Annotated in this window: 32 protein-coding genes (1 of these 32 only partly in view); 11 read left to right on the forward strand and 21 right to left on the reverse strand. The window is 55.5% G+C overall.

The window, feature by feature from the left end; translation table 11 throughout:
- A protein-coding gene (locus ACFSW5_RS08775) for a spore germination protein (protein ID WP_379271548.1) crosses the window boundary here: on the reverse strand, positions 1–16 show its beginning. The gene continues 1,484 nt to the left of window position 1, outside the view; 16 of the gene's 1,500 nt are visible here — the first part of the coding sequence; it begins with the start codon at positions 14–16; its stop codon lies beyond the left edge, outside the window.
- A gap of 720 nt (positions 17–736) precedes the next feature.
- Positions 737–2,590 (reverse strand): LTA synthase family protein, encoded by a 1,854-nt coding sequence (locus tag ACFSW5_RS08780; RefSeq protein WP_379271550.1) that lies wholly within the window; start codon positions 2,588–2,590, stop codon positions 737–739.
- A gap of 356 nt (positions 2,591–2,946) precedes the next feature.
- On the opposite strand from ACFSW5_RS08780, the gene acnA reads away from it, so the two are divergent.
- Positions 2,947–5,652 carry an aconitate hydratase AcnA gene (acnA, locus tag ACFSW5_RS08785; protein ID WP_379271552.1) on the forward strand — a complete coding sequence of 902 codons (2,706 nt, stop codon included), beginning with the start codon at positions 2,947–2,949 and terminating at the stop codon, positions 5,650–5,652.
- An 85-nt stretch (positions 5,653–5,737) separates the two neighbouring features.
- On the opposite strand, the gene ACFSW5_RS08790 is transcribed toward acnA, so the two are convergent.
- Both ACFSW5_RS08790 and ACFSW5_RS08795 read right to left on the reverse strand, forming a co-directional pair.
- Complete coding sequence (locus ACFSW5_RS08790) at positions 5,738–6,826, reverse strand: Ger(x)C family spore germination protein (protein ID WP_379271554.1); 1,089 nt, start codon at positions 6,824–6,826, stop codon at positions 5,738–5,740.
- Positions 6,823–7,344: a hypothetical protein gene (locus tag ACFSW5_RS08795; protein WP_379271556.1), complete on the reverse strand. Its 522-nt coding sequence runs from the start codon at positions 7,342–7,344 to the stop codon at positions 6,823–6,825. Before ACFSW5_RS08795 ends, ACFSW5_RS08790 begins: the two co-directional genes overlap by 4 nt.
- Positions 7,345–7,848: 504 nt before the next feature.
- Between ACFSW5_RS08795 and ACFSW5_RS08800 the strand changes: the two genes are divergently transcribed.
- A complete protein-coding gene (locus ACFSW5_RS08800; RefSeq protein WP_379271558.1) occupies positions 7,849–8,085 on the forward strand; it encodes a hypothetical protein in 237 nt (78 codons plus the stop codon).
- Between the two features lie 164 nt (positions 8,086–8,249).
- Here ACFSW5_RS08800 and ACFSW5_RS08805 read toward each other — a convergent pair whose 3' ends face one another.
- The 7 genes from ACFSW5_RS08805 to ACFSW5_RS08835 all read right to left on the reverse strand — a co-directional run bounded on the left by ACFSW5_RS08805 (position 8,250) and on the right by ACFSW5_RS08835 (position 20,028).
- Positions 8,250–11,294, reverse strand: coding sequence for a glycoside hydrolase family 2 TIM barrel-domain containing protein (locus ACFSW5_RS08805; RefSeq protein WP_379271561.1), 3,045 nt, complete (start codon positions 11,292–11,294; stop codon positions 8,250–8,252).
- Between the two features lie 58 nt (positions 11,295–11,352).
- A complete protein-coding gene (locus ACFSW5_RS08810) occupies positions 11,353–12,171 on the reverse strand; it encodes a carbohydrate ABC transporter permease (protein WP_379271563.1) in 819 nt (272 codons plus the stop codon).
- Positions 12,164–13,039, reverse strand: a complete 876-nt coding sequence (locus tag ACFSW5_RS08815) for a carbohydrate ABC transporter permease (protein WP_379271823.1) — start codon at positions 13,037–13,039, stop codon at positions 12,164–12,166. Before ACFSW5_RS08815 ends, ACFSW5_RS08810 begins: the two co-directional genes overlap by 8 nt.
- Before the next feature lie 148 nt (positions 13,040–13,187).
- Positions 13,188–14,480: an ABC transporter substrate-binding protein gene (locus ACFSW5_RS08820; protein WP_379271565.1), complete on the reverse strand. Its 1,293-nt coding sequence runs from the start codon at positions 14,478–14,480 to the stop codon at positions 13,188–13,190.
- Between the two features lie 224 nt (positions 14,481–14,704).
- Positions 14,705–16,525 carry a sensor histidine kinase gene (locus ACFSW5_RS08825; RefSeq protein ID WP_379271568.1) on the reverse strand — a complete coding sequence of 607 codons (1,821 nt, stop codon included), beginning with the start codon at positions 16,523–16,525 and terminating at the stop codon, positions 14,705–14,707.
- A gap of 130 nt (positions 16,526–16,655) precedes the next feature.
- Positions 16,656–18,218, reverse strand: coding sequence for a response regulator (locus ACFSW5_RS08830; protein WP_379271570.1), 1,563 nt, complete (start codon positions 18,216–18,218; stop codon positions 16,656–16,658).
- Positions 18,219–18,645: 427 nt separating this feature from the next.
- Complete coding sequence (locus ACFSW5_RS08835) at positions 18,646–20,028, reverse strand: MFS transporter (protein ID WP_379271572.1); 1,383 nt, start codon at positions 20,026–20,028, stop codon at positions 18,646–18,648.
- A 150-nt stretch (positions 20,029–20,178) separates the two neighbouring features.
- Here ACFSW5_RS08835 and ACFSW5_RS08840 point away from each other — a divergent pair, with 150 nt between their 5' ends.
- The 3 genes from ACFSW5_RS08840 (at position 20,179) to ACFSW5_RS08850 (ending at position 22,503) form a co-directional block, all read left to right on the forward strand.
- Entirely contained in the window at positions 20,179–21,015 is an 837-nt protein-coding gene (locus ACFSW5_RS08840; protein ID WP_379271574.1) for a helix-turn-helix transcriptional regulator, read from the forward strand.
- 87 nt (positions 21,016–21,102) lie between these two features.
- On the forward strand, positions 21,103–21,501 hold the full coding sequence (locus ACFSW5_RS08845; protein WP_379271576.1) for an Rrf2 family transcriptional regulator: 399 nt from the start codon (positions 21,103–21,105) through the stop codon (positions 21,499–21,501).
- Positions 21,502–21,591: 90 nt separating this feature from the next.
- Positions 21,592–22,503 carry an NAD(P)/FAD-dependent oxidoreductase gene (locus tag ACFSW5_RS08850; RefSeq protein WP_379271578.1) on the forward strand — a complete coding sequence of 304 codons (912 nt, stop codon included), beginning with the start codon at positions 21,592–21,594 and terminating at the stop codon, positions 22,501–22,503.
- A gap of 88 nt (positions 22,504–22,591) precedes the next feature.
- On the opposite strand, the gene ACFSW5_RS08855 is transcribed toward ACFSW5_RS08850, so the two are convergent.
- A complete protein-coding gene (locus tag ACFSW5_RS08855) occupies positions 22,592–23,515 on the reverse strand; it encodes an AraC family transcriptional regulator (RefSeq protein ID WP_379271581.1) in 924 nt (307 codons plus the stop codon).
- A 167-nt stretch (positions 23,516–23,682) separates the two neighbouring features.
- On the opposite strand from ACFSW5_RS08855, the gene ACFSW5_RS08860 reads away from it, so the two are divergent.
- Positions 23,683–24,420 carry an SDR family oxidoreductase gene (locus ACFSW5_RS08860; protein ID WP_379271583.1) on the forward strand — a complete coding sequence of 246 codons (738 nt, stop codon included), beginning with the start codon at positions 23,683–23,685 and terminating at the stop codon, positions 24,418–24,420.
- A 146-nt stretch (positions 24,421–24,566) separates the two neighbouring features.
- Positions 24,567–25,550, forward strand: coding sequence for an aldo/keto reductase (locus ACFSW5_RS08865; protein WP_379271586.1), 984 nt, complete (start codon positions 24,567–24,569; stop codon positions 25,548–25,550).
- 109 nt (positions 25,551–25,659) lie between these two features.
- Here ACFSW5_RS08865 and ACFSW5_RS08870 read toward each other — a convergent pair whose 3' ends face one another.
- From ACFSW5_RS08870 to ACFSW5_RS08890, 5 genes are all read right to left on the reverse strand, one after another.
- Entirely contained in the window at positions 25,660–26,244 is a 585-nt protein-coding gene (locus tag ACFSW5_RS08870; protein WP_379271588.1) for a dienelactone hydrolase family protein, read from the reverse strand.
- Positions 26,245–26,352: 108 nt separating this feature from the next.
- Entirely contained in the window at positions 26,353–27,939 is a 1,587-nt protein-coding gene (gene pckA, locus ACFSW5_RS08875; RefSeq protein WP_379271590.1) for a phosphoenolpyruvate carboxykinase (ATP), read from the reverse strand.
- Between the two features lie 30 nt (positions 27,940–27,969).
- Entirely contained in the window at positions 27,970–29,010 is a 1,041-nt protein-coding gene (gene gap / locus ACFSW5_RS08880; RefSeq protein WP_379271592.1) for a type I glyceraldehyde-3-phosphate dehydrogenase, read from the reverse strand.
- 256 nt (positions 29,011–29,266) lie between these two features.
- Complete coding sequence (locus ACFSW5_RS08885; RefSeq protein ID WP_379271596.1) at positions 29,267–29,980, reverse strand: response regulator; 714 nt, start codon at positions 29,978–29,980, stop codon at positions 29,267–29,269.
- Entirely contained in the window at positions 29,940–31,604 is a 1,665-nt protein-coding gene (locus ACFSW5_RS08890) for an ATP-binding protein (protein WP_379271598.1), read from the reverse strand. Before ACFSW5_RS08890 ends, ACFSW5_RS08885 begins: the two co-directional genes overlap by 41 nt.
- Before the next feature lie 241 nt (positions 31,605–31,845).
- Between ACFSW5_RS08890 and ACFSW5_RS08895 the strand changes: the two genes are divergently transcribed.
- The gene (locus ACFSW5_RS08895; RefSeq protein ID WP_379271601.1) at positions 31,846–33,153 is read left to right on the forward strand and encodes a CitMHS family transporter; all 1,308 of its coding nucleotides are present in this window, start codon (positions 31,846–31,848) and stop codon (positions 33,151–33,153) included.
- A gap of 134 nt (positions 33,154–33,287) precedes the next feature.
- On the opposite strand, the gene ACFSW5_RS08900 is transcribed toward ACFSW5_RS08895, so the two are convergent.
- The 4 genes from ACFSW5_RS08900 to ACFSW5_RS08915 form a co-directional block, all read right to left on the reverse strand.
- Positions 33,288–34,193, reverse strand: a complete 906-nt coding sequence (locus tag ACFSW5_RS08900; protein ID WP_379271603.1) for a DUF72 domain-containing protein — start codon at positions 34,191–34,193, stop codon at positions 33,288–33,290.
- Positions 34,194–34,308: 115 nt separating this feature from the next.
- A complete protein-coding gene (locus tag ACFSW5_RS08905) occupies positions 34,309–34,800 on the reverse strand; it encodes a hypothetical protein (RefSeq protein WP_379271605.1) in 492 nt (163 codons plus the stop codon).
- 305 nt (positions 34,801–35,105) lie between these two features.
- Positions 35,106–36,080 (reverse strand): CapA family protein, encoded by a 975-nt coding sequence (locus ACFSW5_RS08910; protein WP_379271607.1) that lies wholly within the window; start codon positions 36,078–36,080, stop codon positions 35,106–35,108.
- Between the two features lie 224 nt (positions 36,081–36,304).
- Positions 36,305–37,336, reverse strand: coding sequence for an ABC transporter substrate-binding protein (locus ACFSW5_RS08915; protein WP_379271610.1), 1,032 nt, complete (start codon positions 37,334–37,336; stop codon positions 36,305–36,307).
- Positions 37,337–37,541: 205 nt separating this feature from the next.
- On the opposite strand from ACFSW5_RS08915, the gene ACFSW5_RS08920 reads away from it, so the two are divergent.
- The 3 genes from ACFSW5_RS08920 to ACFSW5_RS08930 are packed head-to-tail and all read left to right on the forward strand — an operon-like array spanning position 37,542 to position 40,384.
- On the forward strand, positions 37,542–38,525 hold the full coding sequence (locus tag ACFSW5_RS08920; RefSeq protein WP_379271614.1) for a FecCD family ABC transporter permease: 984 nt from the start codon (positions 37,542–37,544) through the stop codon (positions 38,523–38,525).
- A complete protein-coding gene (locus ACFSW5_RS08925; RefSeq protein WP_379271616.1) occupies positions 38,522–39,568 on the forward strand; it encodes a FecCD family ABC transporter permease in 1,047 nt (348 codons plus the stop codon). The genes ACFSW5_RS08920 and ACFSW5_RS08925 overlap by 4 nt, the downstream gene beginning before the upstream one ends.
- 18 nt (positions 39,569–39,586) lie before the next feature.
- Complete coding sequence (locus ACFSW5_RS08930) at positions 39,587–40,384, forward strand: ABC transporter ATP-binding protein (protein WP_379271619.1); 798 nt, start codon at positions 39,587–39,589, stop codon at positions 40,382–40,384.
- Positions 40,385–40,663: the final 279 nt, after the last annotated feature.

Consider the following 40,663-nt stretch of genomic DNA (forward strand, 5'->3'; position numbering starts at 1 on the left):
CCGGTTGGTTCGGCATTGCTTTCTCCCCCTTTAGCCTTGTCTAAAAAGCAAGCCAGTGTGTTCCTATTCGGCCATATTTTTTCCAGCGTTTTCTTTTCGTATGCATCAAACAAATTCACCTCCCCAAACCCCTCCTGAGGAGAGGCCCCAAAGGGTTTGCACCCTCCGGACACCCCGAATCAGCGCGCCTGCAACGCGGCCGTCTTCCGCCTTCACCTCCCCAAACCCCTCCTGAGGAGGGGCCCCAAAGGGTTTGCACCCTCTGGACTCCCCGAATCAGCGCGCCTGCAACGCGGCCGTCTTCCGCCTTCACGGAGGGGCCCCAAAGGGTTTGCACCCTCTGGACTCCCCAAATCAGCGCGCCTGCAACGCGGCCGTCTTCCGCCTTCACCTCCCCAAACCCCTCCTGAGGAGGGGCCCCAAAGGGTTTGCACCCTCTGGACTCCCCAAATCAGCGCGCCTGCAACGCGGCCGTCTTCGACAATCACACGTGCGGTGCCCGCGTTGTCCTGCCGGACAAAGCTCCCTTTCCCGCTCCTTAAGCCACGTTATGCCTTGGGGTGCTGCCTTCTACTTTCTCTTCTGCATGTTCCGTTCGAGTTGCCCCCGCATTGTCCTGCGGACAAAGCTTAACGTCGAAACTAAAAAAAGCGAAGATCATCCGTCCGCATCATAGATGCCGGGCGACTAGATCTTCGCTTCGATAAAACGAGCGGACGACTCACTGTCCGCTAAACTATTTTGTTGTTCCGCCGTCCTCTTCCGTACGGTTGGGGAGACCTTCGACGTATTTGTCCGCCATGCTGATGAGCCGGTGGACGCGGTCGAATTCCTCTTGCGTGACGGCCGTGTTGCGCTCCTTGCCTCCGCCGTACGGATACAGCGTTCCGTCTTCGAAGGAGCTCCCCGGCACGAACGTTCCTTTATCCGAAATAAAGGAGCCGGTCGGCAAATAATATCTTTGCGGCAGCAAGTTGGCGCTCGTATTCAGCAGGTCCTGGCCAAAATGGATCTGCTCGTCCAGCGATACGCCAAGCAAATTGGCGACGGTCGGGAAGATGTCCGATTGAGCGCCGACCTGCTCCACCTTTTGCGCCGGCACGCCCGGTACGCTCATCATGAGCGGGATGTTCATCATGTCCGGCACCATGTATTCGCGGCCGTATATTTCCTTCATTAAAGCTTTCTCGTCGTTATCGAGCGAATAAACGGGCAGCCCCTGATGGTCTCCGTAGATGACAATAACGCTCTTATCCCACAAGCCGTCCGCCTTCAGCTCGCCGATCAACTGGCCAAGCGCGTAATCGGCGTAATTTTGCGACCGGATATAATCGCCGACCAGCGTCCCTTCGAAACGTTCCGGCAGCTTCATCTTATATTTGCGCTCCGGCAAATGAAACGGGTGATGCCCCGACATGGAGATGATTTGGGCGTAGAACGGGCCGACCTGCTGCATCTCCAGCAGCTCCTTCGCCGTTTTCTTGTACAGCACCTCGTCCGAAGGACCGAAGGCGACCATATCGTCGCTCCCAAAAAACCGGTCGTCGTAATACTCGTCCCAGCCAAGCGCCTTATACAGCTCCTTGCGGTTCCAGAACTTGACGTTGTTCGTATGGAACGTCGCCGTCTGATAGCCTTCCGCCGCCAGCCTTTTCGGCATGCTCGGCAGCTCCTTGTCCGCGTAAATTTGGGAAGCCGCTCCGTTCGGCGGCACGTAAAGCGACGTGTTGACGACGAATTCCGCGTCCGCCGTGTTGCCTTGCCCGACCTGCTGGTAGAAGTTCGGGAAGTATAAAGACTCGCCGGCCAGCTTATTCAAGTTCGGCGTAATTTCCTGACCGTCGACTTTAAGGCCGATCAGAAAGTTCTGGAACGCTTCAAGCTGAATGACGATGACGTTTTTACCTTTCGCGGCTCCCCAATATTTCGGCGTCTCCGGACGGGTTACACCTTTGACGGCGTCGATATTGCTTTGCGTAATCGTCGCCGGATCGACGGGAAGCGTCTTGGGCGAAGCAAACGCGACGTAGGCTTGATAATTGATCAGCCCCATGCCTTCCACCTGCTTGAATTCGTTCATGACGGCGCGGTTCGGATAGATGCAGAAGGCGCATACCGCAAGCATTGCCGCGAAGCCCGCCGCATAGCCGCTGATCCGCCCCCGCACGGCCAATCCGCGTCCCCACGCTCTTGCTTTTTTGCTGAACAACAGCGCGCAGGCAAGGACGATAATATCGACAAAGATCAGAATGTAATACGGGTCCATCAGCGAGAAGACGCTGCTGTTCACCTCGGACACCTGATTGACCTGCCGCAGCTCGTGGTAAGTGACGATTACGCCGAAATATTTGTAGTACATAATGACGGCGAAATACACGGCCGTAAATATAAAGTTAAAAAACAGATACGAGCCTAGCTTCTTTTTATAGAACAAGCTTTCGATCAAGCAATAAACAAGCCAGGTCGACGCCAGCCCGGTGCCGATCATCGTCCACAAGCTGCTGCCGTCCGGCCGGAAAACGACCGCCCATACAAGCGCCAGCTTCAAAGCCATAATGACCGTATTTATCATAAAAAGATTGTTTTTCAAAGATATCGGCTTCCTTGCTTCCATCGCGTACGTTCATCTCCATCCGATTCTTTCGTTCCCGGCAGTTATGTCCGCTTCGGAAGAACGGCGCTCCGCGGCGCGCTCCCCTCTTTATCAAGTCTAATACCTATGCAAACGGATGTAAATTAACTGAAAATTCGACTGCCGAAAATGGGTTCCCCGCGCTCGAATTTCCTTATGAAAACGCTTAGTTATCCCTTTACGAAACTCCATGAGGCAAGGTATAATGAGTACATAATCGATTTTGGAACGGAGTTTCACTTGGTGAAACAAGAACGAAGTGAAACGAAGTTCGCATTCATTCTTTTTATTTTGTCGTAAGGAGGCTTCTTAAAGTGGCTTACCAAGACCAATACTCCGCTCGCGCCAGCCTTGAGGTCGGAGGCAAATCGTACCGATACTATAGCCTGCCCGAGCTGGAGAAGCAAGGCATCAGCAGCGTATCGAAGCTGCCTTTCTCCATTAAGGTGCTGCTTGAAGGCGCCGTTCGCCAATTCGACGGCCGCGCCATTACGAAAGAGCATGTCAAGCAGCTGGCCGACTGGGCCGTAAATCGCGAAGACAAAGAAATTCCGTTCATTCCTTCCCGGATCGTTCTGCAGGACTTGACGGGCGTGCCGGTTGTCGTCGACTTGGCGGCCATGCGCGAAACCGTGAAGAAAGCCGGCGGCGACCCGAAAAAAATCAATCCGCTCGTGCCGGTTGACCTTGTCATCGACCACTCGGTCATGGTCGACGCATTCGGTTCGCCGGACGCGCTTGAAATTAACCAACGCATCGAGTTCGAACGGAACGCCGAACGTTACCGCTTCTTCCGCTGGGCGCAAACGGCGTTCGACAACTTCCGCGCCGTACCGCCGGATACCGGTATCGTTCACCAGGTGAACCTGGAATACCTCGCATCGGTAGCGGCTACGAAAGAAGTCGACGGCGAGACGTACGTATTCCCGGATTCCCTTGTCGGCACAGACTCCCACACGACGATGATCAACGGCCTTGGCATCGTGGGCTGGGGCGTCGGCGGCATCGAAGCGGAAGCGGGCATGCTGGGACAACCGCTGTATTTCGTTGCGCCGGAAGTCATCGGCTTCAAGCTAACCGGCAAACTGGCCGAAGGCGCTACGGCGACCGACCTTGCGCTGACCGTTACGCAAATGCTTCGCAAGAGAGGCGTCGTCGGCAAATTCGTCGAGTTCTTCGGATCGGGCCTGTCCAACATCAGCTTGCCTGACCGCGCGACGGTCGCCAACATGGCTCCGGAATACGGCGCCACGATCGGCTTCTTCCCGGTCGACGAGATCACGCTCGACTTCCTGCGCCAAACGGGACGCACCGAAGAGCAAATCAAGCTTGTCGAAGCATACTACAAAGCGCAAGGCATGTTCCGTACGGACGACACGCCGGACCCGACGTTTACGGACGTTCTGGAGCTGGACCTGTCGACGATCGTGCCAAGCCTTGCTGGACCTAAGCGCCCGCAAGACCGCATCGAGCTCACTTCGATGAAGCAAGCGTGGAACGACACGGTCCGCACGCCGGTGGAGAAAGGCGGATACGGCCTCTCCGACAGCAAAATCGAAGAAGTGGTCGAAGTTCGCCATCACAACGGCAAAGTGAGCAAGATGGGCACGGGCGCAGTCGTACTGGCCGCGATTACGAGCTGCACGAACACGTCCAACCCAAGCGTTATGGTAGCCGCCGGCCTCGTCGCCAAAAAAGCGGTCGCCCACGGCCTTGTAAAACCGGAATACGTGAAAAGCTCCTTGACGCCGGGCTCCCTGGTCGTAACGGAGTATCTGAAGAAAGCCGGCTTGATGGAGTCGCTGGAGGCGCTTGGTTTCCACGTTGCGGGCTACGGCTGCGCAACCTGCATCGGCAACTCCGGCCCGCTTCCGGAGGAAGTGAGCCAGGCGATTGCGGAGAACGACATGACGGTCGCCGCCGTATTGTCCGGCAACCGCAACTTCGAAGGCCGCATTCACGCGCAAATTAAAGCGAACTACCTGGCATCGCCGCCGCTTGTCGTCGCTTACGCGCTGGCCGGCACGGTCAACATCGACTTCGCAAGCGAACCGATCGGCTACGATCCGAACGGCGAACCGGTATACCTGAAGGACATCTGGCCTTCTTCGCAAGAAATCAACGAAGCGATCAGCGCTTCGCTGACGCCGGATATGTTCCGCGCGAAATACGAAAACGTCTATACGCAGAACGAACGCTGGAACGCGATTCCGGTGCCGCAGGGCGAGCTGTACGAATGGGATCCGGCTTCGACGTACATCGCGAACCCGCCGTTCTTCGACAAGCTGGCCGAAGGCATCCGCGACGTCGAAGACATCAAGAGCGCGAAGACGCTTCTTCTGCTCGGCGATTCGGTCACGACCGACCATATCTCCCCTGCGGGCAGCATCCGTCCGGACGCTCCTGCCGGCAAATATTTGATCGAGCACGGCGTAGAGCGCAAAGACTTCAACTCGTACGGCTCCCGCCGCGGTCATCATGAAGTTATGGTACGCGGTACGTTCGCGAATATTCGTATCCGCAACCAAGTGGCTCCGGGCACGGAGGGCGGCTTCTCCACCTACCTGCCTACGAACGAGGTTCTGTCCGTATACGAAACTTCGATGAAATACCAAGCGGACGGCACGAATCTGGTCGTTATCGGCGGCAAAGAGTACGGCACCGGCAGCTCCCGCGACTGGGCGGCCAAAGGTACGTTCCTGCTCGGCGTCAAAGCCGTGATCGCCGAAAGCTTCGAACGGATTCACCGCTCCAACCTGGTCGGCATGGGCGTTCTGCCGCTGCAATTCCAGGAAGGCCAAGGCTGGACGGCGCTTGGCATTACGGGCCGCGAAACGTTCGACATCGTCGGCCTCAGCAACGACGTGCAGCCGGGCGACAAAGTGACCGTTATCGCCACGCGCGAAGACGGCTCGACGTTCGAGTTCCATGTAATCGTGCGTCTCGACTCGCTGGTCGACGTCGACTACTACCGCAACGGCGGCATTCTGCAAACGGTATTGCGCCAAATGATTCAATAATCGTTTGGATAGCTCAGCCCTCAAGGCGGGCATTATCCCCTCCGGTTCTTTAACCGGAGGGGATTTATTTTATGCCGGAAGCTGCTTATTGCTGTTTGATTTTCAAATTGCCTTCGTTTTGAACGCTGGCTTTTACATGAACCTTCATCTGCATGTACGGGAGATAAGCTTCTCTCCAATCCGCAAGCTCCTCCCGGGACAGCTTGGTCCGAAAAAATTGCCCGATGCCCAGTATATCCGCCCGATGCTTCCGGATTACGGCCAAAAGTTTATCGTACCGCGCTTCAAGCACCTGCTTCAGCTCTTGCTCGATAAGGCTGACGGTCGGCGAGCCCTTTGTTTCCAGAATCGAAACTTTAATATGGACCGTGCTGTTCAAGATCGCCCGGTTTCCGTTCATCGCGCTTTTATGGGTCATTCGGTTGCTCAGCACCAGCACGGTGGCGTGATTCATCACTTCGATTTTCCCCTGCGCGCCCCTGCCGTTGAATATGTTCGCGAGCAGCGTTTCGTCGGGAGCGATGCGGCCGACCATCCGCCCGTTTCTGATGATGGCGGAGCCCGCTATTTCAACCGGAGTCGCGGTGCCGAGCTTAACGATCGGAACGAACACATCCCGGGTAAACGAATTGACGCTCCGGAACATCTCCCATACGCGGGTTCGCGCGATTTCCGGATTCCAGCCCGCATTCGTCTCGAAATAATCGTAAAGCAGCGTCTGGTTGCTGTTCATCTTTTTTTCGTATTCTTTAAAGAATCGGTCCAGCGGATCTTCGCAGATGGCGATCATCGTTTTGGGAGAAAGATCGCGCGAGCGCATAAAGCCGGAGATGCTGTCCTTCATTCCTTTCTCCGCATAGCTGCGATCGACCACGATAAGCTTTAGGTGCAGCAGGTCGACCTGGCTTTCCATATTCGTGCTGATGCGGTCGACCACTTCGCTCACGGTCGGGCCGGTCCCGCTCACAATCCGAATCGACAAGCTGTCTTTCGTAATTTCCGGAAGCTGAAGATAAACTTTATAACCGGCGTCCGCCTGTCCGATTCCCATCACAATCGGCAAAGAGCGGTGATTGATGTCCCGATTGTCCCAGCAGCCGCCAAGCAGCGGAAGAAGCAGCACAAGCGCAAGCATCGCCGGCAGCCGTTTTTGTACCGCAGCCCGTTTGCTCATGGCGATGCTTTACGCCCCCCGCCTTTCGTTAGTCCGATCGCCAAAGTGATTGCCGGGACGACCGTAAAGATGTATAGCCTTAAAAACGTATTCCACCAGAACAGCTTCTCGACGAATTTCCAATCGGGAATCAGTAAACAAACGATAAATACGACCAGGCTTAACGCCAGCAGAACATAAACCGGCTTCAGCCGCTTAAACGGCCGATTCATGAGCCGGACGGACTTCCATAACACGATGGCCAAAAACAGCATCACGAACGTAATCATGCTCAGCAGAAAAAACATCGTGACCCGATCGAACATCAGCCAATCGATGTCGACCGTGTCGATATTCATCATAAACGGAAACTGAAATTGGGAGGCGGTATTTTGCCCGAACGTCAGAATCGGTCCGTAGACCGCAATCAAGAACAAAGGGATTAGCACGACGCTGGCCCACAGCAGCTTTTTGCGGCTGTAGCTGACATAAGGCGTAATGAACCCCAGAAATAAAAAGCCGCCGGCAAATGCAAACAAGCTTATCGATCATCGACGCATAGCCGGCAATCGTTACCGGCTCCTGCATCAAATAGACCGTTTGCACGAACAGATCGGCGTCCTCTTCCGAACATGAAAGCAGCATATGCATCAGTTTCACCGAGGCACCTCCCGAAATTGTAATGGCATCAACAGTTTTGCCTTAGAAACGCCTCGTATACGCGCGCATCGGAACGCAACCGCAATCGGCTTGCGGAAAATATCATTCATTTATTCGTTGCGCAAATCCTTCCGTTGCAGTATGATATAACTTAACCATATCATATCCCCGTAACATTTTCTGACACGCCTATCTCATCAAGTTTCTACATGATTCGCCGTCATTATCGAACTTGCTTAGGCACCGTTCCGGATTCGACAATTGCATCCGATTCGACAACAAATTATCTGAATATTCCGCTTTTTAGTGAAGAAGCCTTGGTTCATTTCGCCGGTTTCGGGATATGCTAGCAAATAAATAATGGATAAGAAGGAGGAATACGTATGGATTACGTCCTTAACCAACATTTCGAGAACACGACTGTCGACTTTGACGGCAAGCATTATATCGGATGCTCTTTCCTGAACTGCACGATTATTATCTCTTCGCTGAACTTCAACTACGACCGGTGCACGTTCACCGATTCGCAGTTCAAGATCAGCCCGAAAATTTCCTGGCTGCAAAACGTGTATTCGCTGCTTCCTTCCGCAAAGCGGGGAAATACGATCCTGCATGCGTAAGGTCATTGGATTGAAAAACAAAGGACCGGTCTCCCAAGAGGCCGGTCCTTTGTTTTTCAATCTCTAAACCAAATATTAGTATGAATAGGGTAGAGTGCATAGACACCCTACCCTATTCTAAAACTAGCTAGCATTCACTATAGAATTAAGCTTGGCCTTCTCGCCTATAGGCGGGAGATTGTAAATTCGAAGGCGAGGTCTTGATCCGCCGGGATCAAATATTCGTCATGAACCGGGGCGCCCCAGCTGTCGTCGCCGCCGACGCCCATCTGCTTGCCGGCGATCGTCACGACGGTATAATGAACCGGCGGCAGCTCGTAGCGATGCTCCGCATTCTCCAGCTCGAAGGCGGTGTAAGGCGAGATATTCGCCTCGACCGGCTGCGCCGCCGGAGCGGTGATGCGGATGCCGCGGCCGCTGTCGTCGGCAATGCTGACGCGGCGGACGCCGGTGCGGTTGCCGGATTCTTGCGGCACGACGTAGCCGGACACGTTGTCGGCCGCATCGTTACGGAATACGCACAGGCGCGCGCCTTCGCGCCGGTCGATATAGTTTTCCTCCGGCCCCAGAGCGTACCATTCGAGATGACGGTAATCGGCCGGAAGCTTGAACGACAAAGCAAAGATCGGAAGCTTCGGCAATCCGGCCGCTCCTTGGTAACGGGCCGATACGCTCACGCTGCCGTCGCCGTACACCGTATAGGCGACCGTCGAGCTGATCGCGTCGCTAATGCTGTAACGGTACGTGTATGTCACCGTGACGGTGCTTTCGTCCTGCTTCAGCTCCCAGCCGGTGCATCTGCGCGTCAGGCTGGCCGCATACCAGGCGCCGGAATCGTAGCCGAGCCGGAAGCCTTTGTCGTTGTCCGTCGTCGCCCGCCAGAACAGCGTGGACGGCGCTTTCGCGATCATTTCGCGGCCTGCGTAATTGAGCGAAATCATCGTGCCCGCCTGCTTCGAGAACAGCACGCTGAACTCGCGGCCGTGCACGCCGATGTTCACGTCGCCTTCCACGACGCGGAACGAGCCTTCCGGAAGCGGCGCCTCTCCGCCTTCCACCAGGAACACATGCTGGCCGAACGCCTGCTCGAAGCCGGCTTCCGCCCATAACGCGTCTTCCTTCAGCACAAGCGAGACGTGGAGCGCGTATTCGCCGGGAACGCCGCTGACGTCCGGCAGATCCAGCTCGACGTAAGCTTCGCTTTGAGCGGCTACGTCGACGGAGACCGAACCTTCGTATACCTGTTCCCCTTCCCGGAACAGACGGTAAACGAGCGAATAAGCGTCCGTGCCTTCGAACAGATTCTCGTTAACGACTTTAACGCCTTTGCGGTCGGGAAGCAGCTTAATGTTCTGATACAGGAATTTCACTTCCTGCATCTTCGGCGATTCCTTGCGGTCCGCGTAAACGATGCCGTTCGTGCAGAAATTGTAGTCGGTCGAACGGTCGCCGAAATCGCCGCCGTAAGCGAGAAACTCCTCGCCGTAACGGTTTTTCTTCACAATTGCCTGGTCGATGTAATCCCAGATGAAGCCGCCCTGATACATCTCGTATTTGCGCTCCAGCTCCGTATATTTGTGCATGCCGCCAAGCGAGTTGGCCATCGCGTGCATATATTCGCAGCTGATGTAAGGCTTCTTCGGATCGGCGTTCAAATAAACTTCAATGTCGGCCGGCTTCGCGTACATGCGGCTTTCCATATCGCTTGCGGCATCGTATTCGCGGTTGTGGAATACGCCTTCGTAATGGACAAGCCGGCTCGGGTCCTTCCCGTGGAAATATTCGGTCACGTTCAGAATCACTTCGCCCGCATACGATTCGTTGCCGCAAGACCAGATCAGGATGGACGGATGGTTCTTGTCGCGCTCCACCATCGAAACGGCGCGGTCCAATACGATATCCCGCCACTCCGGCTTATTGCCCGGAATGTTCCACGACGGCTCGACCGCCCCCATCTTCTGCCACGAACCGTGCGTCTCGAGATTCATTTCGTCGATAACGTAGACGCCGTATTCGTCGCACAGCTCGTACCACAACGTCTGGTTCGGGTAATGGGACGTCCGCACCGCATTGATGTTGTTGCGCTTGAGCGTCTTGATGTCCCAAAGCATGTCTTCCTTCGTAACGGCCCGTCCTCTGCGGGCGTTGAACTCATGGCGGTTCACGCCCTTGAATACGATGCGCTTGCCGTTCAGCCGCATTACTTTATCGATCATTTCAAACTTGCGGAAGCCGACCTTTTGCGGCACAACCTCGACCAGCTTGCCCGATTCGTCGTAAACGCTGATGTATAACGTATAGAGATAAGGGTTTTCCGCGCTCCACGGCTTCACTTGCCCCGCGTTCGCGATGAGCGTGACGGCGCCGCCCGGCTCCGCGTTTTCCACCCACGATACGACCTGGCCCGCGGCGTCCTTCAGCTCCAGCGAGATGCGGGATGCCGAAGCGCCTTCCAGCTTCAGCTCGGCGCGAAGCGTCCCGACCGTGTAGTTGTCGCTCAGATCGGTCTTGACGAACAAGTCGCGCACATGGACCGAAGGAACCGTGTACAGATACACGTCGCGGAAAATGCCCGAGAACCGCCAGAAGTCCTGATCCTCCAGCCATCCTCCCGTGCTCCTTTGGTACACCTCGACCGCAAGCTTGTTATCTCCTTCCGTCAAATAAGGGGTCAGCTCGAAATCGGCCGGCGTAAAGCTGTCTTCGCTGTACCCGACGAATTGGCCGTTCAGCCACACATAAAAAGCCGACTCCACGCCTTGGAACGAAATATAAACGGGCTTGCCCTTCATATGGTCCGGCACGGCGAAAACCTTCACGTAACTGCCGACCGGATTGCGGTCCTCCGGAATGGCCGGAGGGCGAATATCGTTGTAGCCGTCCCACGGATACATCGTGTTGACGTATTGCGGCTTTCCGTAGCCTTGCAGCTGGATGTGTCCCGGCACTTCGATGTCGCCCCATCCGTCCGTAGCGTATTCGCTCCGGTAGAACTCGGCCGGACGCGCCGCCGGATTAACTGCGTAATGGAATTTCCAGATGCCGTTCAGGCTATGGCGCAGCGGCATCTCTCCCCTTGCTTCTGCTTCGGCGGCCGTTTCGTAATAACGGTGGTCCGAATAGGCCGGCAGCCGGTTAACGGCAAACACGCCCGGGTCGGTCAGCCAGGACAGGCTTGGCGTCTGTATCGCTTGCGATTGCACTTGCATTCCCCTCTCCCAAATGTCGAATGAACTTCTCATGCTGCAACTTCATCGAATGTTATCTCTATTTTACCGAACCTGTCATGCCCGCGACAAAGTGCTTTTGCATCAAGAAAAACACTAGGGCCGTCGGAAGGGTCGAAATGACGATCGCCGTCATAATGATCCCGTAGTCGGGCGAATAGCTGGATCCGAGATTGGAAATCAGCAGCGGCACCGTCATCTTCTCCGGCGACTGCAGGACGATGAGCGGCCACAAGTAATTGTTCCAGCTGGACATGAACGTAATGATCGCCGCAGCCGCGTAAGTCGTCTTCATCGTAGGCACGTACACGCGGAAGAACAGCCCGAGCTCCGTCAGGCCGTCGATCCGGCCCGCTTCCAGCAGCTCCTTCGGAAACATCTTCGTGCTTTGCCGGAAGAAGAAAATAAGGAACGCCGTCGTAAACGTCGGCAGCACGACCGACGTCAACGTATCGATGCCGATGAACGGCAGCGTGTCCGAAAAGCCGGCGAACATCTGGTACAGCGGAATCATAAGCGCCGCGAACGGAATCATCATCGACGCAAGCAGGACGTTGAACACGGCGTCCTTCGCTTTGCTGCGGTAAATTTCGAAGCCGTAGCCGGCGAGCGAAGCGATGAGCAGCGCAAGCACCGTCGTCGAAATCGACACTTTCGCCGAATTCAGCATCGCCGTGCCGATGTCGGCGGTATCGATCAGGTTTCGCAAATTGTCGAACAGATGGGAGCCCGGCAGCAGCCGGCCTCTCGTGACGTCAACCGATTCGTTCGTCGCGCTGACGATCATCCATAGAAACGGGAATATCGAGATGAACGCGGCGATTATGAGAAACAAGTAGGTCAAGAAACGTTTAGCCATTCTTATCACCTGCCGCTTTAAACTGGATAATCGACAGAACGATGATCATGATGACGATGGAATACGACACCGTTGCCGCATAGCCGAAGTCTGCCGAATATTTGAACGAAAGATTGTAAATATATTGCGAAATGGACAGCGTCGCGTTGCCCGGACCGCCCTTCGTAATGTTGACGATCTCGTCGAACAGCTGCAGCGTGCCGATCGTCGACGTAATCGACGTGAACAGGATGATCGGCTTCAGCAGCGGAATCGTAATCCCGAAAAATTGCCGCATCGGCGAAGCTCCGTCGATTCGGGCCGCCTCGTAGATGGAATTGTCGATATTCTGCAAGGAGGACAAGTAAAAAATCATATTATAGCCGGTCCAGCGCCATGTAATGGCCAAAATAATCGTTACCTTCGCCCAGAAGGGATCGGTAATCCATTGAATCGGCTCGGCGACCAGATGAAGCTTCATCAAGGCCATATTGACGAGCCCGTCCGCCGCGAACAAATATTTGAACACGACCGAATAAGCGACAAGCGACGTCACCGCCGGGAGGAAGATAGCCGTGCGGAAAAAGCCTTTGAATTTCAGCTTGCTGTCGTTCAGCAGCACCGAAATGAAAAGGCCGAGAATCAGCATGACGGGAACCTGAATGATCAGGTAAATAAACGTATTTTTAACCGCGGTCAGAAACGTCGCGTCGGTGAACAACCGCGTGTAATTGTCGAAGCCGGTAAATTTCATGTTAACGCCCGTGCCCGTCTTGAACGAGAGGAGCAGAGCTTGGATCATCGGGTAAAAATAAAACGCCGCAATCATAACGACTGCCAGCATAATGAACAGCCATCCGGTCAGATTGGCTTTTTTGCTCATGTTCATGCCAGGTTTCGCCGCTCTCACGTCAGCCCAACCCCTTTCCGCAAAATCTTTGAACCAGAGGGCGCCGCCCCTCTCGCTTCCTTAGCCAGCATCGGTAGAAGTGGAGGCGGCGGCGCCTAACGACTCAAAATAGAACAATCGATTTAAATTATTTGACTTGAGCTTCGGCCGTTTTTTGCGCGTCGCTCAGCACTTGGTCGATACTTTTGCCGTTCATGTAGTTCTGCATCTCGACTTTCAGAATGTCCTCGATTGCGTACGTATGCATGCCGTAGTTCACGTTCGGAATTTGTTCCGTCCATTTCGCGAAGTCGGATATCGTCGCCTGTCCGCCGAAGAACTCGTCGGCAGCCTTGTAGGCTTCGCCCGTCGAAGCGGCTTTCAGCGTGCCGATCGCGCCGATCTTCGTTACGAGATTTTGGTACAATTCCGCATCGGAACCAAACGTTTGAGCCAGGAAGTCCGCTGCTTCTTCCTTGCCGTCGACGTTCATGACGTACCACGAGCTTCCGCCGAGGTTCGTTGCGTGAACGGATTCGTTGGCCGACAATTTCGGGAACGGAACGACCGCCCATTTGCCGGATTGCGAAGCTTCCGCTTTGATCGAAGGCGTAATCCAGTTGCCCGTAGGCACGGACGCTACGTCTCCGTTGTTGAACGCGCCGACGAATTGGCTCCAGTCGGAAACCATCGTCACGATGTCGGCATCCATCAGCGCTTTGTACGTTTCGAACGCTTCTTTGAGAGCCGCGTTGCCTTCCAGGTTCGGCGTCGTGCCGTCTTCCTTCAGGTACCACGAGCCGGCCGATTGAATCATCATGCGGAGCTGACCCAGATCGTTCGGGTCAAGCGTCAGCAGGTTTTTGCCTGTCGCTTCTTTGATTTTTTTGCCGATTTCGATGTAGTCGTTCCAGGTGATATCTTGGAGATCCTCGACCTTATATCCGGCTTGCTCCAGGTAGTCGGTTCTGACGTAAAGGCCGACGACGCCGGTGTCGAACGGTACCCCGTATTGTTTGCCGTTCACGCTTGTCGGTCCGATCTTGTAATCCGCGAAATCGGACGCTTTGATCGAGCCGCTCATGTCGTAGAACGAATCCGGATAAGCTTGCAGGAAGCTTTGCGCCCGGTAGTCCTCGATCAGCACGATGTTCGGCAAGCCTTTCGTCGTGCCGGAGTTCAGACCGGTGTTCAGTTTTTGAATAATGTCCGCTTGCGCGTATTCCACGATATTGACGGTCACGTCGGGATTTTTGGCCGCGTAAGCTTCTTTGGCCATCTCCAGCGCCGCGATGTTGAAGTTCGGGTCCCATGCCCAAACAGTAATCTCTTTTTTGCCGCCTTCGCCTTCGGCAGCGCCCTCGTTGCCGCCTCCGCCGTTGCCGGAGCATGCGGTCAACAGAACAAAACTGGCTAGCAATACTGCGAGTAACTTTTTCAACGCTTTCAACCCCCGTTAAAAATGACTTTACGCCTGTAAGCGTTTGCCGGCTAACGATTTCATCTTATCATTGTGCCAAAATAGGCTGTTAGAAATATCTTTTTAAGTATTGGTCATTTCTTTTGTCTTGTTGAAAACGCAATCATTTGGATTTGTACTTTTTTTTGATTTTTGTATTTTTTTTCGAATAAGCTGAAAACCTATGGATTCGGACGGGCCGGCGGCTACCGGACAAGCGGCAGCCTGACCCTGATGCGCGTTCCTTCGCCCCGTTTGCTCGTCAGCGTGACGCCGTATTCGTCCCCGTACAACAGCGCGATGCGTTCATGAACGTTGCGGATGCCGATGCCGGAGAACAGATGGCGGGTGCTCGCCCGGTTCGCCATGCCGTCGTCGCCCTTAGCGTCCGGGACATCCGTACCGTCGCCGTCATGCGTAACGTCCATGACTTCATCGACGTCCATGCCGTCGCCGTTGTCCACCACTTCGCAAATAAGGGCGTCCCGCTCCTTGGACACAAGGACGTAAATGTAGCCGCCCGCCTTCTCGTTAAAGGCGTGGAAAAACGCGTTTTCGATAAAGGGCTGCAGCACAAGCTTCGGCAGCTTGTGCTGCAAGCAATCGGGCGCCACGAAATAGCTGACCTTAATGCGTTCCCCATAGCGGACATGGTTAATATGCACGTAATTTTTTAAATTTTCGAGCTCCTGCTCGATCGTAATCGTTTCGCTGATGTTGCTTACCGTGTTCTGCAGCAGCGCGATAAGCGCGTTGATCGTATCGGTCGCCTTCTCTTTGCTGCCCTGCTGGACAAGCACCTTGATCGACGCCAGCGTGTTGTACAGAAAATGCGGGTTAATCTGCATTTGAAGCGCCGCAAGCTCGGCGTTGCGCTGCCGCTTCTGCGTCTCGATCAGCTTGTCGATATAGTCGTTTAATTCGTCGAGCATATAATTAAAGGCTTGGCCGAGCCGCTGCGTCTCATAGCTGCCTTCGACGGCGATATAGTTGCCGAAATGGTTCGCCGTAATGCTCGCCATCTGGCCGACCAGATTCGTCAGCGACTTGGTCAGCCTTCTCGTGATCAGAAACACGACGACAAGCGCGACCGCTACGATCGCAAGCGAGATGAGTACGATGGTGCTCAGATCGAGCATTTGGCTTAACGCCATGCGCTTGTCGATCAGATTCACGAGATAAAAATCGTAAGTGGGCAAGCTTTGGGACAAAATAAGATGCTCCGTCCCCATCACGTCGGCATTAAGGGAGCCGAGCCCCTGCTCCTCGATTTCCTTGGCGTACGCCAGCAGATCCGGCGCTTCCTTGCCGATCAGTTCCTCGCGGTTGCTGGACACGATAACGCCCGACTGGTCGACGATCGCGACGTCGTTGCCTTCGGAGGTGAAGTTCGAATAAAAGCGGCGGAAGTCCATTTCCCGAATGGCCACGTACATGACCCCGTAGATGTCGCCGCTCGTCCGTTCCATCAGCGCCTTGGAAGCGACGATGACCGATTCGCCCGGCGAATCGGCCCCGAAGGAGCCGTCGAATTGATAAAGAAGCCGCTTCGGGCTTGCCAGCGTCCTCGTCGTAATCACGCTTTCGTTCGCTTCCTCGACCGATAACGGCCAGTAGGCCTGAGCCGACGAATAGCTTCTCCCGTTCACCCCGATCACCTTCAGGCTGACCTCGTACGCTTCGAGGTTCGATTCGACCTGCTTCATCTGCTGGCCCATGTTGTAGTAGATTTTCATATCCGTTAAGGAATCGGCATCGCCTGCCGACAGGTACGTTTTGACCGAGCCGCTTTGCTGCAAATTGCTGGACGCCGTAATGATGGAGTAATTGAACGACTCGAAATTCGTCTTGATCTGGCTGATGATTTTCGAGTTCGTAATGCTGAACGTATTCATGAACAGACGCTCGGACATTCGGACCGTAACGAGCGAGGTCAGCAAAGAAACGGCGATAATGCTAACGACCATCACGATAAAAATTTGAATGAACAACCTTTGCTGTCTGATTTTTTGCAGAAATGTCTTCATCCGCGCCTCTTTCCTTTCCCGGCCAAGTCTTAAGCCGTCGATTCGTTCCTATGTTAACCGAACGGCGGCGGCAAGCGAAACGGCAATAAGCCGCCGGTTCGGCCCGGCGGCTTGGCGCATGCGCTTAAGGCTACAGCCATTCTCTGTCTTTCAGTCCGTACTGCTTGCGGTACAAGCTTGGCGACAGTCCGGTCAGCTTCTTGAACACCTTCGTAAAGTAGCTATGATCCGAATAGCCGACCATGCCGCTGATCTCGGAGATCGAAGCGGTCTCCGTGCGGAGCAGCTCCGCGGCTTTTTCCACCCGGATTTTGTTTAAATATTCGCTGAACCCTTCTTTATTATGAGTCGCGAAGTAATTGGACAGATAAGACGGGTTGAAGTGAAAATGAGTCGCCACTCCCGTCAAGCTAAGCGGCTCCGCGTAATGCTCCTTGATGTAATCCAGCAGCTTCTTCATGTTCGGATTGGCGGCTTCCTGCTTGCCCGCAAGACGGGAACGGGCCTCGGACACAAACATCTCGAGATGCGCGATCGCTTCCTCCGCGTGCTTCGCTTCGTCGATCGTTTTGAAATAACCGTATTTGGACTCTTCCAGGTCCTTCACGTCAAATCCGAGGTTGCCGAGCAGGATCGCGATGTTGAAAATCATATTGCTCAGGAAAGATTTGAATTCAAACACTTCCAGCTTGTAATAGCCCGCCAGCTCCCGCACATGCTGCCGCAAATAGAGAAAAGCCTCGTCGAAATGATGCCGGTTCATGTCGTCCGTAAAGCGGCTCATGTCGAACTTCGGTTCCGCCGGCGGGAGGGGAGGAAGCTGGCCGAACGCCAGCACGTCCGCGTCCTTCCAGTAAAACCGGTAATCGGCCAGCTTCGCGAACCGGTTGCGGTATTGCGAGCCGAGCTGCTGCAGCTCGGCAAACGTATCTCCAACGAGCCAGCCCGCGCCCGGCGCATGCTCTTCGGACCATCCCGCCAGCGCGTAAGCCGCCTCCTTCAGTCCGTTCAAGTCCTTCGCGCCGGCATTCGCCAAATAGACGACGACGCTGCCGTCGGCCGGGATCGGCTCCAGCGCGAGCGGCTCGACCCGGGACCGGAGCTCCTCCTCCAGCTTGGCCGTAATATCCGCTGTAGCCCGGTCCGGAATCCGCCGCAGGTCGACTCCGAATAAGGCGTAGCCGGCGTACGGCAGCGCCCCCGCGGCTGCGTCGAGGTCATAATCGGCGTCGTACCCGGCGATCAGCTTTTCCAGCAGCTGCGAGACGGACGCTTGCCCCGTTCCGGGCGTATCGGGCAGCCGCAGGCCGGGAATTTTGCGTGCCGTCGCTTTCAGAATGGCGAGCAGCTTATCGGCCTCCAGCTTCGGCTTGAGAATATAATCGGCCACGCCGCTCTGAAACGTCGAACGGACGTAATCGAATTCCCCGAAGCTGCTGAGCACGATGAACTCGACGGCCGGATAACGCTCCTTCGCGATGCGCGTCAGCTTCTCGCCGTCCATGACCGGCATGACGATATCCGTCACGACGATATGGGGCCGAAGCCGTTCGATCAGCCGCAGCGCTTCCTGGCCGTTCGAAGCTTCCCCGACGATGGTGAAGCCTTCCTGCTCCCAATTGATCAGATGCTTAAAGCCTTGTCTTGCCAATATTTCATCGTCCACGATCAAAATTTTGCACAAGCTGTCCATTGCCGTCCCCCTCTATCTAGCTATGAACCCGTCTGCCCCGGTTAACTCCTCTACTTCTAATATATCGGTTAACATCCCCCGTATCCGATTATTTACCGGCTGCATGAACGGCGGACCCATGAAACCGCTTCCCGAAATCTTGGAAGACCGTTTGCCGCACGTTATTTTTTCATGCAATACAACTTTAGTCCCGATAATACAGAAGATGGCCGGCAAAAACAACCCCGCACGCGGGAGCTCGGAGGAAACGATTCGCGCCAAGCGATGAATTTGGGCATCAATGGGAGAGTAAAGAAAAAACCGGTCTGCAAAGGACCGGTTCGGTTCGATACGTTACGGAGCGACGGCTCCGTCGCCGATAACGATTCGTTGGTTTCGTGCAGCGTCCCAACGCCGCTGACATCCGCGTCTTAATCGACCTCAGCCGTTAAGGTTTTCTGCCGATAAACGCGAACGATAGCAGACTGCCGCCAAACATTATCGCCGACATCACGATCAGCGATGCTTGCATTCCGGCAATGAACGATTCGCCGCCGCCCAGAATCGAGCCGATAATCGCCACGCCAAGCGTCGCCCCAAGCTGGCGGCTTGAATTTAGAGCTCCGGAAATCGCGCCGGTCTGCTCTTTCGGAACGGAAGACATGACGGCTGCCGTCAACGAAGGAATCGTCAAAGACACTCCGAAACCGATCAGCAGCAATCCGATCATCGTAACGGCATAGCTCGAGCGGCCGTCTGTCCACACTTGCAGCATCGTGCCCAATGCCCCCAGACAAAAGCCGGCGGTCATCGGTATCCGCGCTCCGGTTCTGCCCACGATTCTACCGGTTAAGATGGGGTTAAAGGCGAGCGGAATCATCATCGGAAGAAGCGCAAGTCCGGCTAAGTGGGCCGATAATCCTCGTATTTGCTGAAAAAATAAGGGAAGAACAAACAGCGTTCCCGACAATCCGATATTGATCGCCATCCCGGCGACCATTCCGGCCGATACCGTCTTATTCTTAAAGAGCGGCAATGGAAGCAGAGGGTCTTGGCCTTTCGCTTCGATTATCAAAAAGAGGATAGCCCCCGACAGAGCCAGACCAAAAGCCCCAAGTATAACCGCGGAGCTCCATCCGTACGTTTCCCCCTCCATCAGTCCGAACGACAGTCCGGCTATGGCGGCGACGGCGGCGATTTGGCCCCGCCAGTCAAAGCTTTTCCGCGGTTTGCGGCCCGTTTCCTTCACGAACAGGAAAGTGACGATCAGGCTGACGATTGCCAGCGGTACATTGAGAAGAAAAATGCTGCGCCACCCCAGCGAGTCCGCCATTAAACCGCCGAGAACCGGCCCCGCCGCCATCGCCGCCCCCGTAATCGCCGCCCAAATGCCAAGCGCCCGGGCACGCTGGACAGGTTCAGGATATGCATGCGCGATCAAGGTAAGCGAGGCCGGCATCAGAGCTGCGGCTCCTATGCCAAGAATGGCACGCATTCCGATAAGCGTGCCTAAATTCGAAGCCGCTGCCGAGATCGCCGATCCTGCGAGAAATAGGACGAGACCGCATGTATAAACTCGTTTGGCTCCAAGCGTATCGGCCAACGCCCCCATGGATAGCAGCAGTCCGGCAAACACGATCGTGTAGGCGTTGACCACCCATTGAAGGCCCGATATCCCGCCCCCCAGCTCGGCGCGGATCGAAGGAAGCGCGACGCTCACCACCGTCGTATCCAGAAGCACCATAAAGTATCCAAGCGAAAGTCCGAGAAGGACCAGCGCTTTGGTCGACCTGCCGGTATGGTTGGACTGTATTTGCATTGTTTTTTCCATAGCGATTCCCCTCCATTGAAATAATAACGATTCGCCGTTTCGGGTCATCGAAAGTGTATAATGGATTGTATACTGGAATAAGATGAGGGTTTATCCTAGGAGTTTTTCTCCTACAATAGAAGTCCGAAAAAGGAGAGAAAGAACCGAGTTATGGACCAATCCAACCATACAAGGCTCGATGAGCTGGCACACTTTTTGAAGACCCGCCGCGCCCGTATTTCGCCCGAACAAGCCGGTTTGCCCAATAGAGGCCGGAGGCGAACGCCGGGACTTAGACGCTCGGAAGTGGCGCAGCTTTCCGGCGTCAGCGTGGACTGGTATACGTGGCTGGAACAAGCCCGAAATATTCAAGTGTCGGCTCAAGTACTGGAAAACATAGCCCGCGCTCTCCAGCTTGACCCGAATGAGCGCAAGCATTTATTTTTGCTGGCCCTCCAGCAGCTCCCCGCCGATCTCGCGCCGATAGAAGACACGGTCAGTCCGCCGCTTCAACGCTTCCTTGACTTGCAAGGGACAAGTCCGGCCTATGTGACCGATGCGCGGCTGAATGTTGTTGCATGGAACAGGTCGGCAAGCCTGATTTACGGGAACTATGAGTTGATGTCGACGCGCGAGCGCAATACCGTCTGGCGGACGTTCACCTCGCCATATGTGCGGCAAGTGCTTCAAGAAAACTGGGAAAGTCATGCCCGGCACCGTCTGGCTCACTTTCGCGCCAGCTACGGTAAATTCATTGGCGATCCTTGGTGGATGGAGATCATCGAGGACCTGACGCGGGTAAGCCCGGAATTTCGCGCCTGGTGGCCGAAGCATGATGTCTTGAACGGCCCTGAAGGGAAAAAAATCAATCATCACCCGAAGGCCGGCCTGCTCGTATTTGACCAGATTTCGTTTCTTGCAACGGATGCCGCCCACCTTACCGTCACGATCAATATCCCGTCGAATGAGGATACCATCTCCAAGCTGGAGAAGCTCTTATCCGATTAATTCATTGCAAAATCCGCATCTCTTGACTGGAAAGCTTCATTGTGGTTATTATAGACTCATGAAGTCCGTAATTGGGGGCGGAGGAACATGAAATATTCGAAAGCGACGAATTATGCCCTCCACACGATGCTTTATTTATGCGCCTTTGCGCCGGACAGACCGGTAGGCGTTCAGCAGCTTGCCGAGAAGCAGGGCCTATCCCCGACTTACCTTTCGAAAATATTGACGAAGCTGGTTAAAGCGGGGCTGATTGAGTCGGCTTCGGGAGCGGGCGGCGGATACCGTCTGAAGGGCAAAAAAGAGGATGTTTCCTTTCTGGACATCATTCATGCGGTGGAGGGTACCGCTTCGCTGTTTGATTGCTGCGGCAGCGAGGATTCAAAGTGCCTGATCCATCAGGTGATGCTCGAGGCCGAGAAAGCGATGGAGCGGCATCTGAAAAACACCAAAATGATCGAGGTTGCCGATCAAGCCGCATTGTCCTAGCGTATGTTAGGGCAATGCCAAGCTTTGATTAATTATAGATATCATGTATCTATAAAGTCTTTAAAACAACAAAACGGAGGGATTGATCTTATGAACTACGATTGTGCCATTGTCGGCGGCGGGCCGGCGGGATTAAACGCTGCGCTGGTGCTCGGAAGAGCGAAATTGAACGTCGCCCTGTTTGACAACAGCCAGCCGAGGAACGCCGTAACTCACGCCTCTCACGGATTCATAACGCGGGATGGGGTTCAGCCGGCCGAGTTTCGGCGCATGGCCTACGAGGAGGTGCTGAAGTACCCGTCGGTCCGGCATTGGGAGACCGAGGTCACCGATATTCGGAAGACGGAGCATGGCTTCTCCGTTCGGACTTCGTCGGGCGAGCATGTGGAGGCCCGCAGAGTGATTCTGGCCGCCGGACTGAAGGAAGTGCTGCCCGAGATCGAGGGGGTCCGCGACTTTTACGGCACAAGCCTCTTCAATTGCCCGTTCTGCGACGGCTGGGAGCTGCGGGATCAGCCGCTTGCGCTCGTCTCGGAAAATCCGAACGTGTTCCATACGGCGAAGCTGCTTTACAATTGGAGCCGGGATGTGGTCGTCTGCACCAACGGCCGCCCCGATATTCTGAATGACGAGCAGCGGCGGCAGCTTGCATCCAGAGGCATTCGGATCGTCGATACTCCTGTCGCCGCCTTTTCCGGGCGGAACGGCTTGCTGGAACGGGTGCTTTTCTCGGACGGCACGGAAATTGAGCGAAGCGGAGGATTTATCGGTCCGGCTCAGCTTCCCAATGCGCGGTTCGAAGAAGCGCTGGGCTATGAGACGGCGCAAAACGGCGGGATCGTTACCGATGCGATGGGCAGAACGACCGCAGCCGGAGTATACGCGGCCGGCGATTCGGCTTATGTGATGCCGTCCCAGCTGATTTACGCCGCAGCCTCGGGCAGCAAAGCGGCCATGGCCGTCGTCGCGGATGTAACCGAAGAGAATTGGAAGCCGATTTAAGAGAGCCCTTCTCTTTTCGGCCGAGCTTAAGTCCCGAGACTAAAATCAAGGAAAGGAGCCGGCGCACCGGCTCCTTTATTCTTCCCTTCTACATTTCAAATCCGTTGATCGAATCGCGCATCTGCTTCACGTCGCTGATCGGCGGCCGCCCGAACATGCGCGCGTACTCCCGGCTGAATTGGGTAGGACTTTCATAACCGCCCCGGAACCCGGCATCGGCCGCGTTCAGAGCCTCCGTAAGCAGCAGGCGGCGCGCCTCCTGCAGCCGGATCATCTTCTGATATTGCAGCGGACTTAAGTTCGTTACCTTTTTAAAATGCTTATGCAAAGCTGACGGACTTAAATTGACCTCTTTCGCCAACTCTTCAATCGAGATCGGTTTGTCGTAATCCCGTTTGATGTGGTGGATCGCCTTCGCGACGCCGTTCGCATAACTGCCGGAAACGGCAAATTGCTTCATTAACGCCCCGGGCTCGCCCTGCAGCACCCTGTACAAAATTTCCCGAACGATAAGCGGCGCCAGGAACGGAATGTCCTCCGGCTTATCCAGAAGCTTGACGAGCCTGATAATCGGATCAAGCAGTTCAGGCGTAGTCGGATTGACCATAATGCCCGGCCCCGTCTCTCCATCCCCGATTGAATCGGTTTTCTGCGCGACTTTCAAGATATCATCCGTGTTAAAGGTTATTTCGAGGCCCAGAAACGGAGCTTCCGGCGAAGCCTCGACAATCCTCCCGATAATCGGCAGCTGCACGGAAGTGACCAGATAAGCGGACGGATCGTATACATACCGCTCTTCGCCCAATGCAGAGGTTTTAGCCCCTTGCGCCACGACGCATATCGAAGGTTTGCTAACCCGATGAATCGGCTCCATAACGCGGGACGACCGCAGAAAATGAAGCGCGCCCACAGCCGTTCCGTGCGTGCCGTCCGCAGCCGCATGGCGTTGAATCAGCCGGGCAAGCTCTTCTTGTTGCGATGCGATTTCCGGGGGAATAATCCGCAGACTCATATTCTCGGCTCCCTCGTTCTCCGTATAGTTCAGATGAGCAGATTGTAACAATGAGGATAGGATTAGGCAAGAATCAACCACGATCGGGTTACCGGCGTCAAACGATGCGAACGTATAATGAACCTGCCGGAACCGGTTAAACGAAAAAAAGAAAGAGGGAATCGGAAATGAGCTTAAAAAATAAAGTAGCGATCGTAACCGGCGCATCGCGCGGCATCGGCCGGGAAATTGCCAAGCGGCTGGGCGCGGCGGGCGCCAAAGTGGTTGTGAATTATGCGTCGAATCGCGCGAAAGCGGACGAGGTTGCGGCTGAGATTAAACAGCTCGGTTCGGAAGCTGTCGCTCTGCAAGCGGACATCGCCAAGCTCGGCGACATCGAAAAATTGTTCGCGGAAACGATCGCCACATTCGGCAAGGTGGATATTCTGATCAACAACGCGGGCCTCCTGAAAAACGCCCTACTCTCGGATGTGACGGAGGAAGATTTCGACAAGCATTTCGCCATTAACGTAAAAGGCACTTATTTTGCCTGTCAGCAAGCGATGAAGCATATGGAGCCCGGCGGAACAATCGTCAACTTCTCGACTTCCGTGACGGGTCACATGTTCCCGGCCTACAGCGTTTACGCCGCAACGAAAGGCGCAGTCGAACAAATTACCCGTCAGCTCGCGAAAGAATTCGGGCCTAAAAACATTACGATCAACTGCGTCGCCCCCGGCCCCGTGGGCACGGAATTGTTCTTTGCCGGCAAATCGCAGGAGCAGATTGACTCGATTCGCGTAATGAACGCATTTCAACGGCTCGGCGAGCCGGACGATATCGCTTCCGTCGTCGAATTTCTCGTCGGCGAACAGTCGCGCTGGATAACGGGACAAACGATTCGCGTCAACGGCGGCTATATCTGATCCGGCTAAAGAGTCCTAAACTGCACAAGTGAATAGTCCTCCGATCGCCGTTCATGACGATCCCAATTCATGATAGCGCGTTCACGCCTTCGTTTGCTACAATACAGTCGTTATCAATCATTGCTCGAATAGGGAGGATGCGCATTATGAACAAACGTCCGCTCGGTAGAACGGGCTTACAGGTGAGCGAAATCAGCTTCGGCACATGGGCGATCGGAGGCTCATGGGGGCAGACCGACGACGCCGAGTCGCTTCGCGCTTTGGACAAGGCGATGGATGAGGGCGTTAACTTTTTCGATACGGCCGACGTTTACGGCGACGGCAAAAGCGAGCGTCTGCTCGCACGCGCCACGAAGGGCAAGGAAGACAAGATTCATATCGCTACGAAATTTTGCCGCCAGGGAGATATCCACGACCCGCAGACCTACTCGGAGCAGCGGATTCGCCGGTGGTGCGAGGACAGCCTGAAACGGCTGGAGCGCGAAACGATCGACCTGTATCAGATCCACTGCGCACCGTTTGAGATATTGAAGCAGGGCGCTGTGTTCGAGGTGCTGGACAAGCTCCAGCAGGATGGCAAAATCCGTGCCTACGGCGTCAGCGTGGAAACGGTGGAGGAAGGGCTGTTCTGCTTGGAGAAGTCCGGCGTTCAGGCGCTGCAAATTATTTTTAACATCTTCCGGCAGAAGCCGATCGCGGAGCTTCTTCCCCGGGCAAGCGAACGCGGCGTCGGGCTGCTCGTCCGTCTGCCGCTCGCCAGCGGCCTCTTGACCGGCAAATTTACGGCGGATGCGACATTCGAAGCGGAAGACCACCGGAACTTCAACCGCGACGGCGCGGCGTTCAACGTGGGCGAGACATTCGCGGGGCTGCCGTTCGCCAAAGGCGTCGAGCTTGCGTCCCAGCTTGGCTGGATTGCCGAAGGCCGCGGCAACATGACGCGCGCCGCGCTCCGCTGGCTGCTGGATTTCAAGGAAATTACGTGTGTCATTCCGGGCTTCAAGAACGTTCGTCAGGTCGAGGACAACCTCGGCGTGCTGGAAGCAAAACCGTTCAGTGCGGAAGAGCACGAACGGCTGCGAAAGTTTTACGAGGAGCAGGTCCAAGCCCATATTCGCGGCGCTTATTAAGATATCCAAAAGAAGAGAGCCGGGGGCTTTCCCGGGCTCTCTTCTTTTGGCGCATTTTGAAGAACCGCCGTCCATCCGTGAGGAAGAAAAAAACGCGATTTCGGACTATTTAAATGAAATCCAGCACTTTCTTAAAGGCTTTCTCAGCCGATTGTTCGTTATATTTCGGGGAGAACGGATCGCTAAATCCATGTTGTCCGCTGAACTGCCGTACTTCCACGTTTGGCTTCTTTACTAACATAGCGGCCAATTCATTGACGTTAAACGATTTTTCTTCCTCGGGAAAAAAGAGCAACGCCCGGCATTGAGGCGATATGTCCATATAATTGCGGATGCGGGAACCGTAATAGCCGACGATTCCGTCTACAAGCTTTTCCTTGCCGCACAGCCATGCAACGGTTGCGCCGACGCTAAATCCGATCAAATAGACCTTTTTGTACTTCTCCCTAACATCCGATAATAAGCGGTTTGCTTTCAACGAAGCTTGTTCAAACCCCACATTTTCGATGAAATGGAGGTAGGCTTTCGATTCATCGGCGTAATCAAAGCATTCCCGTTCCAATAAATCGGGGCAATAGACGTCGACATCATTTTCAGAAAGCAATTTGCAAATATATTGCATATGCCGGTTCACGCCATAAATTTCGTGAAGAACAATAATGGCCGTGTCCGAATGTTTGGGTATAAATAGCATGTCCGCATTTGCTCCTTCGACATCCCGATTGCTCTCTATTATACATGAACGAATAAAGCCCTCAAGCGACCTTGCGGCCGTTCGAGGGCTATTATTTACGACTAGAATTTACGCCAATACGGGGCCTGCGGCTTCGACATCGTCCGGGACACCGCTAATGTTTTTTTGGAAATTAGCAACAAAACGCGACGCCAATTCGCGGGCTTTAGCCATATAGCCGGATTTGTCGGTCCAAGCGTTCATCGGCTGCAAAATATCGGAAGGAACTCCCGGAACCGAATCGGGAATATGAAGTCCGAACACGGGGTCCTTCGAATAAGGCACATTCTTGAGCGTTCCGTCCAGCGCCGCGGTAACCATTGCGCGAGTATACGGCAAGTCGATCCGCTCGCCCACGCCGTACGGCCCGCCGATCCAACCGGTATTGATCAGGTAAATGTCGACGTTGTGCCGCGAAATGTTGTCGCTCAATAAGTCCGCGTATACGCTCGGACGAAGCGGCAGGAACGGCGCACCGAAGCAGGCGGAGAACGTCGCTTCCGGCTCGGTCACTCCCCGTTCGGTGCCCGCAAGCTTCGAAGTATAACCCGACAAGAAGTGATAGATCGCTTGCGATTTCGTTAATTTGGCCACCGGGGGCAATACGCCGAACGCGTCGGCGGTCAGGAATACGATCGTGTTCGGATGCCCGGCCGCGCCGCCGGCAAAGGCATTCGGAATATACTCCAAGGGATACGCGGCTCTCGTATTTTCCGTATGACGGTTATCGTTATAGTCCGGGATGCGGGAGACGGCATCTACGGCGACATTTTCCAGAACGGTACCGTATCTGATAGCGTCCCGAATCATCGGCTCCTTCCCGGCGGAAAGACCGATGCACTTTGCGTAGCAGCCGCCTTCAATGTTGTATACGCCCTTATCGGACCATACGTGCTCGTCGTCGCCGATCAACCGGCGGGCCGGGTCGGCCGATAATGTCGTTTTGCCCGTGCCGGAAAGTCCGAAAAACAGCGCTACGTCGCCCGCTTCTCCAATGTTGGCGGAGCAATGCATCGGGAACATGCCTCTCATCGGCATCAAGCCGTTCAGGATGCTGAACACCGATTTTTTCATCTCGCCGGCATACATCGTCCCGCCGATGAGCACGATCCTCCGCTCGAACGAGATGACGATAAACGTCTCGCTCGACGTTCCGTCGACTGCCGGATCGGCTTGAAGCCCGGGAAGGGCGACGATCGTAAAATCCGGCTGGCCGGCAAACGGATTGTCCGCCGTCGGGCGAATCAACAGCTGACGCATAAACAAGTTGTGCCACGCCGTTTCGGTAACGATGCGGAATTTCATCTGATGCTCGCGGTCCGCCCCGGCGAATCCGTCGAATACGAAAGCTTCGCGGCCGTTCAAGTATGATTGCGCTTTCGTATATAACCTAACAAAATGCTCCCCGGAGATCGGGCGGTTGACGGATCCCCAATGTACCGACTCCGCGATACCCGGCTCGTCAACGATGAATTTGTCCTTCGGAGAACGTCCCGTATATTTCCCGGTCAATACTTGCAGCGCGCCCGAAGAGGTCAATCGACCTTCCCCCCGGGCCAGAGCGAGCTCGATCAATCGCGGGGCAGAAAGATTATCATGGACGATGCCGGCATGCCGGAGCAAATTCGTTTCAGCGTTAAGGACTTGCGAATTCATAGGTTATGGACTCCTCTCCAATTGGAATCGTTAGATCGTCACCGGCTTAACTTCACGTTCAGCGGCGTTTGTATCGCTGACGAGTTGGACCAGGTCGACGACTCTGCTCGCGTATCCCCATTCGTTGTCGTACCAGGCAAGCACTTTAACCTCGCGGCCCGAGGCCAAAATCGACAATCCGTCGACGATCGCGGATTTGTTATTGCCGACGAAATCGACAGACACAAGCGGGGCTTCGCAATATTCGACATACCGGGAGAAGTCGCCGGCTGCCGCTTGGCGGAACAGCGACCGCACCTCTTCCGCACTTGTTTCCTTCGATACCGTAACCGTCAGGTCGACAAGCGATACGTCTTGAGTGGGCACCCGCAAAGAAATCCCTTGAATGCGAGGAGCCAGATGCGGCAGAACGTCCGCTATTGCCTTGCCGACGCCGGTCGTGGTCGGCACGATCGATTGCGTGCAGGCGCGGGCTCTGCGCAAATCTTTGTGAGGATTATCCAGATGATTCTGGTCGGACGTGAAAGCATGGACCGTCGTCATCCAGCCTCTCTCCACTTGAAGCGAACGGTCAAGTATGGCGAGGATGGGCGATAAGCAATTGGTGGTGCAAGAAGCGGCGGACAGAAGCCGATGCTTCCCGGGAACGTACATCCCGTCGTTCACTCCCATGACGACGGTAAGATCCATATCGTTTCCGGGAGCCGTAATAATGACTTGCGTCGCTCCTGCCTCCAAATGCTGCATAGCGCCTTCGCGGTTATTGAATTTACCCGTTGCGTCAACGACAAGCGATACTCCGAGTTCGCCCCATGGAAGGTTTCGAGGCTCACGCATATAGACGACCGAGACGGCATGTCCGTTAATGACCAGATGGCCGTCTCGAACGTCGATCGCCGCGTTCCATCGGCCGTGCACCGAGTCGTACTGCAATAAATGAGCCACCGTCTCCACCGGGTAAATCGAATTGATCGCTTTCAATTCCCGGTACGGACGGCCTTCTTCAAACATGCTTCTAACCAAAAGTCTGCCGATTCTGCCCATTCCGCTAATGGCTATTCCCAATATCATTCCCCTCCAGAAATAATATGTTTTATTTGATTATATAGTGTGTATTATTTGATGCAAGATTAAAGTAAATAATGTGCATTTTGGTCATAAAATTCATGAAGAGGGGAAATTGTCCGTAAGATGCTGGGAGAGGGTCAAAACGATGAGGGAATAGATATTAAATAGCGTACACTATTTTCATGTATGATGTGTTTTATTTCGAGGGATAAAAGGGAGCGTGGAAGTTGGCCGGCGAAGAAGCCGCGAAACTCGGATATCATCGCAGATGCCAACTGTATTTTCGCTCCGGGCGGCCCACCGTGCCGTAGACGGTTTCGACATTTACCTCGTTGATCGATACCAAATATTCCAAATATCTTCTTGCCGTAGAATGGCTGGTGCCGGCGAGCTCCGCCATTTCGTCCGCACCTACCGGTTTGCCGATCGAACGGATCGCCTCTCTCATCGTTTTTAACGTAAATTTGTCGATGCCTTTCGGAAGCTGAGCCGCCTCCGCTTGAGGCTTCGAAACGGCTCCCTCTGTCCGGGCGACTGGCCGGAATAACCGGTCGACCTCTTCCTGCTCCATCGTCGTCTTCCGGTTCAACTGCTCGAAGGCTTCGGCGTATTGGGAGAGAGCGGCCAGAAATTTGTCGATCATTATCGGCTTGATGAAATAACCGAACGCCCCGCCGTGAATCGCTTGGCTTACCGTCTCCGTGTCATTGGCCGCCGTAATCAGGATGACATCGATTTTTTCGTTTTTTTGGCGCACGATCCGAAGCAGGTCGATCCCGTTCATATCCGGCAAATACACATCCAGCAAAATCAGATTCGGCGTGTACGCCTCCAGCAGCTCCAACGCCTGAGCCCCGGTGGAGGCGGTAGCCACGACGGCGAACCGTTCCTGTTTGCGCGTAAATTGCTCATAGATTTTGGCCGCAACCGGATCATCCTCCACGATCATGACCGTAATCGGAGATGGATTCATGATGAATACCTTCTTTCTGATGGGATTGTGACGGATATTTCGGGATCACGACGGTAAACCTCGCTCCGCCCGTATGGCTTTTGTCGATATAAATGGCGCCTCGAAGCGCTTCAAGCTCATGCTTTACGAGCGCCAGCCCCAGCCCTCTGCTTCCTCCCTTCTTGGAGGAGTAACCGTCGGCGAAGATCGCGCCGGTCTTGTCTTGCGGAATGCCGGGCCCGTTATCCTCGATGTCGAAAATAATATCGTTCCCGAAATCGGTAAACGAAACGCGGACTTCGGCCTCATGGCTCCGCAGCTCCAACGCCGCTTCAAGGCCGTTGTCGATAATATTGCCGATGATCGTTACGAGCGACTTGGCCTCCACGTGTTCGGGCAGTTCCAAGAGCCGGCTGTCCGGATCGATGACAAGTCCGGCCTTCAGTTCTTTCGCCCTGTTGATCTTGCCTAGCAGGCATGCCGCGATTAGCGGGTCTTTCACCGATGCGACCAAAAAAGCGATAACATCTTGCCTTTCCTTCACTTCGTCCGTAATCAGCTCCATCGCTTTGTCGTAATGCCGTAAAGCGAGCAAGCCGTAAATGGTATTCAATTTGTTGAGATATTCATGGTTTTGCGCACGCATGTTGTCGGAGAAAGCTTTTATTTTGGAAAATTCGTCGGTAAGCCGCTCGATCTCGGATACGGTATAGATCGTAAACACGACTCCGATCGCTTCGCCCCCTTGAATAATCGGCATCGCCGTCAACGCGTAAAGACGGCCGCCGAGGAAAACCCGCCCCTGTTGTACGCCCTGTCTCGACTCGAGCGCTTCACGCGTAACCGTCTGCAAGTTCGGATTGGAAAGCTTGCTGCCGACGGTTACCCGCTGCGGGCCCAGCAGCTCGCGCGCCCGCTTGTTCATATTGATCACCTGCTGCTGCATATCGACGGCGACAATCGCGTCGCGGATCGACTCGAACGCCGCTTCGCGCTGCCGGTACAGGAATGATATTTGTTCCGGTTCGAGGCCGAGGATAAGCGTCTTCACCCGGCGGGCGATCAAATACGCGCCGGCGCAGCCCAAGACGACAAGCAAAATCGCTACCCCATAAAGACTGCTCTGATAAGACCGGCCCAGATCGTGGACTGTTTGTACCAGGAAGCCGACGGACACAATGCCGACGATCTCGCCTTCACCGTTCCGGACGGGGGTTTTACCGCGCAGCGACGGTCCGAGCGAACCTACCGCTTCGGAAATAATGGATTCGCCTTTCAGAACGGGGGCGTTGTCTCCGCCCTCCATTTTTTTGCCGATCCGGGCCGGATCGGGGTGCGAGTAACGAATCCCTTCCTTGTTCCCGACGACGACATAACTTGCTCCCGTTTCCTTGCGAATAGCCTCCGCGATCGGCTGAATAACGGCCGACGGATCGGGCGCTTCAAAAGCGGCTGCAATCCTCGGATCTTGAGCCGTCATTTTCGCGACCGTCAATGCCTGTTGACCGATATATCGGGCAAGGAGCTGATCGACTGTAAGCGAGAAGACCGACCAGAAGAGGCACAAGCTTGCAAAAACGGCGACGGATATAAGGAGGGCAATTTGAGTAAACAGACTGATCCGTAGTTTTCTCGTTTGTCGCATCGCCGGTCTCCTTTTTACACATGGGCTTAAAGTAAAGATTAGGATTGCAGGATTGGATTTGTCTATTGTACCAAACGGATGAATTCGCTTCCATACCGGCCGATCCGTGACATTTATGAAATTAATGCGAACAATTTGGGAAAACTATGCGCCTTCAAGCGGTTCTCTTATACTGATTGAAACCGCTTACTGAAACCGTTTTATTTGCAGTGGAGCAGGATGAATAAGGGAGGTAAACGAAATGTTATCGCTGCTCGGTTTTTTGATGGTTGTGACATTTATGTACCTGATCATGTCCAAACGGCTTTCCGCCATTGTAGCGCTTATTCTTATTCCCGTCTTATTCGCACTCATCGCCGGATTTGGAAACGAGATCGGCTCCATGATGATGGATGGGGTGGAATCGATCGCCCCGACGGGCGTCATGCTTATCTTCGGCATTTTATATTTCGGCATTATGATTGACGCCGGCTTGTTCGATCCGCTTGTGAACCTGACTTTGAAAGCCGTTAAGGGCGATCCGCTGAAAATCGTGGTGGGCACGGCGATCCTTGCGCTTCTTGTCTCGCTTGACGGCGACGGCTCCACGACTTATATGATCGTTATCGCCGCAATGCTGCCGCTTTACAAAAAGCTGAATATGAATCCGCTCATCCTGACGGCTGTAACGATGCTGGCGGGCGGGGCGATGAACATCCTGCCATGGGGCGGCCCGACCGCACGAGCGATCAGCGCCTTGCATCTGGACGTATCGCAGGTGTTTATTCCGGTCATTCCGGGAATGGTCGTGGCCGCTTTCTGGGTCATTTTGGTCGCGTACATCATCGGACGGAAGGAACGCAAGCGGCTTGGCGTCGGCATGTACAGCCTTGGGGCGCTGGATCTTCAAACGTTTGGCGGCAATTCGGCGGCTGTCGAGGTACCGGACTACAAGCGGCCGCGGCTCATTTGGCTGAACTTTGCGCTTACGGTCGCTTTGATGGCGGGATTGATCATCGATAAGATACCGCTTGAGGTTCTTTTCATGATCGCGTTTGCGCTTGCGCTGATGATCAATTATCCGAAACTGGAGCAGCAGAAGGAACGGATCGCCGCCCATGCCGGAAACGCGTTGAACGTAGCGGCGATGATTTTCGCCGCCGGTATATTCACGGGGATTCTGAGCGGTACGGGGATGGTCGACGCGATGGCCCAAACGATGGTGGACATGGTGCCCGAGTCGCTTGGTCCGCATCTGCCGGTCATTACGGCGATTACGAGCATGCCGCTTACCTTCTTTATGTCGAACGACGCTTATTACTTCGGCATTCTGCCTTTGCTTTCGGAGGCGGCAAGCAATTACGGGATCGATCCCGCGCAAATGGGCATCGCTTCGCTGCTCGGCCAGCCCGTTCACTTGCTCAGCCCGCTCGTTCCGTCGACGTATTTGCTGGTCGGCCTGGCCGGCGTCAACTTCGGCGATCACCAGCGCTACACGCTGAAGTGGGCGATCGGCACGACGCTCGTCATGCTTGTAACGGCTTTGATCCTCGGCGTTATCCGCTTCTGAGGAATGAGAAAAGGGAGCACGTCAATGGTGGCGTCTCCCTTTTACATATTTTATATCCTTTATTAATCCCATGGATGAACATCGCATAAGGGATATCCATTGCATACTCATCCGTTATAGAACTGTATTCTTATTTAAATATCCCCAAACAAATCGAGCTGCTCGACTTCGGGGGCCTTCGGTTCCGGCAGCGGCTCCATCGGGTCGCCGCCATCCGGGCGCCGCTGCCCGAGCAGCGCCATCATCTCCTTGGCGTTATCCGCGGCGTCGCCGCCCGAGTTGTTGTTGAATATGACGTCGACCTCCGCGCTTTGCCGTTCCAGCTCCCGCAGCCGGCCGAGCCACTCGGTCAATTCCTCCGTGCTGTAGCGGTACAAATACCGGACGTCGCGCCAATTGGCCGCTCCGCCTTGATTCCAGCCGGCCGCGTTCCGCCCGTGGAAACGGACCAGCGTCATCTCCGGGCTGGTCGCTTCCAGCACCGTCGGGATCGAGCCCGCTCCGGCTTGCGGCTCGTCGCAGACGCTATGGATCCAGCCTTCCCGCTCCATAAATTGCAGCGTCTTGCTCCGGTATTCCTTCGCAAACCAGCTTTGATGCCGAAACTCCAGCGCGCACGGAATGCCTTCCATCCTCTGCTTCGTTTCCCGGAGAAGCGCGACATGCTCGCGCGTGCAATCGAACCAGGGCGGATATTGGAACAATGCGGCCTTCAGCCTGCCCGCAGCGATAACCGGCGCAAGCGACTCCCGGAACGCCTCGAACATCGGGCCTGGCTCTGCCGATTGGGCGGCTGCGGCCGGCCCGCGCTGATGACCCGTCATGCCCTGATACGCTTTTACGACAAAACGGAGCGAAGCCGGCGTCTCCTCCACCCATTTGGCAAAACGCTCGGGAGGCTGTATCGCGTAAAAGCTGCTATCCACCTCCACCACCGTAAAGTGGTTTGCGTACTCCCGCAGCCGGTCCTTTGCTTTCAGCCCCGGAGGGTATAACCTTTCGTGATCGCCCCAACCGGCCAGTCCGATATGAATAGCCATCCTTCGCCCACCTCCTTCGGGTTTTAGCTGCCATTTTTTCGCCACATTTTGTATCTATAAACAACGTTACTTTACTATAAATCGATGCCCGGCCACAACTCCATGAGATCGAAGCTTACTCAAAAAATATCAGCTTAGCCGTCGATCCTACCGGAATAAGCTCCTCCGCATACCGCTCCAGCTTCCTTTTGTCGTCCGGCGTAATAACGCCGTGGCCGTAAACATGAATATAGACCGTGCCCGTTATTTCATCGTACCGGTTGAAAGCGACGCCGATCCCCGGAAACAAGGAGCCAAGCATGGCGAAAATATCGTCCTGGTTGAGCTCCGGACGAAGCGCCGCGGCCTTAAGCGGTTCCGGAACGTCCGGATTCGTGCCGCCTTCCGCCGGAACGCGGTCGTACGGCTCTACGCTGAAGCAAATATAATGAGAAAACCCGCCGATCGCATATCTTCTTAACGCCGCGGCATCCTTGTCGGTCAGCCGCAAATCGCCGTCCCAGGCGTAGATAACCGCACGATGCCGGCCGCTCGTACGAACGCGCACATATCTTAATTGCGGAAACCGCTCCTTAACCGCTTCTTCCAGCCATAAACGCGTCCCCATTCGTTGCACCTCCGATTCGCAATCAATCGCGTCTAAATGATACGGCCCAGTCGAAACCAATGCGATACATTATTCCCAGAAAAATGATAACGCTTACAATAATGATATGACCTCGCTTGCATTCTATGCCTATACCGTTCGAAACGATAGACTTGGCGCTATAAACTTGGAACCGGAATCGGATTTAGCCCGGGAGCTGCGGACAGCTCCCCGGCGATGCGACGCGGATGGCGTTATTTGCCGGCCTCATGCGCTTGAAGCGTCTCCGTCAGATTGCCCGCAGGACAATGGCTCGGCATCAGCCATCAGCCCGGCACTTGAGGTACGACAACGAGCCGCGTTCTGCCGTTTTTGCGCTGTCGGCGGGTTTCCGTCGGGATGGCCCTTACGCCGGCGACCTCGGCCTTCCCGCCGCGATCCTTGCGGACCGTCACTTCAAAAATAAGCCCCCGCATCGTATAGTCGTTGCGCCACAGCCGGCTGGAAATGAAATTTCCGAGCGAATATACGGCCGTTCTTGTTTTGACCTGTCCATAAACATCCTTCGTCCTCCGCTTGATGAAGGGCTGAACGACGTGCGGATGCGCGCCGAGCACGATATCCGCGCCTTGGTTGAACAGCAGTTCGACGAGGTTCTTCTGTCTCGCGTTCGGCGTCCGAACGAACTCCCGGCCGAAGTGCATACAGACGACGATGAGATCCGTCTGTTTTCTTAATCTGGCGATATCGGCGACGATTTTGCCGCGGTCGATGCGGTTCACCATCCACGAGCTTGCGACCGGCATCTTATTGGTCCCGTACGTATACGACAAAATGCCGACCTTTATCCCTTTGGCTTCGGTAACGAGCAAACGCTTCGATTCCGCGGCGGAACGGTACGTTCCCGTATGCTTCAACCCGTTCCGGTCCAATACGCGGAGCGTACGCCGCAACCCTTGGGCGCCGCCGTCCATGCAATGATTGTTCGCCGTCGTGAGCACGTCGAAGCCGGATCGTTTCAGCGCGGGGGCAAGCGCGTCGGGACAGCTGAACTGCGGATACCCCGTTCTTTTGTTAATCCGGTCGTAGCTTGAAGGAACGTCCGGCTCGCCTTGCAGCCAGTCCGGTCCGGACAACGTCGTCTCCAAATTGCCGATCGCAATATCCGCTTTGCGCAGCAAAGGAGCGGCCTTGGCGAACAAAGGCGCAAAATCGTAACGCCCGCCGCCTTCCCGCGCCGATTCGATAACGGCCTTCTTCATCAATAAATCCCCGACTGCAGCAATCGTAATGGTTGACAAGAGCAGCCCTCCCCGTCATGATGCTTACAGCGTATTCTTATGGAAGGGCGGTTGCCATGGGCAATCGAACAAAAAGGGCTTCGGACCGTCATGCGGCGAACCTCTGTCAAACGACGCGGAGGCCGCGGCCAATCGACCGGGGCCTCTTCTTTGCCGCATTAGAAAAAAAGCCATCCTTAAGTCAACGATGACTTGGGATGGCTTCTTCATTCCGTCATAACGGCTTATTTCTCAATTTCGTAAAAATCGTAAAGCTGATCGAGCATCAGGTTGGCCGCCAGAATGCCTCCGGCCGTATTCCAGATCGCGTCGTCCACTTTATGGGCGTTGCCGCTCTTCACGGCGTTCAAGTTCTGCCACAACGGATCGTTCACCCACTCTTGCTCCGTCGCGTTCGCTTTGCCGTCGCCCGTTTCGTACGTGAAGTAGAACAGGATGTCGGCATCCGCTTCCGGCAGCCGTTCCTTCGTAATTTCGTCGACGAATTTGTCCTTGGCGTTTTTCGTCATTTCGGTGCGGGCAATGCCGATCTGGTCAAAAATAACGCCCGAGAACGTGTCCGTATGGTACACGCGCGTCTTGCCGGCCATAAACCGGACGACCGACACCGTCTTGTTCAGCTTGTCGCCCGCCTTCGATTTGAAGTCCGCGATGCGGTCGTTGTACGCCTTCATCAGCTGCTCGCCTTCGGCCGTTTTGCCGAGCGCCTCGGCGTACAGCTTGAAGTTGACCTGCCAGTCGCCGCGCAAATCTTCGGCCATCACCGTCGGAGCGATTGCACTCAGCTCCTCGTACACTTTCTCTTGGCGCATCTTGTTGCCGATAATGAGATCCGGCTGCAGCCCGGCGATCAGCTCGATGTTCGGCTGGCTTTCTTCGCCGACGACCGTTACGCCCTCCATCTGATCCTTAATGTGATCGTACCAAGGATCTCCCGTCCACGATTTGACGGCGCCGACCGGCTTCACGCCAAGCGCAAGCAGCGCTTCCGTCCCTTCGTTCGTAAGAACGACGACCTTCTGCGGCGTGCCGGTAATTGTCGCTTCGCCCATCGCATGCTTCACGACGCGCGTGCCGCTGTCCGATTGAGCCGGCGAAGCCGCCGGGCTTTCCGAAGCGGGCGCGGCGCCGTTATCCGCGGATACGTTGTTCGAGCCGTTGCTTCCGCAGCCCGTCAAAGCGATCGCCATCACGAGAAGCAGCGCACCCCACCAGCCGATGCGGCTTTTTGATTGTTGATGGTTTCTTTTTACCATTTCTAGTCCCCCTATGTATATTAAATTGATAATGATTATCAAACAGCACTTTCAAAATATAAAACGTCGACTCGATAAAGTCAAGCAAAAATTGAGAATGATTATCAAAAAATGTTTGACACCCTATCTAACCTCTACTAAAATTCAGAATGTAGCTTTGAAGCTGGCTCGAAAACATTTTAATGAAAAGATAGAGGAGACCAACATGCGGACAATCGGGCTGCTCGTTTCGATATTCGCGCTTGCTGCGGCCGTCATGTGCAGCATCGCATTCGGCGTCACGGACATCCCGCTGGCGGACGTCTGGCAATCTTTCGTCCGATTCGACGGCAGCAATGAACATCTTATCATCCAAACGGCAAGAGTCCCGCGCGCCTTTATCGCCGCCGCCGTCGGCGCTTCCTTGGCGGTTGCCGGCTGCGTCATGCAGGTCATTACGCGCAATCCGATCGCTTCGCCCAGTACGCTTGGCGTGAACGCCGGCGCCGCTTTTTTCATCGTGCTGGCTACCGGATGGCTCGGGTTAAGCGGCCTGCAGGCGTCGACATGGGTCGGGCTGCTCGGGGCCGCCGTCGGCGGCTGCATCGTCTTTATGCTGGGAAGCATCGGCAGAGACGGGATGACGCCGGTCAAAATTACGCTCGCGGGCGCCGCGATGACGGCTTTTTTCAGCTCCTTGACGCAAGGGCTGATGCTGTCCGACGGCAAAATGTTCGACCAAGTGCTCGTCTGGCTGGTCGGCTCGGTCGCGGGCCGGGAGATGGGCCAGCTTACCGCCGTTCTCCCGTATATGGCCATCGGCATGGCGATCGCCCTGCTGCTCTCGCGCCATCTGAACGTGCTGGCTATGGGCGACGACGTTGCGCAAGGGCTTGGCCAGCGGGCGGCCGCCGTTAAGCTCGCGGCCGCCGTATCGATTATTTTGCTGGGCGGCTCTTCCGTGGCGGCGGCCGGGCCGATCGCTTTCGTCGGCATTATCGTGCCTCATGTCGTCCGGCATCTCGTCGGCAGAGACCTCCGCTGGGTGTTGCCGTATTGCGCCGTGCTGGGCGGGCTGCTGCTCGTATCGGCCGATCTGGCCTCCCGGTACATCGCCATGCCGAAGGAAGTGCCCGTCGGCGTCGCGACCGCGGTTGTCGGCGTGCCGTTCTTCGTTTATATCGCTAGGAAAGGCAGACAGCAAACATGAGCAAATACCGGTCGCTCCGTTCAGCGAACGCCACCTTTTCCTTTCTTATAGAAAAAAGAGCGGTATGGATCGCATTCCTGCTGCTCCTGCTTTGCCTTGCGGCGATGATCGTGTCCACCGGAATCGGCAGCCAATTCGTATCGCCGCTGCAAGTCGTCAAAGCCATATTCGGTCAAGCGGATCCGATGAATCAGGTCATCGTGACGAAGCTGCGGCTGCCCCGGGTCATTACGGCCGTTCTGGTCGGCGCTTCGCTTGCCGCGGCGGGCGCCGTGCTGCAGGGCATCATCCGCAACCCGCTCGCTTCCCCGGACGTTACCGGCATTACCGAAGGCGCTTCGCTTGGCGCCGTTCTTTTCATCTTTATGTTCGCGGGCACGGTCCCGATCGCCTGGATGCCTTTCGCTTCGATGCTGGGCGCTTTTGCGATTACCGCTTTGCTGTACGTTCTCGCTTGGAAACGCGGCGTGACGCCGCTAAGGCTCGTGCTGATCGGCATCGGCGTCTCGGCCGCGGTCAAGTCGATCTCATACATGCTGATTATCGCGGGGCCGCTGCAGCTCGCCGAACGGTCGCTTACGTTTATGACGGGGACCATCTACGGCGCCTCCTGGGAAGACGACGTGCTGACGCTGCTGCCGTGGGTATGCGTCCTGCTGCCGGTCACTTGGCTGCAGGCCCGCCATCTGAACATCCAGCTGCTCGGCGACGACGTCGCGACGAGCGCCGGCTCCCGCGTTCAGCTGCAGCGTTTCGTGCTGCTGGCGCTAAGCGTCGCGCTTGCCGGAGCGGCCGTCTCCATCGGCGGAGCGATCGCTTTTATCGGGCTTATGGCGCCGCACATGGCGCGCAAGCTCGTCGGCGCCTCGTTCGGCGCTTTGCTGCCGGTCAGCGCATTGCTCGGCGCGATTATTTTGCTGCTGGCCGACCTTGTCGCCCGTACGGCGTTCCTGCCGAGGGACGTGCCGGCCGGCGTCTTGACCGCGGCTATCGGTGCGCCGTTCTTCATCTATCAGCTTTACCGCAACCGAAACCGAAGCTAGCGACGGGAGGAATAACGAATGAGCCTGCTTGAGGCGAAGGGACTGGGGCTGTCTTACGGAGGCGCCTATATATTCGAAAATTTGGATCTGGTCGTCCCGCAACAAAAAATAACGGTGCTGATCGGCAGCAACGGCTGCGGCAAATCGACGCTGCTGCGTTCGATGGCCCGTCTGCTGAAGCCGCAGCACGGCTCGGTCGTCTTGGACGGGGCGGACATGATGGGCATGCCCGCCAAGGAAGTCGCCCGCAAGCTGGCGATTTTGCCGCAAGGACCAACCGCTCCGGAGGGACTGAAGGTGCTGGAGCTGGTCAAGCAGGGGCGTTATCCGTACCAAAGCTGGCTGAAGCAATGGTCCAAGGAAGACGAAGCCGCCGTGGCGGCGGCGCTCGAATCGACGGGAATGAGCGAGCTGAAGGACCGCGAAGTCGATTCTCTCTCCGGCGGCCAACGGCAGCGGGCGTGGATCGCGATGACGCTGGCCCAGCAGACGCCGCTTATTTTGCTGGACGAGCCTACGACTTATTTGGACATGGCCCACCAGATCGAGGTGCTCGATCTGCTGTACGAGCTGAACCGCCGGGAAGGCCGCACCGTCGTCATGGTGCTGCACGACATTAATCTCGCCTGCCGGTACGCGGACCATATCGTCGCGATTCAGGGCGGGCGCATCCGGGCGCAAGGGGCGCCCGAGGAAATCGTCGACGCGAAGCTGATAGCCGACGTGTTCCAGCTGGAGTGCGAAATTATCGCCGACCCGCTGTTCGGCACTCCGCTGTGCGTGCCGCACGGCAAAGGCCGCATCCGTTCCAAGTGAACGGCCGCGGCCTTTTTTGTTTGGGCGCTCCGGCGCCGTCCGGGTACCCACGTGGTGCACTTTTGCACCTTATGCGGCGCTCCGGTGCCGGCCCGGTACCCATCGGGTGCACTTTTGCACCTCGTGCGGCGCTCCCGTGCCGGCCCGGTACCCATCGGGTGCACTTTTGCACCTCGTGCGGCGCTCCGGCGCCGTTCGGGTACCCACGTGGTGCACTTTTGCACCTCGTGCGGCGCTCCGGTGCCGTCCGGGCATCCATCGGGTGCATTATTGCACCTC

Origin of the sequence: Paenibacillus thailandensis, from assembly GCF_042685365.1 — a bacterium.
Classification (GTDB): Bacteria; Bacillota; Bacilli; order Paenibacillales; family Paenibacillaceae; genus Paenibacillus_AP; species Paenibacillus_AP thailandensis.

Excerpts from the sequence above, each read along its gene's own strand:
- ACFSW5_RS08790 (WP_379271554.1), bottom strand. The coding sequence starts at position 6,826 with ATGAGCAAACGGGCTGCGGTACAAAAACGGCTGCCGGCGATGCTTGCG.
- ACFSW5_RS08800 (WP_379271558.1), top strand. The coding sequence starts at position 7,849 with ATGGATTACGTCCTTAACCAACATTTCGAGAACACGACTGTCGACTTT.
- ACFSW5_RS08805 (WP_379271561.1), bottom strand. The coding sequence starts at position 11,294 with ATGCAAGTGCAATCGCAAGCGATACAGACGCCAAGCCTGTCCTGGCTG.
- ACFSW5_RS08810 (WP_379271563.1), bottom strand. The coding sequence starts at position 12,171 with ATGGCTAAACGTTTCTTGACCTACTTGTTTCTCATAATCGCCGCGTTC.
- ACFSW5_RS08815 (WP_379271823.1), bottom strand. The coding sequence starts at position 13,039 with ATGAACATGAGCAAAAAAGCCAATCTGACCGGATGGCTGTTCATTATG.
- ACFSW5_RS08825 (WP_379271568.1), bottom strand. The coding sequence starts at position 16,525 with ATGAAGACATTTCTGCAAAAAATCAGACAGCAAAGGTTGTTCATTCAA.
- ACFSW5_RS08830 (WP_379271570.1), bottom strand. The coding sequence starts at position 18,218 with ATGGACAGCTTGTGCAAAATTTTGATCGTGGACGATGAAATATTGGCA.
- ACFSW5_RS08835 (WP_379271572.1), bottom strand. The coding sequence starts at position 20,028 with ATGGAAAAAACAATGCAAATACAGTCCAACCATACCGGCAGGTCGACC.
- ACFSW5_RS08840 (WP_379271574.1), top strand. The coding sequence starts at position 20,179 with ATGGACCAATCCAACCATACAAGGCTCGATGAGCTGGCACACTTTTTG.
- ACFSW5_RS08845 (WP_379271576.1), top strand. The coding sequence starts at position 21,103 with ATGAAATATTCGAAAGCGACGAATTATGCCCTCCACACGATGCTTTAT.
- ACFSW5_RS08850 (WP_379271578.1), top strand. The coding sequence starts at position 21,592 with ATGAACTACGATTGTGCCATTGTCGGCGGCGGGCCGGCGGGATTAAAC.
- ACFSW5_RS08855 (WP_379271581.1), bottom strand. The coding sequence starts at position 23,515 with ATGAGTCTGCGGATTATTCCCCCGGAAATCGCATCGCAACAAGAAGAG.
- ACFSW5_RS08860 (WP_379271583.1), top strand. The coding sequence starts at position 23,683 with ATGAGCTTAAAAAATAAAGTAGCGATCGTAACCGGCGCATCGCGCGGC.
- ACFSW5_RS08865 (WP_379271586.1), top strand. The coding sequence starts at position 24,567 with ATGAACAAACGTCCGCTCGGTAGAACGGGCTTACAGGTGAGCGAAATC.
- ACFSW5_RS08870 (WP_379271588.1), bottom strand. The coding sequence starts at position 26,244 with ATGCTATTTATACCCAAACATTCGGACACGGCCATTATTGTTCTTCAC.
- pckA (WP_379271590.1), bottom strand. The coding sequence starts at position 27,939 with ATGAATTCGCAAGTCCTTAACGCTGAAACGAATTTGCTCCGGCATGCC.
- gap (WP_379271592.1), bottom strand. The coding sequence starts at position 29,010 with ATGATATTGGGAATAGCCATTAGCGGAATGGGCAGAATCGGCAGACTT.
- ACFSW5_RS08885 (WP_379271596.1), bottom strand. The coding sequence starts at position 29,980 with ATGAATCCATCTCCGATTACGGTCATGATCGTGGAGGATGATCCGGTT.
- ACFSW5_RS08890 (WP_379271598.1), bottom strand. The coding sequence starts at position 31,604 with ATGCGACAAACGAGAAAACTACGGATCAGTCTGTTTACTCAAATTGCC.
- ACFSW5_RS08895 (WP_379271601.1), top strand. The coding sequence starts at position 31,846 with ATGTTATCGCTGCTCGGTTTTTTGATGGTTGTGACATTTATGTACCTG.
- ACFSW5_RS08900 (WP_379271603.1), bottom strand. The coding sequence starts at position 34,193 with ATGGCTATTCATATCGGACTGGCCGGTTGGGGCGATCACGAAAGGTTA.
- ACFSW5_RS08905 (WP_379271605.1), bottom strand. The coding sequence starts at position 34,800 with ATGGGGACGCGTTTATGGCTGGAAGAAGCGGTTAAGGAGCGGTTTCCG.
- ACFSW5_RS08915 (WP_379271610.1), bottom strand. The coding sequence starts at position 37,336 with ATGGTAAAAAGAAACCATCAACAATCAAAAAGCCGCATCGGCTGGTGG.
- ACFSW5_RS08920 (WP_379271614.1), top strand. The coding sequence starts at position 37,542 with ATGCGGACAATCGGGCTGCTCGTTTCGATATTCGCGCTTGCTGCGGCC.
- ACFSW5_RS08925 (WP_379271616.1), top strand. The coding sequence starts at position 38,522 with ATGAGCAAATACCGGTCGCTCCGTTCAGCGAACGCCACCTTTTCCTTT.
- ACFSW5_RS08930 (WP_379271619.1), top strand. The coding sequence starts at position 39,587 with ATGAGCCTGCTTGAGGCGAAGGGACTGGGGCTGTCTTACGGAGGCGCC.